The following is a 41,875-nucleotide window of genomic DNA, read 5'->3' as shown; positions in this document are numbered from 1 at the left end:
GACGAGGCCGGGCGCGCTGGGCTGTTCGCTGACGGCGACGATGACGCGCTCGCCCGCCGCGAAATTCCCGGCCAGCGCGTGCGCCCGCGCATAGTCCAGCATCTGCGCATCCACCGCCTGCGCCGCGCGGCGCAGCGCCAGTTCGCGCAGGGCGGTGAGGTTGGACTTGGAGAAGAAATGGTTGAGCGCCCGGCTGGCTTCCGCCGGAATATAGACTTTCCCGTCCTTCAGCCGCTCGATCAGCTCGTCGGGCGGGATATCCACCACCTCGATCTCCGCCGATTCCAGGATGGAGTCCGGCACGGTCTCGCGCACCCGCACGCGGGTGATGGACGCCACCACATCGTTCAGGCTCTCGATATGCTGAATGTTGATTGTCGAATAGACGTCGATGCCCGCGTCGCGCAGCTCCTCGACATCCTGATAGCGTTTGGGGTGGCGGCTGCCCGGTGCGTTGCTGTGGGCCAGCTCGTCCACCAGTACCAGCGCGGGGCGGCGCGCCAATATGGCGTCGATGTCCATTTCCAGCAGGGTATGGGCCTGATGCGCGATGCTGAGGCGGGGGATGACTTCATAGCCGTGGAGCAGCATTTCGGTTTCATGCCGTCCATGCGCCTCCACCACGCCGACCACCACATCGACCCCGGCCTTGATCCGCTGCTTGCCGTCGAGCAGCATCTCATAGGTCTTGCCGACGCCCGGCGCGGCGCCCAGGAACACCTTCAGGCGGCCGCGCCCCTCCTGCTTTGCCTGGCGCAGCAGGGCGTCGGGTTCGGGGCGGTCCGGGACGCTGTTCACTGGCCCCTATTAGCGCCTATCCGGTCGAGCCGTCGATTGAGATTCAGAACATTGACGCGCGGCTCGCCAATAAAGCCGAACAGGGGCCGCTCCACGCTCTGTTCGACAAGCGCGCGGACCGTTTCCGGCGGCAGGCCGCGCGCCTGCGCAACCCGGCCGACCTGATAAAAAGCCGCATCGGGACTGATATGGGGGTCAAGCCCCGATGCGGAGGCAGTCACCAGGTCGGACGGAACGGGACGGCCTGGTTCGCGCAGAGCGGCGACATCGCCCTTCACCCGGTCGGCAAGGGCCTGACTGGTGGGGCCGAGGTTGGAGCCGGAGGAGGCGAGGCCGTCATAGCCCTTGCCCGCGGCGGATGGGCGGGGATGGAAATAAAGGTCGCTCGTGAAATTCTGCCCGGCGATGGCGGAGCCGATGATCCGGCCGTCCTGTTCGATCAGGCTGCCGTTCGCCTGCGTCGGAAAGATGGCCTGTCCGATGCCGGTCAGCGCCAGCGGGTAGGCGAGACCCAGCAGCAGCGCGAACAGCGCGGTCATGACAAGCGCCGGGCGGAGAGCGGTGATGAAATCCTTGGTCATGGCAATATCCTTCAGGCGAGGCCGAGGCCGCCGACCACAAGGTCGATCAGCTTGATCCCGGCGAACGGGGCGAGCAGGCCGCCCAGGCCGTAGATGGCGAGGTTGCGGGCGAGCAGCGGACCCGCGCCGATCGGCCGGTAGGTGACGCCCCGCAGCGCCAGCGGCACGAGCAGCGGTATGATAAGCGCGTTGAAGATGATCGCCGAAAGGATCGCCGACTGCGGGGTGGCGAGACCCATGACGTTGAGGACGCCAAGGCCCGGATAGATGGAGACGAACATCGCCGGGATAATCGCGAAATATTTGGCGACGTCGTTCGATACGGAGAAGGTGGTGAGCGCGCCGCGCGTCATCAGCAATTGCTTGCCCAGGCCGACAATCTCGATCAGCTTTGTGGGGTCGCTGTCAAGATCGACCATATTGCCGGCTTCGCGCGCCGCCTGCGTGCCCGTGTTCATGGCGACGCCAACATCCGCCTGCGCCAGCGCGGGCGCGTCATTGGTGCCGTCGCCGCACATGGCGACAAGCCGCCCGCCGGTCTGTTCCTTGCGGATCAGCTCCAGCTTGTCCTCCGGCGTCGCCTGGGCCAGAAAATCGTCGACCCCGGCCTCGGCGGCGATCGATGCGGCGGTCAGCGGATTGTCGCCGGTGATCATCACCGTGCGGATGCCCATCGCCCGCAACTCGCCAAAGCGTTCGCGTATGCCCGCCTTCACGACATCCTTCAGGAAGATCGCGCCCAGCAGGCGGCCATCCTTCGCGACGGCCAGCGGCGTGCCGCCCGCCCGCGCGATTTCGTCGGTAACGCGGCGCAGCTCCGTGGCCGCAGCCGTTCCGGCAAGATCCGGATTGGCGTTCAGGATCGAATCCACCGCGCCTTTCTGGATCGTCGATCCGTTGACGGTGACGCCGGAAATGCGGGTCTGCGCGGTGAAGGGGATCACCTCCGCATTGTCGGGTAGCGCCTGCGCGCGGACGCCATATTTTTCGCGGGCGAGGATGACGATGGACCGGCCCTCCGGCGTTTCGTCGGCAAGGCTGGCGAGCAGGGCGGCCTCGGCCAGATGTTCCGGCGTCGCGCCCGATACCGGCCTGAAGATGCTGGCCTGACGGTCGCCGACAGTGATGGTGCCGGTCTTGTCCAGCAGCAGCGTGTCAATGTCGCCTGCCGCCTCGACCGCCTTGCCCGACTTGGCGAGCACGTTGAACCGCACCAGCCGGTCCATGCCCGCAATGCCGATGGCGGAAAGCAGCGCGGCGATGGTCGTGGGGATCAGCGTGATCAGCAGCGCGGCGAGGATCGCGACGGGGACGCCGCCGCCCGCATAGCTGGCGAAGGCGGGGATCGTCGCGACCGCGATCAGGAAGATGATGGTGAGGCCGACGAGCAGGATCGTCAGCGCAATCTCGTTCGGGGTCTTTTGCCGCGCCGCGCCCTCGACCAGCGCGATCATGCGGTCGAGGAAGCCCTCGCCCGGATTGACGGTGACGCGCACCTTGATCCGGTCGGACAGGATGCGGGTGCCTGCGGTCACGGCGGACCGGTCTCCGCCCGCCTCGCGGATGACGGGCGCGCTCTCGCCGGTGATCGCCGCTTCGTTGACGGAGGCGACGCCCCAGACCACTTCGCCATCGGACGGGATCAGGTCGCCGGTCTCGACCAGCAGCAGGTCGCCGACCTTCAATGCGGTCGCCGGAACCTCCTCATAGGCGTCGCCATCGCCCTTCAGCCGCTTGGCGGTCAGCTCCGCCTTGGTGGCGCGCAGGGACGCCGCCTGCGCCTTGCCGCGTCCTTCGGCGAGCGCCTCGGCAAAGGTGCCGAACAGCACGGTCAGCCAGAGCCAGATGACAAGCTGCAGCTTGAAGGCGATGCCCAGGCTGTCCTGCCCGGCGAACAGCAGCAGGGTCAGCAGCAGCGCGACGACCGCCGTGGTGAACATCACCGGATTGCGGATGAGCTGCCGCGGATTGAGCTTGCGGACTGCATCGCCAAGCGCGGCGGTGATCAGGTCGGCCGTGAACAGGGATGGCTGGTTAGAGCGAGACATGGAATGCCCTCGTCAAAAGAGTTGGCCACGGATCATCGCGAGATGATCGGCGACAGGACCGAGCGCGAGGCTGGGCAGGAAAGTGAGGCCGCCGACGATCAGCACGATGCCGACCAGCAGCCCGGTCCACAGCGCGCCCGTTGTCGGGAAGGAACCGGCGGTTTCCGGCGTATAGCTTTTGGCGGCGAGGCTTCCGGCGATCGCCAGCATTGGAATGATGATGAAGAAGCGGCCGACCCACATCGCGACGCCCAGCAGGCCGTTGTAGAAGGGCGTGTTGGCGGTCAGGCCCGCAAAGGCCGAGCCGTTATTGCCCACGGCGGAGGTGAAGGCGTAGAGTATTTCCGAAAAGCCGTGCGGCCCCTTGTTGAGCGGCCCGGCAAGGCCCGCCTGCGTGACCGATGCGACAGCCGTGAGGCCCAGGATCACCAGCGGCAGGACGGCGATGGCCAGGATGGCGAGCTTCACCTCCCGCGCCTCGATCTTCTTGCCGACATATTCCGGGGTGCGGCCGACCATCAGGCCCGCGACGAACACGGCGAGGATGGCGAACAGCAGGAAGCCGTATATGCCCGCCCCGACGCCGCCGACCACGACCTCGCCAAGCTGGATGTTGAACAGCGGGATCATGCCGCCCAACGCGGTGAAGCTGTCATGCATGGCGTTGACCGCGCCGCAGGACGCCGCCGTCGTCACGACCGAGAACAAGGCGGAGGCGGCGATGCCGAACCGGACCTCCTTCCCCTCCATATTGCCGCCGGCGACGCCCAGGCCGTGGAGCACGGGATTGCCCGCCGCCTCCTGCCAGTAGGTGACGGTGACGCCGGCGAGGAAGATGACGAGCATGGCGGCGAGGATCGCCCAGCCCTGCCGCACATTGCCGACCGCCTTGCCGAAGGTCCAGGTGAGGCCGAAGCCGATGGCGAAGATCGACAGCATCTGCACGAAATTGGTGAGCGCATTGGGGTTTTCGAACGGGTGCGCGCTGTTGGCGTTGAAGAAGCCGCCACCATTGGTGCCGAGCATCTTGATCGCCTCCTGAGAGGCGACGGGGCCAAGGGCGAGCGTCTGCTTCGCGCCCTCCAGCGTGGTGACATCGACCGACCCGGCCAGCGTCTGCGGCACGCCGTTGGCGATCAGGAACAGCGCATAGACGATGCAGGCGGGCAGTAGCAGATAGAGCGTGATGCGGGTCACATCGGCCCAGAAATTGCCGATGGTCTTTGCGCTGCGCCGGGCGAAGCCGCGGAACAGCGCAAAGGCGAGCGCAATGCCGGTCGCTGCAGAAATGAAATTGTGGATGGTCAGGCCCAGCATCTGGCTGAGGTTCGACAGGGTCGATTCCCCGGCATAGCTCTGCCAATTGGTGTTGGTGGTGAAGCTGATCGCGGTGTTGAACGCCAGGTCCGGCGATACGCCCGGATAGTGCAGCGGGTTGAATGGCAGCACGCTCTGCAGCCGCAATATGGCATAGGTCAGCAGCAACAGGACCGCGTTGAAGGCGATCATATGGATCGCATAGCGCCGCCAGCCCTGTTCCGCCGCCGGGTCGATCCCGGCAAGCCGGTAGAAGCCGTTCTCGACCGGGCCGAGCACGGTGTGCAATGGCGTGCGCCGCCCTTCGTAAAGGGCGAAAAGCCAAAGGCCGACAGGCTTGGCGATGAGCAGCAGGATCGCGACGAAAGCGGCGATCAGCAGGAATCCCTGGAATGTCATCCCGGCCTCCTAAAAGCGTTCCGGCCGGAACAGGGCCAGGGTAAGGTAGATGAGAAGCCCGGAGGCCGTGATGGCGCCGAGCCAGAGGTCGAGGGTCATCGCCGCGCCTCCCTCAAGCGTCGCCGCAGAGGCGAAGATAGGCGAAGCTCGCCATAAACAGCCCCAGAAGGGCGCTGATCCAGACCAGATCCTGCATGTCATGCTCCATCGGCCGGGGGTCGGCCGCGGAGGGTCATGTAGGCGGGACGGTCATTTGAATGCGAGATTGGCAGGCGGCCATCTGCATAGTGTTTTCATATGATTTTGGCGTTTGGCCCGATCATAGGGGCGACATCGCCTCCGGCTTACCCCTGGCCCCGCAGCATGTCGCCGATGGAGGTGACGAAATGCGCCTCCATCGCGGCGGCGGCTTTGGCGGGATCAGCGTCGAAGATCGCGCGGGCGAGCGCGCGGTGCAGCTCTATCGTATTATCCTTCTGCTCCTGACTGGTGCGGGTGCGCCACGCCTGCGGCACGGCGACCTCCATCAGCGGCGCGAAGGACTGGACGATCTGCGCGAACAGCGCGTTGCCTGCGGCCTGTGCGATGGCCTCATGGAAGGCGATGTCATATTGGATCATGTGCTGCTGGTCATCCATTGCGCCAGCCATCGCCTCGGCCAGACCCAGGATGCGCTCCGCCTGCGCATCGGTCCTTTTCTCGGCCGCGAGGGCGGCGATGCGCACCTCGACCGTGCGGCGCACGTCCCACACCTCCGCAACGCTGATCTGCGCAGTGGAGACGGCATGGTCGAGCGACGCGCCGATGACCGACCCGTCCATGGCACCGACCCGCGCGCGGCGGCCGTTACCGACATCGATCAGCTTGAGCGCGGCCAGAGCGCCGAACGCCTCCCGCATCACCGCGCGGCTGACGCCCAGTTCAGTGGCGAACTGCCCCTCGCCGGGCAGGGTATCGCCAACCTTCATGTCATGAAGGCGGATGTGGCTGCGCACCGCCTGCACCGCCTGATGCACGAGCGATCCGCCCGCATCGGTTGGCCTGGTGCTCATGCCGCCAGCCTGTGGGCGCGATATTGCGTCGGGGCAAGCCCGAAGCGCCGGGCGAAGGCGCGGGTGAAGCTGGCATTGTTGAGATAGCCGCACCGGTAGCCGATCGACGAAACCGGCAGGTCGGTTGCGATCAGCATCTGTCCGGCCTCGCCAAGCCGCTGGTCGGAAATCGCGTCGGCGACGCTGCAGTCGAACATGTCGCGAAAGCCGCGCGTCAGCTTCGCCCGGTTCAGGCCGCAGGACCGCGCGATCATGTCGAGCGTCAGCTTTTCGGACCAGCGCTCGTCGATCAGGCGGCGGGCGGCCAGCACGCGCTGGCTGTCGGCATGGGTGAGGACGCCATCCGCGCCCACCGGGATCACTGCGCCATCGGCATGGGCGCGCAATATGTCGCAGAGCAGTTCGATGCTTTTGGCCAGGCGGTAGGGGGTGCGCGCACCCTCCGGCAAGCCGCAATCGCGAATGGTGAATGCGATGGCCCTGAGAGGTGCGGGAAGATGATAGGCGCCGCCGTCGCGCAACGAAAGCGGGTGGCCCAATATGCGCAGGCAAGCATCGCTTTTTACGATCAGGATCAAGCGATTACCGAGATCCGCGTCCAGAATTTCGCGGGCCGGGCGGGCATGGAAGCAGAGGGTTGGAGGCGCTTCGGCGACGCCAAAAGCGATGAGGAACGCGACGGTGTTAGCGCAAGGAATATCGGAACCAACCGAGCCTGTTCCGACCAGGCTGATCATTTCCGGGGATACGTCTATCCTGTCCATGACAGTGATTGCGTCCATTGCTCTCTCCTTTTGGGCGAGCATAACCTATCTGATAGCTTTTGCAATAGCTATCAGATAGGTTCGTGAACGGCATCTGCGGGCGCGCGGCGCATGGCGACAAAGAAGGCGGCGAGGGAAATCGCGCTGACGATCACGCCGACAATGGCGAGGCCCTGACCCAGATGGCTTTCCCCGCCGAGCAGGGCGGACACCCATGTCACCAGCGTCGGCGCAATGCCGAAGCCGATCAGCCCGGCGATGGCGATGAACGCGCCGATGCACAGGCCGCGCACTTCATTGGGCATGAACACCGTCAGCGCGACCGAGGTGCAGAGACCGGTGATCGTGCCGCACAGGATCATCAGGCCAAGGGCGACGCCGAACAGCGGCACCGATGGCGCGACCGGATAGAGCGCCGCGGGAATGCCGATGCCCGCAGCCACGACCGCGCCGATCAGCAGGCCGCCGCGCCGCCCGCTTTTCTGCCCCAGATCGGCGACGAAGCCGCCCAGGATCGCGCCGAGCACGCCGGTCAGGAAAATCAGCACGCCCATCCATCCGGCAAAATCCTGCGGCGCGAGGCCGTAGCTGCGCGAAAGGACAGGCGACGCCCAGATGGCGGCGGCGGCATCGGCCATGACGACGCTGACCTGCCCCAGAAACAACGGGATCAGGAAGGCGCGGCGCGCCCAGAGTTCATGCGCGACCACCTTGAACGGCGCATGGGTGCTGGCGGCGACCTCCCGCCGGGCGGGTTCGCGCATGAGGAGGAGGGGCAGGATCGCCGCCATGCTGATCAGGGCGAGCGCCATATGGGTGCTGCGCCACGGGGGCATGCCGCCGAACCATGCGGGCGCGCTATGGGTCAGGAACAGGCCGAGAAGCCAGCCGGTGAGTGCGAAGGCGGCCGCTTGCCCCAGGCTCTTGCCGAGCGTGACGATCAGCAGCGCCCGGCCCCGCTGGGCTGGCATGCACAGGTCGGCGATAAGCGACAGGGCCGCCGTCAGTCCGCCGGTCGTGCCGATCCCCGCCAGCATTCGCGCGATGAACAGCATGGGCACGCTCTGCGCCACCGCCGTCAGAAATGTTCCCAAGGTCCAGATGATCCCCAGGCCGATCAGCAGGCGGACGCGATTGGTGCGGTCGACGAGAATGCCGATGGGTATCGAGAACAGCACCAGCGGCACGGCGGCGGACACGCCCTGCACGATCCCCAATATCTGGTCACTCAGGCGCATTTCCGCCTTGGCGGCCTCCTGCACCAGACTGAACGATGTCATCATCGTGAAGCCGGAGGCCATCGCCAGCGCGAGGATGAGGAGCGGGACAATCGACCGCAGGAAAGAGGGTTCAACCTCGTCACCCAAGGGCATGGCGACGGAGCAGGGGCTGTTCATTGCAATTCCTTACTGCCTTGCTGAGTGGTTCAGGGGGCGAAGCAAGTTGGTTCGTAGGTAGAGTCCGGTGTTAAATCAGGACCATCTCCACCGTTCGGGCTGAGCCTGTCGAAGCCCTGTCCTTCTTCTCAACGCTGAAGAAGGGCAGCCCTTCGACAAGCTCAGGGCGAACGGATTTTGTTTCACAAACGACACGCTAGAGCGCGAAGATCTTGCCCGGGTTGAACAGGTCCTTGGGGTCCAGCGCCCGCTTGATCATGCGCATCATGTCGACGGCGTCGCCCAGTTCCGCGACCAGCCATTCCTGCTTGCCGATGCCAATGCCATGTTCGCCGGTGCAGGTGCCGTCCATCGCCAGCGCGCGCTCGACGAGGCGGGCGTTGATCGTCTCCACCTCGACCATTTCCTCCGGCGCGTTGGGATCGATGGAAAAGACGACATGGAAATTGCCGTCGCCGACATGGCCCAGGATCGTTGCGGGGATGGTGGACTTGTCGAGGTCCGCCTTCGTCTCCGTAATGCATTGGGCGAGGCGGCTGATCGGCACGCATACGTCCGTCGCCCAGCCGATCGCGCCGGAGCGCAGATTGACCGCGGCATAATAGGCCTCATGCCGGGCCTTCCACAATTTCGAGCGTTCTTCGGGCAGGTTCGACCAGCGAAATTCACCGCCGCCATTCATGCCGGCAATGTCCTTCACCGTTCGAACCTGCTCGTCCACGTAGGATTGCGACCCGTGGAATTCGAAAAACAAGGTGGTGAGTTCGGGATAATCGAGCTTCGACCAGCGGTTGCAGGCGCGCATCTGCAGGTCGTCGAGTATTTCGACGCGGGCGAGCGGAATGCCGATCTGGATGGATTGCACCACCGTGTCGACCGCGCCCTCCAGCGTGTCGAAGCTGCATACGGCGGCGGAGATCGCCTCCGGTATGCCGTGCAGGCGCAAAGTGATTTCGGTGATGATGCCGAGCGTCCCCTCACTGCCGATCATCAGGCGGGTGAGGTCATATCCGGCGGCTGACTTACGTGCGCGGCGGCTGGTGCGGATGTCGCGACCGTCCGGCGTCACGATGCGCAGCGACAGGATCGCGTCGCGCATCGTGCCGTAGCGCACGGCGTTGGTGCCGGATGCGCGGGTGGAGGCCATGCCGCCGATCGTGGCGTTCGCGCCCGGATCGATCGGGAAGAACAGGCCGACATCGCGCAGATGCTCGTTTAACTGCTCGCGGCGGACGCCCGCCTGCACCGTGCAGTCGAAATCCTCCGCATTGACCGACAGGATCGCGTCCATCTGGCTGAGGTCGATCGTGATGCCCCCGCGCACGGGGATGGTGTTCCCCTCAATCGACGTGCCCGCGCCAAACGGGATCAGCGGCACCTCCGCCGCGACGCAGAGCTTCACCAGCGCGACGACCTCCTCGGTCGAGTGCGGATAGGCGACGGCGTCGGGCAGGGCCGGTTCGAAATGCGTCTCGCTCGCCCCGTGCTGCGCCCGGATCGCCTCGCCAAGCTGGAGCCGGTCGCCCAGGAGTGCGCGCACATCCTCAAGGAACCCGTCCGGCAGAGGCTTTCGCGGTTGCGGCTGATAATGGGCGGACATCGGCCCTAGAACCGGAAGCTGGCGCGGACGCCGTAGCGGCGCAGATCGCCTATGATGCCCAGGTCGGACGCGGGCAGGCCGGCGAGGGCCAGCGTCGTCCGCTCGATATAGCTTTCATAATATTTCTTGTTGAACAGGTTGTTGCCGAACACCGCGAACTCCATCCCGCCCGCCGTGGCGAAGGTGATAGACCCGTTGACCACCGTATAACCCTTCAGGAAGGTTGGGGTCGTCTGGTTGAGCGTTGCGGCGAGGCGCTTGCCCTTGCCGTTCAGGCTGGCGTTGAAGGTGACCTTGTTGTCGCCCAGCGGCACCACATAATCGGTGCTGACATTATACATCCAGTCGGGCTGGAAGGTCAGATGATCGCTCGACAGGGTGCGGCCGGTGACCGCCGTATATTCCGAGGCGTCGGTCAAGCGGGCGTGCATATAGGTTAGGCCAGCAGAGATCGACCACTGTGTTGTCGGGCGGACCAGCGCCTCCAGCTCCGCGCCATAGCTTTCGACGCTGCCGGCGTTGAGGTCGACCGTGACGAGGCCCGCAGGCACCGCAGGCGCGATCGAGTTCAGCCCGATATAATGTTTGTAATCGCTGTAGAAGATGTCGCCCGACAGGTTGAAGGTAGGCGAGGCATATTTGGTGCCGATCTCATAGGTCCATGCGGAGTCGCCCTGATAGGTGCGCAGTGGCGCGTTGGGGGCGTTGAAGCCGCCGCCGCGATAGCCCCGCGCGGCCGAGGCGTAGCTCATCAGCCGCGAATTCCAGTGGCGGGTGATGGACAGGCGCGGCTCGACCTCGTTGGACTTGATGGCGGCGGGCGGAATGGCGAAGCCCGCGATCGTTCCGGTCGCCTTGCGATCCTCATGATCGTACCGCAGGCCGAGCGCGACTTCCCAGTCCGGGTTCGGTTTCCAGAATATGGTGCCGAAGGCGGCATAGGTGTCGCCGACGCGCCGGTCGATCTGGCGCACCGAACGATTGAGCAGCAGGATGTTGGTGAGCGCATCGGCGTCGAACGTCTCGCGGCTGTAGAACAGGCCGAACAGGGTGGAGAGCGTGTCGCTGATCGTCGTGTCGAAGCGCAGCTCGACCGTCTTGGTGCGCAGCCGGTCCGTACCGCTCAGCCGCACCGCGTCCAGCGGGCCGAAGTCGCCGTCCGAATTGGGCGAATTGGTGTCCCGCGCGTCATAGGCGGCGAGCAAAGTCACCTTGGTATTGATGGCATCGATCGGCGCCTCGATCCGGCCGTTGATGCCGCGATATTTGTACGTGGTCGTGCCGGTCGTGTTGAACTGGTTGGTGCGCTGGTAGTCGGTCGGGCCAGTGACGCGGGCATAGGGCGTGTTGTGGCCCTTCACCCAGTCATAATAGCCGTTCACCGCGACGACGACATCATTGCCCGGCGTGAAGCGCAGCGTGCCGCTGACCGAATCCGTGTTGAAGCTGTTCGATTTGCCGCCAGCGACGATGTTGTTGATGAACCCCTGCTGCTGGCGATGCGATGCCCCGATGCGGATTGCCAGTCTGTCCTGCACGATGGGCGCGGACACGGAGCCGGAGACCAGCCAGCTATCGTCCGGCCCCGCATAGCTTGCCTGGCCACGCGCCTCGAATTCATTGCCGGGCTGGCGGGTGATGACGTTGATCGCGCCGCCCAGCGTATTCTTGCCGTAGAGCGTGCCCTGCGGTCCGCGCAGCACCTCGATCCGCTCGACGTCGAGCAGCGGGTTGTTGAGATAGGCGGTGTTGGGCCGGTAGATGCCGTCGATGAACAGGCCGACGCCCGGCTGCACCGTCTGCACCAGCGTCACGCCGACGCCGCGAATGGAGACGAAGGCGCGGCCCGCGCCGTCGCTGGAGATGTTGAGGCCTGGCGTCAGCACGGCGGCCTCACGCACCGAATTGATGTTGCGCTTCGCCAGCGTGTCGCCGGACACGGCCGAGACCGCGATCGGTACGTCGAGCAGACTTTCCTGCCGCTTGCGGGCGGTGACGACGATCTCGTCGGTGGATGCTTCTTCTCCGGCCGGGGCGCTCTGGGCCGCGGCGGCGAAGGGCATCGCACTCACGAACGCAGCGCTGGCGACGAGCAAAGTCTTGAAATTCATACATCCTCCCAGGAGCATATCGCGTCCGCTTGCATCGGATCGCTGCTCAACTCTCGTACCCGCCAGCGCGGACCATGCCGGACTGGTCAGGGAGGAACCTATATGACAGGTCAAACCTATCCGAAAGGTGAAAAGGGTCCGAACCGGTGTGCAGTTCGGCGCGATCAGTTGGCCGATCGGGCGAGAGCCTGTTGTGCGAGGGCCAGTGCGCCCAGCGGTCCGGCGTCCGCGCCAAGGGCGGGATGCACCAGATAATCGTCCATCCTGTCCGCAATCTGCGCGGCTGCGGAGTAACCGTTCAGGCTCTCGATCAGGCGCGCGCGGATCATCGGCAGCATCTGCGGCTGGCCCATCGCCACGCCGCCGCCCATCAGGATTCGTTGCGGCAGGCTGGTGAAAACGAGGCCATGGCACAGGATCGCCAGGGCGTCGGCGGCGAAGGCCCATGCCTCATGATCCAGCGGAATATCCCGGCCGCGCATCCCGGCGCGCGCCTCTATCGACGGGCCGTTCGCCAGACCCTCCACGCAATCGCCGTGGAACGGGCAAGTGCCGGGGAAGCTGTCGCCGGGCACGCGGGAAACGCGGACATGCCCCGCCTCCGAATGGCCAAGGCCCCGGAGCGGCTGGCCCGCGACGATGCTGCCCACGCCGATGCCGGTGCCGACGGTGATATAGGCCCAGCTCGTCAGCCCCTGCGCGCCACCCCAAAGGCCCTCGGCCAGCGCCGCGCCATTAACGTCCGTGTCGATGGCGACCGGGCGGCCGGAGGCGAGGCCAAGCAGGGGCGTGCCCTGCCAGCCGGGCTTGGGCGTGTTGGTGATAAAGCCATAGGTGGGCGAGGCGGGATCAAGATCGACCGGGCCGAAGGTGCCGATGCCCAGCGCTGCATAGTCCCAGCGCGCCAGCACATCGGCGATGGCGGCCAGCGTCGCGTCTGGCGCTCCCGTCGGCAGCTCGACGCGCTCGCGCACATCTTCCGGCCCCGTGCCCAGAATGCAGATGATCTTTGTGCCGCCAAGCTCCACGCCCGCCAGCAGCGGGGTCTGACCATCGTTCATGTCACCAGCAGGTGTAGCCGCCGTCTGCAAGCACTATGCTCCCTGTCATCAGGCTGGCGGCATCGGAGGCGAGGAAGGCGACGACCGACGCCACTTCCTCCACCTCGCCCAGCCGCGCCATCGGCGTGGAATCGATCCAGCGGCGATACATCGCCCCTTCCTTGTCGGCAAATTCGTTCAGCGGGGTTCGGATATAGGTCGGCGCGACCGCATTCACCCGCACACCCCTGCTGGCCCACTCTGCCGCCAGCGACCGGGTGAGCTGATGCACCGCCGCTTTCGATGCGTTATAATAGCTCTGCTCCTGCGGCCGGTTGACGATGAAGCCGCTCATCGATCCGACATTGACGATGCTGCCCTTGCCCGCCGCCAGCATGTGACGACCAAAGGCGCGCGCGCACCAGAAGGTGCCGTTGAGGTTGACGTCGATGACGTTGAGCCAATGTTCGTCGGCGACCGTCTCGGCCGGGGTTTCGCTGCGGGCGATGCCGGCATTGTTCACGAGGATGTCGATGAGGCCAAGCTGGTCTGCGACTTGCGTTACCCGTGCGGAGTCGGTCACATCCATGACGGCACCGCCCACGGCATAGCCTTTCGCCGCCATCTCCTGCTTCGCGGCGTCGATCGACGCCGGGTTCAGGTCCGCGATGGTCACATGCGCGCCAAGCTCCGCCAGCGCCTCGACACAGGCAAGCCCGATGCCGCTCGCGCCGCCAGTGACCAGTGCGGTGCGGCCGGTGAGTTTCAGGCGGTTCAGGTACATAAAACGGTCCCTATGACTTGCATTCGTCTGCGCCATTCAGATCAACGCGTGCTCCTGCGAAGGCAGGAGCCCAGTTTAGACGGCGGGACTGGGCTCCTGCTTTCGCAGGAGCACGTTTCGTGTTCGGTTGATCAAGGCGAACTCCCAAAGAGGCTTCGACAGGCTCAGCCCGAACGGGCTGGATTATGGTAGAAACGGCGCCGCCGGCATGACCGGCTCCTGCACCGCCTCGCCGCGTTCGAGCTGGTAGACAGTGCGCTGGTCCCGCGTGAACTCCGCCCAGGGGAGCGCGCCGGTCCGGGCATAGTCGACCCATATGCGGTGAACCCGGTCGGCCAGGCCCTGCGGCGGGTTTTCGCCGACTAATCCTTCCGGCCCGGTCACGCTGGCCAGCGTGTCGAATATGAAGGGCAATTCCATCGCATGGCATGCGCCAAGCTGTCCGCCGTAGCGCGGCGAACCCCATTCCAGCTCATACATATGCGTGCGGCCGCGATGCTCCTCCGCAAAGCGGCGGGCGGGCCAGCGGAACACCAGATCGTGCAGCGCGCGGGTGAAGGCATGGCCGGGCTTCACGCCCTTTGCGCCCATGCCATAGGCTTTCAGCACCTTGCGCGCCTGCGGCTGAGACCGGTGCAGGACATAGGTGGAGAGCAGGCGGCCGATCCTGTCCCGCACGCCGGTCGGCACGAAATAGAGATTCATTTCTTCCGCATTGGTGCCGATCAGCAGGTCGACATCCGCGCCCGCGCCGTCCGCCAGTGCGGCAAGGGGTTTGACCGGCAGCACATCGTCGCCATGCACCGGCACGAAGCGGCTGATGCCGAACACCGGTTCACGCCCGTCCGCGTCGCGCAGGTCGATGCGCGTCGTTGGAGCGGATACCTTCTCCAGCGCGTCCAGCATGTCACCGGGTGCGACGCTGGCGAACCCGGCAAGGTCGGGCGTGATTTTCAGCAGCTTCGCCAGCTTGCGGACCAGCCGCTGCGCCACATCGATGTCGCGTGTCATGCCGCCGTGGCCGCTCTGCACGATGGCCCGGCGGAACAGGCCCCTGGCCAGCGGCGACGCCACCAGATTGGCGACCGACATGGCCCCGGCGGATTCGCCAAAGACGGTGACGTTGGCCGGGTCTCCGCCAAAGGCGGCGGCATTTTGCTGCACCCATTCCAGCGCGGCGATCTGGTCGCGCAGACCCAGATTGGTGGGGATGCCCGGAATGGGCAGAAACCCCTCCGTCCCCAGCCGGTAATTAATCGCGACGAATAGTATGCCGTCGAGGGCGAAGGCCGATCCGTCCTGAACCGCCGCATCCTTGCTGCCCAGCACGAAGCCGCCGCCATGAATGAACACCATCACCGGCGCGCCGATGGTCTCCGCCGCCGGACGCCAGATGTTGAGCGTCAGATAGTCGTCGCCGGCTTGCCAGCCGCCGCCGACCAGCGGGATGACGTCGAGGCCGGGCACGCCCCTGATCTTCTGCGGCGCGTTGGGGCCGGGAGTGGTGGTGTCGCGCACCTCCGCCCATGCGGCGGGCGGCTGCGGCTTTGCAAATCGCAGCGGACCGGCGGGCGGCGCGGCATAGGGGATGCCGAGGAAACGGGTGACGCCTCCTCCGGTCGTGCCGCGCACCGGACCAGCGGTCGTTTGCGCAAGGGCTTCAGGCATTCCAGCTCCAGACTCAGTTTTGCCGATGATAGGCGGCGCGGGGCACCCGCGCGATGCCGTTGGCTTTGCATCCCGGCTCTCCATCGTTGCCGGAAGGGGCAGGAATGAGGGGGCAGGAGGTCGAGCAATCAAATGTAACAGGCGGGACGGGAACGCGCGTAGCGGGAAGCCGTTCGGTCAGGATCGAAGGAGACACTCTATGCGCCCCATTTCATCCAAGCTTGTCCTGATAACCGTGATCGCAGGCTCTGCCCTGGCCCTTAGCGCCTGTTCGCGCGGGGCGACGCGCGGCGGCCTGATCGGCGGCGCGGGCGGCGCGGTCGTCGGGAGCGCGACCGGCCTTGGCACCACCGAAGGCGCGATCATCGGCGGCACCGCCGGCGCGATCATCGGCGACAATGACGGCAAGAAAAAGCGCCGTCCGCGCGACTGATTCCTCTCTGCCGGGGACAGCGCGCTAACCGTTGCTTAACCATGGTTTCGCTAAAGATCGTCCATCATCCAAAGGACGAGCGATCATGGATTATCTGCAGGACGCGCTGTTTCATGTGAGCCAGAATATCCACCGGCAACTCCTGCTCAATCCGGGGCGGGCGTCCGCGCCCGCGCAGCCGATCAGCGCGCTGATCGACCGGGTGGAGGCGATGCGCCGCCGCCGCGAACCGGGCCAGGGACAGGGCGTGCTTGACCTGCGCACGCTGCGCCAGGCCATGGCGTCCTCACGCGACGTTCAATAGCCGGTTCAGTAATTTCCGGGCGGATCGCTGGCCGGAAAGGATTCGTCCGATTGCTCGTCGACCAGATCCCAGTCCTTGGCGTCTATCCCTTCCTGATATTCCGGCCCGGCGTCGCGGATCGACGGATAAGGCTTCGGCTCCTCCGCCATCTCGCTGACCTTGTTGAGCAGGCGGAACAGGAAGGCCGAGAACAGCCCGATCGCCCCTAATTTCAGCAGACCCTTCATAATGTCTCCCCGGATGGCATGATGTCCCGCAGTCTGAGAAGTCCGCAACGGCCTTATCGTTCCGTTACGCCATCCGGCAATGGTCAGTGCTGGGGCCAGTCCTGTGATCAGTCCTGGCCGCGGGCATATGGCTCCAGAAACGGCTCCAGCGCGGCCAGAAGCGCGGCGGGTTTCTCCTCCGGCACGAAATGCCCGCATTCGGGAACCACCACCGATGTCAGGTCGTCCGCCATCGTCGCGATTTCCTGCGCGATCAGGTCGCCGCACGCCCAGGCCCCCGCGAAAGTCAGCACCGGCATCGGCCATTTCCCCCGCGCGACATGCGCCTTGTTCTGGGGAATGGTGAGGTCAAGGTCGCGATAATATTCGAAACTGCTGCGCAGATTGGCCGGATCGCGCATCAACTGGATGTAGAATTGCCGGGCATGGGCGGGAACGGCGTCCGGCGAGGCCGCCTTCGACGCGAATTGATGGCCGAAATAAATCTCCTCCCGGCCCGACACCAGCTTCTCATTCACCTCCCGCGCGCGGTTGAAATTCTTGTGCCACAGAAAATCGCTGATCTGCCTGTCGTCGCTGACCAGCGGCGGGGACGGGGATACGCCTGGGACCATCGCCTCGCCGATCGCCAGCCGGACAATCCGCTCCGGCTTCAGCGAGGCCATGGCGAAGGCGGTCCATTCGCCAATATCATGGCCGACCATGGCGAAACGCGCGTGCCCCAGAACATCCATCAGCGCGAACATGTCCCCGGCCATCGTATCGCCGTCATAGCCATGATCCGGATTGTCGGATAGGCCGGACCCGCGCGGGTCGGGGACGATCAGCGTGAAGTTGCGGGCCAGCGCCGGCATCAGTGCGTGCCACGCATACCAGCATTCCGGCCAGCCGGCGAGCAGCAGCAGCGGCGGGCCGTCCCCGCCTATCACCACATGCAGGCGGAGGTCCCCCGCCCTGATGCGATAGCTTTCGAACATGTCGGTGAAGCCCGCGGGTAGTTCCGGCGCGTCATGCACCGACCCGAACCCGGAAATCCTTTCTCCGGCCAATAATGCGCTGGTCATAATGATGGCTTTTCCTCTATCCGCATGTGGTCACACCATGTGCATAAGTGTATCCAGAAAACAGGTCGAGAGGAATTGCCGGACTGCCCGCGCATCGTGTGCCTGGCGTGCTGGCGAAGGCAAATTCGCCACCCATAAGTTGACGATATGCCGGTGATTGTGGCACTGGCGCGAACGCATTGGAGCAAAGCGGCGGCAGATGATCTGCAATTTTCCGATTTCTTCAATGTTCAGAATGGTTTGCGGGTATAGCTCAATGGTAGAGCACTAGCCTTCCAAGCTTGTGATGCGGGTTCGATCCCCGCTACCCGCTCCAGACTTTTCGCAAACATTCCGGGATTTGATGGCCGCGTCCCCAATCCCCACAGGAATCCCGTCATCCGCCAGGTCGCCGCCCTTCCCTATACAACCGATGCCGATGGCGTGATGCAGGTCATGCTCATCACCTCGCGCGGCACCGGGCGCTGGGTGATTCCCAAGGGCAACCGGATCAAGGGACTGGCCGCGCATCGCGCCGCCGAGGTCGAGGCGTTTGAGGAGGCGGGGATCAAGGGCGTCGCCTGCCCCGCGCCGCTCGGCCGCTACGCTTATGCCAAGACGCGGCGGGACGGGGAAACGCGCCGGGCGACGGTGGACGTCTTTCCGCTGGCCGTCACCGGGCAAGTGGCGGACTGGCCGGAGCGTGGCGAACGGGAATTGCGCTGGTTCTCCGTTCCCGATGCGGCCCAGGCAGTGGCCGAACCGGACCTGAAATCGATCATTGCGGCTTTTCGCGAACCCCCTAAAGAACCCGGTATATTCCTGCGCGCGGTGCTGTGGCTGCGCGAGAGGTCTGGAGAGAGGATACCCATGCTGCGCTGGTTTCAGGCCCTGATGCCCAAGCAGGGAAATTTCTTCGAACAGTTTGAGGAGCATGCCGGGACGCTGGTCGCCGGTGCGGATGCGCTCAGCCGACTGCTGAAGGGCGGGCCGGACATGGCCGACCGGATTCGCGAGATCAGCGACCGGGAGCATGAGGCGGACGACATCATCCGCGCGGTGCTGCAGGATGTGCGCCGCATCTTCGTGACGCCGTTCGACCGCAGCGCGATTACTGGCCTGATCGGCGTCATGGACGACGCCATCGACCAGATGAACCAGACCGCCAAGGCCGTGGAACTGTACGAGCTGACCAGCTTCACGCCGCAGATGCAGGATATGAGCGCCATCATCGTCGAAGCGGCGCGGATCACGGCGGAGGCGATGCCGCTGCTGCGCTCGATCAGCATCAACGGTCCCCGCCTGCACGATCTGACGGAGCGGCTGGTCAAGCTGGAGGGCCATGCGGACGAGATTCACGAGGCCGGGCTGAAGGCGCTGTTCCAGTCGGCGCGCAAGGGCAATCCGATGGACTTCATTGTCGGCAATGAAATCTACAGCCATCTGGAAAAAGTGACCGACCGGTTTGAGGATGTCGCCAACGAGATCCAGGGTCTCGTGATCGACCACGCCTGATCGCGCCCGGCCGATGGACGCGCACATCGCCTTTCCCCTGCTCGTCGCGCTGATCGGCGTGGCGTTGCTGTTCGATTTCCTGAACGGCCTGCACGACGCGGCCAATTCGATTGCGACCATCGTGTCGACCCGTGTGCTGAAACCGCAGTTCGCCGTCGCCTGGGCCGCTTTCTTCAACTTCATCGCCTTCCTGTTCTTCGGCCTGCATGTCGCGGAGACGGTGGGCAAGGGCATTGTCGAGGCGAATGTCATCGACGCGCAGGTGATTTTCGGCGCGCTGATGGGGGCGATAAGCTGGAACGTCATCACCTGGGTATTGGGCATCCCGTCGAGCAGCAGCCATGCGCTGATCGGCGGCCTACTGGGGGCGGGTACTGCCAAGGCCGGGCTGTCGGCGGTGGTGTGGAGCGGCGTGTTCAAGACCAGCGCGGCGATCGTGATGTCGCCGGCTATCGGCCTGTTCCTGGCGCTGATGCTGGTGCTGCTCATCTCCTGGCTGTTCGTGCGATTCACGCCGCAGCGGGCCGACCAGTGGTTCCGCAAGCTGCAGCTTGTGTCCGCCTCGCTCTATTCGCTCGGCCATGGCGGCAATGACGCGCAAAAGACGATGGGGATCATCGCCGTGCTGCTCTATTCGCAGGGGATATTGCAGGGCGGCTTTCATGTGCCGCTCTGGGTGGTGCTGTCCTGTCAGGCGGCGATGGCGCTGGGCACGATGATGGGCGGATGGAAGATCGTGCATACGATGGGATCGAAGATCACCCGGCTGACCCCGGCGCAGGGTTTCTGCGCGGAAACCGGCGGTGCGATCACCCTGTTCCTGGCGACGCATCTGGGCGTGCCGGTGTCGACCACGCATACGATCACCGGGGCCATTGTGGGCGTGGGCGCGTCGCGGCGTCTGTCGGCGGTGCGGTGGAACGTCGCATCCAACATCATCGTCGCCTGGGTGGTGACGCTGCCCGCGGCGGCGGCGATCGGGGCCGGGTTTTATGCCTTGGCGGGGCTGTTTTAGAGCAGGGTAGTTCGGGCTGTGTGCCGGACCTGCCTGCTAAGATGATGTGCTCCTGCGAAGGCAGGAGCCCAGTCCCACGCTCCGAACTGGACTCCTGCTTTCGCAGGAGTACGCCCTGAAGAATGGCACGGCTTCGACAGGCTCAGCCCGAACGGACTGCTGAGAGCCAATAATTACCCCCCAAACCCCTCCGGCGTGGCCCAGTCGGGGTGGCAAATCGCGATCACCTTGAACAGCTCGCCCATCTGTGCGGCCGACGTCAGCCGGTCCCGCGCCTGCTCCAGTTCCGCCGCCCGTTCCGGCGATCCGCGCGACAGGGAAGCGGCCCGCGCATCGATGCCGAGCGCCGTCAGGAACGCGCCCTGACCCACCGGGCCATGCACGCGCAGCCCCGCCTGCCGTGCGACATTGCCGATCATGGTGAAATCGACATGGGCGGTCAGGTCGCTGTCCCCGACATGGGTGAAGGGGTCGGTCATCTGGTGCCCGCGCACCGCCTGCAGCGTGTCGCCGACCGCTGGCCCCTCATAGCCATAATCGATGATGATCGCGCATCCGCCCTGCCGCGCGATACGCTGCGCCAACTCCAGCGCGACCGTGGCGGAGGCGGGGGATGTCTCGACGATAGACCCGGCCGGGGCGTTGCGCAGAGCCTCCGGCACGGCGGATTCCATCGGGCGGTATCCGGGCATGGGGATGAAGCTTTTCCCCGGTTCGCCTAGGCCACCGATCACCACCCGCTCGCGCCAGCCCTGTTCAGTCCGCTCGACCTGACGGACCGGAAGCGCGTCGAAAAATTCGTTGGCGACGACCAGCAGCGGGCCGGTCGTGGGCACATCGGCCAGATCGTCGTGGAATATCACATGGGGCAGGGCGGCCTTCTGCCGGTCGCGCAGGGTGGGGCTGGTCTCGACGAAATGGACCTTGGGCGCGAGCGCGGCCGACGCCATCGCCCGCAACGCATCGACGGCCAGGGTGCCGCGCCCCGGCCCCAGCTCCAGATAGAGGGGATCGCCCTTCCGCCCGGCCCGCATCCAGACATCGGCAAGGCAAAGGCCCACCAGCTCCCCGAACATCTGGCTGATTTCCGGCGCAGTGATGAAATCGCCCGCCGCGCCCAGCGGATCGCGGCCCGCATAATAATGGGCGTTCGCCTCGCCCATGAAATGCGCGATGGAGATTGGCCCGCCCGCCTCAATCTGCCGGGCCAGCCGCTGGCCCAGCGTCATCTGGTCAGGAGACACTCGCGCTTCCGGCGGTGGGCTCCACGCGGACCCGCCGGCCCTTCGCCGTGGCGATCAGGTAGAGGCCGCCGGCGATCATCGGCAGGGTCAGCCACTGGCCCATGTGCAGGCCGGTGCGGTGCGCGAATTCCAGCAACTGCACATCCGCCTCGCGGAAAAATTCCACGCTGAACCGGGCAAGGCCGTAACCGAGCAGGAAGATGCCGACCAGCTTGCCGGGCTGGTAGCGCGCCTTGGTTTTCCAGAAGGCGAACCAGAGGATAAGGAAAAGGACTAACCCCTCCAGCACGGCTTCGTAAAGCTGGCTGGGATGGCGGGCGAAGGGGCCGCCGGTCGGAAAGACCATCGCCCAGGGCACATCGGTTTCCTTGCCCCACAATTCGCCGTTCACGAAATTGGCGAGGCGGCCGAAGAACAGGCCGAAGGGCACGCAGCAGGCGACATAATCATGCACGCGCAGCCAACTCAGCCCTTCCTTGCGGGCGAGATAGAGGATGCCGAGCGACACGCCGATCACGCCGCCGTGGAACGACATGCCGCCATTCCACAGCTTGAATATGTCGAGCGGATGCTGGAGAATCTCCGGCTGGTAGAACAGCACATAGGCCAGCCGCCCGCCGATGATGATGCCGAGCGTCGCGTAGAAGATCATGTCGTCGGCATGGCGGCGCGCCATCGGCGCGCCCGGCTGGCGGATCAGCTTCAGCAGATACCAATAGCCGATCAATATGCCCGCCAGATAGGCGAGGCTGTACCATTTCAGCGTGAAGAAGCCGAGGTCGAGCGCGACCGGGCTGAGGCCCAGATCCTCGAAGCGGATGTGCGAAGCGGCGGCGGCCGCAATGGTCAGGATCAAGGCGTTTCCTCGCTATTTTGCGCCTGCATAAAGGAAGTGCCGGGCGATACCAAGCGGCTTTCAGACGCCCGTTTCGCGCAGGCTCGCCGCAGCGGCGGAGGGCATGCGGACGCCCGCACGGCCGCGCCGCGCCAGTTCCGCCTTCAACGCTTCCGGCCGGGGCGCGACCAGAAAGCCGAAGCTGACCGTGCCCTCCTTGGTTTCGACGGCGTGGTGCAGGCGATGGGCCTGGACGATGCGCTTCATATATCGGGACCGCGCGACATAGCGATGCGGCACCCGCTGATGCACGATGATGTCGTGGAAACCGAGATAGATCGCGCCATAGGCGGCGATGCCCGCGCCCACCGCCGTCGCCCAGCCGCCCCAGCCAAGCTGCACCCCGCCCAGCAGGAGCAGGATGGATGGCGTGGCGAAGATCACAAAATACAGGTCGTTCAATTCCCAGAAGCCAGTGCGCGGCCGGTGGTGGCTGGCGTGCAGCACCCAGCCCGGCCCATGCATCACCCAGCGATGCATGACATAGGCAAACCCCTCCATCGCCATGACGGTGGCAAGGAAGATCAGGGTGAGCAGGGGAAAGGACATGGGGGTGGTATAGCGATGATGGAGAGGGGAGGGAACCGGATGGTTTTGATGGCGGTTGGCGGGCAATAATGGCCGTTGAACCCTTCTTCCGCAGGCGGGAGAAGGGATTGCAGCCTTGAGAGCGCAGCGAACTGGGCGCAGTTGGATGAGGGCAAGCGAACCGAAGGTCCGTGCCTCTTTCTCGCAAAGAGGCAAGACCCTCACCCAACCCTCTCCCGTAAACGGGAGAGGGCTAGAAGCTGTCGTCCAAAATCCACCCCTCCCGTCATCCCCGCGGAAGCGGGGACCCAATGCGCCTCGGGCGCGTCGGGCTAATGGGAGAGATGGGTTTCGCAGCGAGTCACGCGCCTCCCTGCGACCTGCGCGGGAATGACGAAGGGGGAGGTGCTCTCCGGCCAGTTCGGGACCTGAAAAATCCTCCCCTTTGAGGGGAGGGGGACCAGCGAAGCTGGTGGAGGGGTGTCGCGCTATCGTGAGGGCGGCACCCCTCCGTCATTCCTCCGGAATGCCACCTCCCCTTAAAGCGGAGGATTTAATAGCTGACCGTCCCCTAATCACCCCCGCTCCGTCATCCCGCACCTGATGCGGGATCCATTGGCTCCCCCTAAACATGACTGCACAGAAGCTTGCGCTCATGGATCCCGGATCACGTCCGGGATGACGGCAGCTATTCGGGATGGCGGCAAAAAGCAGAGGTTCCGCTTTTCACCCAATCCCCCGCGCCGACCCTCCCCGTGCGACCGGCAAATGGCCTATGGCTTCAACAAGCGCCTCTTGAACAGCGCCTTGATCAGCCTGTCCTCCAGGATGCGCCCGGCGACATAGAGCGTGGCGAATATCGCCGCAAAGACATAGGCGGGCGTCGGGGAAGGCTTCTCATCCTTCTCCTTCTCTTTATCCTTGTCTTTGCCTTTTCCCTTCTCGCCCTTCTTCTTGTCCTCGTCATCCTTCTTGGGTTTTTCGGGCGCGGGCGCGCCCAGGGCCTTGTCGATCCAATGCTGCGGCAGTTCCGCTTTCTTCTTTTCTTCCTTCTTCGCCTTTTCCGCCGCTTCGGCGGACGGCTTCTGGAAATTGCCCACGGCGATGGTCAGTTGCGCAAAGCCCAGAAACAGCAGCGGCGCGAGAAAGCAGTATAGCAACGCCCGGCTCGTCAGGTCATAGCGCAGCACAGACCCGGCCGCGCCCTTTTCGATCCGCAGCACGCCATCGTCGAAAATGGACATCTTGTCCTGCGCGGCCTGATCCTTCTTGTTGAAGGTCAGCGCATCGCCCGTCCGTTCGTGGCTGGTATTGGGTTGGCGGAACAGGGGATCGAGCCGGTTAAAGGCGTCATCGCTCGATTGCCCGGGGGCAAGCGCCAGGCTGCCCCGGATATGCCAGATCCAGTCGATGAAGCGCAGGCTCACATGATTTCCCTTTGAGAGCGCCTTTCGCGGCCGTTCCGGGCGCTAAGGCTCAATCGGGGCCGCCCATGGCGGTCCCAACCTGAATAGTGCGAATGGACGAAAGGAGATGTGCGGGCGAAGCCGGGCGATCACTCGGCCGGCACCGCCGCCACTGGCCTGCCGAATTTTTCCCTGATCGTCTTCCACCCCTCGGTGAAGGGATAGTGCATCGTCTCGCGGATCGACATCCTGCGTCCGCCCTCCATGCCCAGCAGCTCCGCCTCGCCATCGACGCAGGTGCCGAACATGCGGTCGATGATGACCCAGGTACCGGCATAATTGCTGCGCGTGGCCTCATAATCCTGCGAATGGTGCAGGCTGTGATGCTCGGTGGTGTTGAAGAGGAAACGCCACCAGCGGGGCGAGTTGAAGCGGACATTGATATGCTGATAGCTCGCGACCGCCAGGCCGAAGGTGCCCGCCAGCAATGCAGCGCGCGGCAGGAAGTCGAAGAAGCCGCCAATGCCCAGGCCGATCAGAAACAGTTCGACCGGGTTGCCGACCGCGCCCTTGTTGATGTTGAGCTGTGTGATGAAGTGATGCGGCGCGTGGGTCAGCCACAGCGGATACCAATTATGCATGCCGCGATGCATCCAATATTGGCCGAAATCGAAGATGAACGAGATCAGGAACGCCTGCACCAGCAGCGGCAGGGCCATGAACCACATGAATTTTTCCCAGTTAAGGGAATGCTGAATGGCCTCGATCATCGCGCCGTCGCCGATAAAGCCGTCGACCAGGCGGAGCACTGTATAGCCAAGCCCGACATAGAACAGGTCGGTGACCAGCTCCTTCCAGGTCAGGCGCCAGCTATCGAAACGCGGGTTCACCCATTCGAGCGCGAGCAGCAGCACACGGAAGCCGATGCCGATGCCGATGGCTGTCGATGCCTTGGCGATGGAGTTGGGCGCGTAATACCAGAAGGCGATCAGCGCGAACAGCATGGTGGGCTGGAACCAGGTGAAGATGAACTGCCTCACCGGGCCGCCTTGCACCCTGGGGATGTTTTCCCAGCCGATGGTTACGGGCGCCTGCGCGCCGATCACCCTTTTACCTACGCGAACTCCATCCATATCGCCTGCCCCTGCAATATCTGGTCGCCCTCTCCGGTAATACTAATTTTCGCTAACGTAATATCATAATGCGCGCCCTGTCTACAGCAATAGTGCAGCGATCCCCCGTCTTTACTGGAAAATAGGCGGATTTTCCCCTCCGCCCGCCATTCAGTGCGCGGAACGGGGCATGGTTAAGAAGGGGGGTGAGCGCCGGGGTCCCGTCACAGCGCCGAATCGCGCGACGCATGGGCGCGCGACTCCTGTAGGGCGCAGGCCGCAGACATATCCTGCCCGCCCCGCCGATATTCCCGGCTTCGCCAGTCCGGCCGCCCAAAAGAAAAGGGCCGCGAACCCGGAGGATCGCGACCCTGTTCCTGCCATGAAAGCGGATCAGAAGGCGGCGGTGATCGATGCGACCACACCGGCCTTGCCGATGTTACGGTTGCTCGACACGAAGGTTTTGTCGGTGTCCACATAGCTGACGCCGAAGGTCAGGTGATTCCATGTATAGGTCGCGCCGACGTTCCAGTCGGTATATCCATCATAGCCACCGGTCAGGAAGCTCCGGCCGAAGTTGCGGCCGAGATGCGCGGTGAACCCGACGGGCGTATCAGGCAGCGTGGCTGCCAAGTCGCCAGCGACATAGAGATTGTCTTCTTTGGTCACGCCGTCGAGCGTCAAAGCGCTGGACTTGGGCGCATAGTTGGCGGTCAGCTTGGCTGTCGCCGGGCCGAAAGTGCCCTTGATCGAAGCATAGGGTTCGAAGAAGTCGGTGTTGGCGCCGCCCGAACCGGGATAGTAGTAATAGAGCACGCCGACGTCGAACGTCGCAGCGCCGACCGTCTTGGAGAAACCGGCGATCAGGTCGAGTTCCTGGTCGCTGCCGACGGCGACATAATCGTCAATGGAAGAGCCCCAGGTCGAGACGTAAAAGCCCGATTCATGGGTGACGGTGATGCCGCCCTGTAGCGCGAAGCGCTTATTGGTCTGAGAGATGCCGCGGAAGCGATAGTCGCTGACGACGGCGGCGTTTGCAGTGACAGTGACGGCCGGTGTCGGCTCATCCTGTGCGAATGCCGGCGCTGCGGCGAGCGTGGAAAGAAGGACGGCCGAGAGGCCGAGTACGGACTTACGCATGATATTCCCCTTATGGTTCGTGCGGTCGTCCCACCTGCGTTACGATCCTCGTCTCTCGACCCTTTCCGGGCGGGACTGCGTGATCGGCAACGGCATCCCAATGCTCTGCCATGTGGCAGCGCACAAGAAATTTATGGCTCTCATTGTCTGTTTGATTTCTATATGTTGCTGCTATGCAACAATTTGCAGCTCTCCCGCAGGCCGGAAAAACGATAATTTCCGTCCGCTGATATTTATACGGCGCAGGCGCGCAGCATAATTGCGCGTCCGTTAACCATCATATTGGGAACGCCTGATTTTCAGGCGGATGCACGAAATCTGGCGAGGCCAGCGTCAAGGTCTGCGATCAGGTCGGCGGGGTCCTCCAGGCCGATGTGCAGGCGGATGGCGGGGCCTTCCGCTTCCCAGCGCGTTGCGCTGCGATAGCGCGCCGGGTCGACCGGCAGAGCCAGGCTTTCAAACCCGCCCCAGCTATAGCCGATGCCGAAATGCGCAAGCCCGTCGATCAGGGCGGCGCGCGCCTTGTCGTCGCCGCCATTCAGGATGAAGGTGAACAGGCCGGTGGAGCCGGAAAAGTCGCGCAGCCAGATGTCATGGCCGGGACAGCCGGGCAAAGCGGGGTGCAGCACGCGCGCCACTTCCGGCCGGTCGGCCAGCCATTGCGCGACCTGCAAGGCACCCGCCTGATGCTGCGCCAGCCGCACGCCAAGGGTGCGCAGCCCGCGCGCGGCGAGCCAGGCGTCGTCGGGGCTGGTCATCTGTCCGAACAGATAGGCGCTGCTGCGCAGGGCGGGCCACAGCTCCGGCGTGGCGGTCGCGGACCCGATCATCACATCGCTATGGCCGACAATATATTTGGTGCAGGCGACGATGGAGATATCGACGCCCTTGGCCAGCGCCTGGAAATAGAGCGGCGTCGCCCAGGTATTGTCCATCAGCGTGACGATGCCCCGCGCCCTCGCCAGCGCCGTGATGGCGGGGATATCCTGCACCTCGAACGTCAGGCTGCCGGGGCTTTCCAGGAAGATCGCCTTCGTCCTGTCCGTGAACAGGGTGGCGATGTCCGCGCCGATCGTGGGATCATAATAGATCGTCTCGATCCCCAGCGGCTTCAGCATCCGTTCGCAGAAGCCGCGCGTCGGGTCATAGGCGGCGTCGACCATTAGCAACTGGTCGCCGGGCTTCAGCACTGCCATCAGGGAGCAGGCGATGGCCGCGACGCCGGACGGGAACAGCATCGTGCCCTTGGCGCCCGGCTCCATCGACGTCAGCGCATCGGCCAGCGACCAGGCGGTCGGCGTGCCCTTGCGCCCATAGAATAGCCGCTCATGCGGATCGCGGCCGGATGCCGCCTTCAGATGCGCGACATCATCATAGAGGATGGTCGAGGCGCGCCAGACCGGCGGGTTGACGATGCCGCCCGGCTGGCCCGGCATGCTGGTCCATTCGGCGCGGCGTCCGGCCTGCGCCAGATGGGTCAGAGGGCGTGGAGCGGGGCGTCCGATACCCTCGCTTTCCCCTTCGCCTTCGCCGCCCTCATTCATGCGCCGCCTGTGGCCTTTGGCGTGTCCGCATCCGCGCCCCACTCGCCCCAGCTTCCGTCATAGAGGGTCACGTCCTCCTTACCGAGCAGGCGGGCGGCGAACAGGATGTCGGCCGCCGTCACGCCGCTGCCGCAGGTCGCGATCAGCGGACGGTTGAGGTCGATCCCCGCCTCATGGAACAGGCCGCGAAGCTCATGGCCGCGCTTCCAGCTATTGTCGGCGTTGAACAGGCGGCTGTAGGGCAGGCAGACGGAACCGGGGATATGACCCGACGCCATGCCCGCGCGCGGTTCCGGGTCCTCGCCGGTAAAGCGGCTCATGCTGCGCGCGTCGACGACTTGTGCCGCCTTCGACTTCAGGTTGGCGATCATGTCCGCCTTCGTGCGGACCATCGATTCGTCCTTCCACACGGTGAAGTGGCGATGACGGGTCTTTGGGCGGCCGGTTTCCAGCTCGCGCTTCTCCGCCACCCATTTCGGCAGGCCGCCGTCGAGGATCGCGACATTATGCGCGCCGAACACATGGAACATCCACCAGGCGCGGGCGGAGGTGCGCAGCGGGCTGTTGTCGTAGACGACGACGCGGCTGCCATCGCCCAGGCCGAGCGCCTGCATGCGGCTGGCGAATTTTTCCGGCGGGGGCAGCATGCCGGGCCGCGGATCGTTGCTGTCGATCAGTTCGGGCAGGTTTAGGAAGAAGGCGCCGGGGATATGTCCGGCCTCATATTCCTTCGCCGGATCGCGGTCGCTTCCGGGCAAGAACAATGTCGCGTCGACCACGCGCAGGTCGCTCGCGCCCAATTCCCCCGCAAGCCATTCCGTCGATACCAGCAATTCCATGCCCAACTCCCTTTGGCACCCCCCTTAATGCGCGAAAAGCCGGGAGGGAAGCGGGTGCGCGCGATTCAACCAGCCATGTCAGCCGACAAGCGCGGTGCGGGCGGCCCGGCTGCCGACGGAGCGATATTGCCTCGGCCCCTGATCGATGCGGAAGGGGGCCATGCGTTCGCGGGGAGGATCGCTTTCCTCGCCCACGATGAAGGCGGCGGCGCTGTAGCCATTGCCGCCGTCCCAGCCATAATGGGCGCTGAAGGCGACCAAGGGGATCAGCAGCGCCCGGTCGCGCACCTTGATCGGCACGATCGCATCGCTGGCCAGACGCAGCTCGCCGGTAAATTCCACGGAAAAGCCAGGCTCGATCCGATCCGCCGAATGGCTGGGCGCATGCACCGGCCGGGCGAAGAAACCGGCCAGTTCCTGTTCCTGCCGCGCGTCGGCATTGGCGATCATGGTTGCGATGGCGACATTCTCCGCCGCGACCTCGCCCTCATTATGCAGGATGATGCGATAGCCGACCGCCGCCCCGATCAGGGTGTGGCGCGCGCCAAGCGGGTGGAACTCGATGGCCAGGGCGGCGCTGGGACGGGCGGGTTGAACAGGCGCGGCGGCCTCCGGCGTGTCGGCGGAGGATGGGGGTATATCACCGGAGCGCGCGGCGGTTTCCGGGGCGATGTCCGGCTCCGCAAAATCTTCGGCGGGCCTTTTCCGGCGGCGCAGGACCAAGGTCAGCGCCGCGATCCCGGCCACCGCCAGTGCGGCGATGATCCACGGCAGGGTGGAACTGGACGGCGTTTCGGCAGGGACGGCGGCGGTTTCCGCCACATTGCCGGCCGGGAGCTGGATTTCCGGCGCGGCCGGCTCAGCGGCCGTCGGCGGAGGCGTTTCCAAGGGTGCAGACGTGACTGGCGCAGGCTGGGCTGGCGCAGTTTCGGCCGGTGCGGGTTGCTGGGCCATGGGCGCAGCCGCCGCCCCGCGCGTTTGCGGCGCGGATTGCTGCGGCTCCCGCTGGCGCGCGGGCTGTTGCGCCGCAGGGGAAGGCGTGGGCGTGGGCTGAACCGTGCGGCTGACCGGCGGCGGCTGGGTGACGGCTGGCGCGGGAGCCGGGAGTGGTGCAGCGGGGCGGCTCTCTATCTCCGGCCCTTCGCGCTCCGGCGGGCGCGGCTTGCTCGTGTCGCGGGAAGGATCGAGCTGGAAACCCTGCAGGCTGCCGGGAGGCGGCGGCTGGGTGGGGGCGGCGTCCTGCGCCATCGCCGGACCGAAAGCGATCGCGACCCCCGCCGCCAATAATAGATGTCTGCTCCCCATGATGGCATGGCGAAGGCGCGTCATGCGCTTAACCGCCGATGAATGGCGGCGGGCGATGACATTCGCCGTGCGATACACTAGATGAGCGCCCATGACTCCTATCCATCTTGGCCAGACAAGCACGCTGCCCGCCAGCCCGGCGGAAGCGGTGCTCGATTATGTTCCCAACCCCCGTCCCGGCAAGCCTTATCTGGTGCGCCTCACCTCGCCGGAGTTCACCTCTCTCTGTCCGGTGACCGGCCAGCCGGACTTTGCGCACCTCGTGCTCGACTATGCGCCGGGCGACACGATCGTCGAATCCAAGTCGTTCAAACTATTCCTGGGCGCATTCCGCAACCATGCGGCGTTCCATGAGGATTGCACCGTCGGCATCGGAGAGCGGCTGTTTTCGGAGATGAAGCCGCTATGGCTGCGCATCGGCGGCTATTGGTATCCGCGCGGCGGCATACCCATCGACGTGTTCTGGCAATCGGGGGAGCCGCCCGCCGGACTGTGGCTGCCGCCGCAGGACGTGCCCACCTATCGCGGGCGGGGGTGATTACAGCCTGATCTCGGGCCGAACTCCGGCGCGGGTCAGGCGCGCGCGGCCGCCTTTTCCGCCAAAGGTCAACTGGTAGCCACCAACCCGCAGCACGGCGACATGGCCGATCACGCGGGCGCCAAGGCTGCGATGCGCTGCCAGTGATGCGGCGTTATAATCTGCGATGCTGCTGATCGACTGGCGCAGGCCCTGTTCGTCCAGCCAGCATCGGATGCCCGCCCATAGCGCGACGAAGGCGCGGCTCAGCCTGCGTTCCTCATCGATCCACAGCCCGCCATCCCATGCCGCATGGGCGGGCAGGCGAAAGCGGACGCCCAGCACCCTCTCGTCATGCGTCTCCATATCGAGCCAGGTCACGCCGACCAGCGCATCCCGGCTGTTGAACGCGCCCAGGCACAGCATCCCGGCGGCGAACCGCTCCGCCTGCACCGCAGCGCAGGCATCGATGCGATGCCCGGCCAGCTCACCCGGCCCGATCAGGCGCGCGTAATAGCCGCGCGGCATGGGCGGCATGGTGTGAATATCCACCGCCACAATCCGGTGACGGACATAGGCGATGCCGGGGATGCGGCTGCAGACGCGGCCGAACAGATAGGAGAGGCGGCCGCCAAGCCCGATGACGGACCGTTCCGCCTGTTGCGGCATAACCCGTCGGACCGGAGATGAAGCGGGAGCTTGGGCCTGACGCTTTGACCGAAGCGGCTCATATCCGGCCAATCCCAATTGTGGATGATGCCCCATCATGACTCCCTGTTCCCCAGGAACGCCCGATAGCGCCGGCTGTCATCTCGTTAGTGTCGGCTTTGTATCTAACTGTAAACGCGCCAAAAAGGCACAGTTTTGGGAAAGGCTGCTCATCACCGCATGCTGGCGCGCAGATCCTCCAGCGGCTGTTGCGAAACCTCGATCGCGCCGTCCCGTGGCCGGTCAAGGTCAAGGATCACGACCAGCGCGAGCGTGAGCAGGACGAGCAGCAATGTCGTCGCCACGCGATGCGCGCGTCCGCCCGCCGCCTGAATATAACCCAGCATCACCACCGACAGCATGGCGTAGAGCATCAGCACCGACATCACCCGTTGCGGGACATGCGCCGACCGGGCCGCCGCCCGCGCGGATGCTATGTCGAACGCCTGGTTCACCGAATCCATCAGGCCACGCGACAGAAGCGCGGAGGAGTCGCCACGCATGGCGACGCCGGTCGCCGACCATAATTGCTGCTGGCTGGCGGTCGTCGCGCTGAATGCCGTCTGGTCGCTGGCTGCACTCTCCGACCAGGCGAGGCGGGTATCGACATAGGCCGGAAGCTCGCGGCGCAGCGCCCCGCGCGCGGGTTCTTTCAGCAATTGCGCGCGCAGCCAAACCGTGCCAATCGCATTCGCTTCTTGCACTACCAGATCGCGCCGCGCATCGTACCGGCTGAGCGCCATCGAAAAAGTAAAGCCCAGCAGCAGGGCGAGAAGGCCGAGCACCGCCGAGAGCAGATAGTCCGGCCCTTCGTTGCGTCCGGTGCCCCGATCGGCTTTCAGCCAGCCATGCCCGCGATAGCCCAGTTCGAACGCCGCGATAAATGCAACGAAGATGACGAACGCGACAAGAGGCAGCGGCGCGCTTTCAAACCATGACATTGTCTCATCCCCCCGTCGACCGTCAGGATAGCGACACTATCACGCGGCCATGCCGCTCTCCAGCGCCTCTGTCGCCTCCATCCAGCGGGCCTCTGCGGCCTCCAGCTTTTTCTCCACATCGCCCCGGCGGCGCATCAGTTCGCCCATTGTCAGGTCCTTTTCCTGCGGACCGGCGGAGGCGGGGTCGAACATGGCGCGGTCGATGCGGCTGCGTTCTGCGGTCAGCTTCTCCATCGCCTTTTCCGCGTCATGGACGGCGATGCGCAGCACCTTGTTCTTCTCGCGCGCTTCCGCCGCAGCCTTCCGGTCGGCCTTGCGATCCGTCTTGGGCGCATCGCCGCCGCTGCCCGCGCTGTTCTCGCCGCCCTTGCGCAGGATGAGGTCGGTATAGTCGTCGAGCGTACCCGCATATTCGGCGGCCGTACCGCCATCGACCAGCACCAGCCGGTCGGCGACCAGTTCGATCATGTGACGGTCATGGCTGACGACCACCACCGCGCCGTCATAGTCGTTGAGCGCCTGCACCAGCGCCTCGCGGGAATCGACGTCCAGATGGTTGGTCGGTTCGTCGAGGATCAGCATGTTCGGCGCATCGCGGGTGATCAGCGCCAGCGCCAGCCGCGCGCGCTCGCCGCCTGACAGGCTGCCCACCTTCTGGATCGCGCGGTCGCCGGAAAAGCCGAAGCGGCCAAGCTGTGCACGCACCGCGCCCGGCGTCGCGCCCTTCATCTGGCGCGTCATATGCTCCAGCGGCGTGTCGCGCGTGTCCAGTTCCTCCACCTGATATTGGGTGAAATAACCGACCTTCATCTTGTTGGAGCTATTCATCGCCCCTTCCATCGGCGGAAGTTGCGCGGCGATCAGGCGGGCGAGCGTGGTCTTGCCATTGCCGTTGCGGCCGAGCAGCGCGATCCGGTCGTCCGGGTCGATGCGCAGATTGAGGCGCTTCAGGATCGGCGTCTCGTCATAGCCGACGCTCGCCATGTCCAGCGTCACCAGCGGCGGGCGCAGTTCGGGCGGGCTGGGGAAGGCGAAGGACAGGGTCGGGTCCTCCATCGCGGCGGCGATGGGCTGCATCTTCGCCAGCGCCTTGGCGCGCGACTGCGCCTGCTTTGCCGTGGAGGCGCGGGCGGAGTTGCGGGCCACATAATCCTGCAGTTTGGCGCGCTGCGCCGCCTGCTTCTCTGCCGCCGCCGCCAACTGGGCGAGGCGTTCTGCGCGCTGGCGCTCGAATGCGTCATAACCGCCCGGATAGAGGGTGATCTTGCCGCCCTCCAGATGCAGGATATGGTCGACCACATTGTTCAGCAGGTCGCGCTCATGGCTGATGACGACGATGGTCGCGCGGTAGGTTTTGAGGAAATTCTCCAGCCACAGCGTCGCTTCCAGGTCGAGATGGTTCGACGGTTCGTCGAGCAGCAGCAGGTCGGGTTGCGAGAACAACAGGGCGGCGAGCGCCACCCGCATCTTCCACCCACCCGAATAGCTGTCGAGCGGGCGGCCCTGCATCTCCTCGTCGAAACCGAGGCCGACCAGAATGCGCGCGGCGCGGGCGGGCGCGGTATAGGCGTCGATAGTGTTGAGCCGCTCGTGGATCTCGCCGAGCCTGTCCGGGTCCTCGCAGGTCTCGCTTTCGGCCAGCAGCGCGTCGCGCTCGACATCAGCGGCGAGTACGGTTTCGAACGGCGTCGCGGTGCCGCTCGGCGCATCCTGCTTCAGATAGCCGACGCGCGCGGCGCGGGGCGTCTCGCACTCGCCCTCATCGGGATCGATCTGGCCGATCATCACTTTCATCAGCGTCGACTTGCCCGCACCGTTGCGGCCGATAAGGCCGACACGGCTGCGCTGCGGCAGCGATGCGGTCGCGCGGTCGAGGATGACACGCCCGCCAAGGCGCACCGTGATTCCGTTGAGATTCAGCATGGCGCGGGCCGATAGCACAGAGTGCTGCAATGCGGAATGACCGGCGCGGCTATTTTCTGATCCGGTAGAGTCGCGCGAAACCTTGTCCGGTCAGGGGCGTCACATGGCTGATCACCCGCGCCGGAAGTTCGCCCATGTCAGCGTTGATGACCAGCAGATAGTCGAAATCCGCGCGCCAGTTGCGGACATAGGGTTCCTTGAGATTCCGGGTGCCCAGATGGCTGGCATAGGGGATGCTGGTGACATAGACCGACCGCGACCGCCAGGCGGGCCGGACGCTCAGCGGTTGCTGGCCCGGCACGGTGAAATGCGTCGGGATGAAGAAGCCGCGCTGCACGGCGAAGGGCGCGATGGCGTGCCTTCCGGTCTCGATGGGCGCGCCGGGGCTTCCCGCGATCAGGCGGCCCAGCGGAAATTGCGCCGCGCTGGTCCAGTCCGGCCGCACGACGATCACCGCCGCGCCGGGCGGGATGCGCCTTGCCGCTTCGCCAAGCTGGGTGAAGTCGCCTTGCCTGTCGGTCCAGACCCTCTCCACCCATGCGATGCGCAGCAGCACCGTCGCGGCGATGACGGCGGCGATGATGATGTCGGCTCTTACACGCTGCCGCTGCACGGGCATGATCGCCGCCGCAAAGGTCAGGAACGCCATCGGCGGGAGCCGCCTCTGTATCCAAGAGGCGTCGCCGACTTCCTCCGGCGCGATGCAGGCGAGGGCGGCCAATGCGATGCCCGCGATCAGCAAACCGCCATGAAAACGCACCCGGCGCGACGCCACCGCCCAGCCCAGGCAAATCGCCAGCGGCAGGAAAAACAGGATGTCGGTCATCGCCCGATAGGTGAGGATGGGGGATGCCAGCGCCTTTCCGATCCGCAGGGGATCGATCATCTTGGATGGCGATGACCAGAGGATGGCGCTCGTCCCGTTCGCATGGACGCCCGGCGGTGTCGGCGCAAACAGGAACAGCGCCGCCAGCGGCGCTATGCAGGCCAGCGCCAGCACCGCCACTTTCCGTCCCGGCAGGGCCAGGTCGCGCACCGACCGGGGCATGGCGGGCCGGTCGCCAAGCGCCAGGCCGGAACCCAGAGCCGCATAGAAAAGCAGCGCGAACGGATGGATAAGCAGCAGCAATGCGGCCGATGCGAGGTGCAGCGCGAACATCCGCTTTGCCGGCGCCACTACGGTCTGGAGAAGGAGCGCCGCGCATATCAGCGCCGCCGCCAGCCCGATCTGAAAATTCAGGAAGCCCGCAATGGCGGTGGTGGACCATGCCAGAAACAGGGTGGCCGCCTGCCAGATATGCCATGTGCGGCAGAGCGCGCGGTTGAGCAGGATGGCCGCGACCGGCGGACCCAGGAACATCGCCAGCAGCAGGAGCAGGTTCAGCGCGCCGATGGGCATGATGCGGGCAAGGGACGACGCCACGAAATCCACTGCGATATTGGTGGACGCCTGCGACCAGTCCGCGGCGTACATCGCGGAAAGCGGCGCTTCGTTCACCTTGCCGGACAGCAGCCAGATGCGCGCGAGATGGTTGGGATAATCCAGCACCGGCGGATGGGCGACGGACAGGATGGGGATCGCGCTCCCCAATATGGCGGCCAGTATCGGTGCGGGGGATGATGCGATCCTGCGCCAGCCGCCGGGCGCGCCGTCCGGCATCTACGCCATCGCCTTCACGATGGCGGGGCGTGGGCGGCGGCGCTGGCTCCAGACCAGTTTTGTGGCCGCGCCGAAATTGAACACGGCGCCCATCAGCGCTCCGGCGATCCCGGCGAGCGGCCAGCTATTCCCCGCCCCGGCCAGCACAAGGTCGGCAACGCCGATATTGGCGACCGCGCCGACGGTGCAGACGGCGGAAAAGACAAAATAGCCCAGCACGAACCGCCAGCCCTTCAGCCGCTGCGACCGGTAGGTGACGGCGTTGTTGACCACATAGTTCAGCGCCATCGCGCAATAGGAGGCCGTGATCTGCGCGGACATGAAGCCCGCCCCCGCCATCCACATGACTCGCAGGATCAGCAGATGGAACACCAGGCCCAGGCCGCCGACTAGACAGAACAGGACGAATCGCGGCGGGATGAGGCCGCGCGTCAGCTTCTCGATCAACAGGAACAGAAATTCCGCCAGGATCATGACGTCCAGCTTGCTCTTGCCCTCCGACCGCGACCGGAAGGCGTAGGGCACTTCGGCGATGATCAGTTGCCGGGGGGAGGACGTCAGAATGTCGAGCAGAATCTTGTAGCCCTGTTGCGACAGGTCATAGATGCAGGCGTGGAAGGTATCGCGCTTCATCGCGAAATATCCGCTCATCGGATCGCTGACCTCGCTGCCGATCACCAGCGCCGACAGGCGCGCGCCAAGGTCGCTCAGCCTTTGCCGCTTGCCGGAAAATCCGCCGAAACCGCCCTCCGCCTCCTGACGGCTGCCGATGACCAGATCGGCTTTCCCGTCCTGCAACAGGCGCAGCATGTCCGGCAGGATGCTCTCGTCATGCTGCAGGTCCGCATCCATGACCGCGATATATTCGGCGTTGGAGGCCAGCGCGCCTTCGACGACCGCCGATGACAGGCCCCTGCGGCCGATGCGGCGGATGCATCGCACCGGGAACCCCGCCTGCGCCGCCTTCAGCACTTCCTGCGCCGTGCCGTCGGGACTGTCATCGTCGACGATGATGAGTTCCCACGCGATTCCCGCCATCGTCCGGGAAATGGCCTCGGTCAGCGGGATGATGTTCGGCCGCTCGTCATAGGCCGGGGAAATGATCGAGATGGTGGGGATGAAGGGGGTGAGGGGGGCGTCGTCCGGCGTGGAGGAATCACGCTGCGCCGAGTCTCCTTCCATCCCTTCCCCCACGTCCCGGCAGCGCCAATCGCGCCGGATTGCCGGCGCTGGCGCGCAAGGGTCATATGACAGCGATGACAGCGATACGAGTCTGTAATGGAAAAACTTCTGCGCCGCTCCATTGGCCCGGCGGCCATGTTTCAGGCTGCGGCATTGGCGCAACTATTCACAAAATGACATTTTAAAAGTCTTGCGGCGCTGGACAGCCATCCGAATCCATGATTGTAATATGGCAGACATAAAAACTGCGGGAGAGGCGCGGCACAACGACAAGGGGGTCGCAGTGGAACGGGTTCGCGCCAAACTGGATTGGTTCAAGGCTGTCATCTTACCGAACGAGGCTGCGCTGCGTTCGCGCCTGCGACGCATTTTGCCGTCGCATCATGAGCTGGATGACATGGTGGCGGAGGTGCTGGCCCGCGCATATGCGACGGAAAGCTGGCAGAATGTCACGGCTGGACGCGCCTTCCTGTTCACCATCGCCCGTAATCTCGTCATCGACAATGCGCGCCGCAACAAGATCGTCAGTTTTGAAACCATCGCCGATCTGGACCTGCTCCAGGCCGATGGCAGCACCGAATCGCAACTGATCGCGCGCGACGCGCTGCGCCAGCTTGAGGGCATCGTCGATTCGCTGCCCGGTCAGTGCCGCCGCGTGTTCCTGCTGCGCCGCGTTCAGGAAAAATCGATGTCCGAAATAGCGGACGAGATGATGCTGTCCGTTTCTACTGTTGAAAAACATCTGGCCAAAGCAATCGGGCTGGTTATGCGGGCCTGGTCGGAACGCGAGGAAACGGACTACGGACGTGCAAGGGTCGGAGCCAGCAACGGACAGGGAGCGGATAGAGGCGGAAGCCTCTCGGCTCCTCGTGCTGCTCAGCCTTGATCCAAGCGAGGCTGAACGCGAAGCTATTTGCCGCTGGATAGACAGCAATCCCGCCCATGCCATTGCCTTTGCCCGCGCTGAAGCCGCGTGGGAGTGCGCCGACCGTCTGAAGGCGAGCGCGCAGGATCATCCCGATCTGGTAGAGCCGCCGCAGATCGAATTTTCGACATCCGGCATATCGAATCGCATGCTTGCCGCGGCGATGATCGCGATGTTCGTCTTTCTTGCGGCCGTCGGCGTCACCATCCGCACGCTGAACGATGTCGACAAATACAGCACCGAAATCGGCGAGGTGAAGGACGTCGTTCTGGACGACGGCTCCCGCATGCATCTGAACAGCGGCACCACGGCGGAGGTCCGCTATACCGACACGGGCCGCAAGGTGCATATCGTGCGCGGCGAAGCCTCCTTCGACGTTGCGCATGACAAGGCCCGGCCGTTCGACGTGGAGGCGCAGTCGGCGATGATTCGCGCTGTCGGCACCGCATTCAACGTCCGCATGCGCCAGACGCTGGTCGAGCTGACGGTCACGCAGGGCACGGTGCAGGTCCGCTCCGGCCCGGCGACGCCGCATCGGGTGGGCGCGGGCAGCGGAGCGGTCATCCGGCCGCGCACCATCCTGCTCACCCATCTGGGCAAGAATGTCATCAACCAGCGCATGGCGTGGCGGGAAAAAATGGTCGAGCTGGATGGCGAGACCATCGATCAGGCGGTCGCCGAGTTCAACCGGTACCGGACTCAACCGATGTTGATCGGTGACGCGCGCGTGTCCGCCCTGCGCATCGGCGGGCGCTTCCGCACCACGGAAAGCAAGGAGTTTCTGGCGGCGCTGCAGGTCAGCCTCCCCATCCGCGCCGTGACGGGCCAGGATGGATCAATCATGCTGCTCTACCGGGACGATAGCGCGCCGCAGGATTGACGGCCGGCTTACCTGCCCCGATGGAGGGGCAGGGCAGGAGAGTGGAACCCCATAAGATGACGACCCAGGCCGGCGGGACAACGCAGCCACGCAATCGCATCTTCGCGATCTTCGGCGGGTCGGCCGGCAATCTGGTCGAATGGTATGACTGGTATGTCTATTCCGCCTTTGCCCTCTATTTCGCGCCGATCTTCTTTCCGGCCGGGGACCGCACCGCCCAGCTTCTGAATACCGGGGCCATCTTTGCCGTCGGATTCCTGATGCGGCCGATCGGCGCGTGGATCATGGGCGTCTATGCCGACCGGCGGGGGCGCAAGGCGGGCCTCACCCTCTCCATCACCCTGATGTGCGCGGGATCGATGCTGATCGCGGTGACGCCGGGTTATGACAGCATCGGTTATGGCGCGCCCGCCCTGCTGGTGCTCGCCCGGTTGATGCAGGGCCTCAGCATCGGCGGCGAATATGGCGCGAGCGCCACCTATCTCTCCGAAATGGCGAGCAGCCGGCATCGCGGCTTCTTCTCCAGCTTCCAATATGTGACGCTGATCATGGGGCAGCAGGTGGCGCTCGCCGTATTGCTGATCCTGCAGGCGGTGATGGACAAGGACGACCTGCATGCCTGGGGCTGGCGCATTCCCTTCGCCATCGGGGGCGTGCTGGCGATCTCCGTCTATTATCTGCGGCGGCGGCTCGCGGAGACGGAATCCTTCGAGCATGCGCAGGCCAAGGATCAACCCAAGTCCGGCATGTTCGCGCTGGTGAAGCTCTATCCGGGGCAGGCGGCTCTGGTGCTAGCGCTGACCGCCGGGGGCACGCTCGCCTTCTACGCCTACTCCATCTACATGCAGAAATTCCTGGTCAACACCGCGGGTTTCAGCATCGAGACGGCGACGCTGATCATGGCCGCCGCGCTGTTCCTCTATATGCTGATGCAGCCCCTGTTCGGCGCATTGTCAGATATTGTCGGGCGCAAGCCGATGATGGTCGGCTTCGGCATCGCCGGGGTGCTCTGCACAGTGTGGATATTCCGTTCGCTCGAAACCGCGCGCAGCCCGTTGGAGGCGTTCGGACTGGTCATGCTCTCGCTCATCATCGTCAGCGGCTACACGTCGATCAATGCCGTGGTGAAGGCGGAGCTGTTCCCCGCCCATATCCGCGCGCTGGGCGTGGCGCTGCCCTATGCGGTCGCCAACGCGCTGTTCGGCGGCACGGCGGAATATGTCGCCCTGTTCCTGAAGAACAAGGGGATGGAGCCTGCCTTCTACTGGTATGTGACCGGCATGATCGGCGTGTCCCTGATCGCCTATCTGTGGATGCGCGACACGCGGCGGCACAGCTTGATTGATCGGGATCTGGGGTAGGGCGATCCCACATCCGTTCGGGCTGAGCTTGTCGAAGCCTTCCACCGAGCGGAGCGAAGTGACTTCGCCTTCGGCTCAGTCGGACCCCCTTCGACTGCCTGCTTGCAGCAGTCGCTCAGGTTCAAACGAGGCACGGGACTCGTTTGAAGTTTCGACTTCGCTCAGGGCGAACGGAAGATGGAGCGGATCAGGCCAATAAATCCGCCACAAAAGCAGGCACCAGCTCGCTGGCCGGGCCGATGCGCGTCTCGTGGAAATAGATGCTGCCCGCTGAAGGATCGAGGTTCAGCTCCAGCGTCCGCGCACCGGCATAGCGTGCGGTCTGCACAAACCCCGCCGCCGGATAGACGGCGCCGGACGTGCCGATCGATACGAACAGGTCCGCTTCGCGCAGCGCCGCGTCGATCCGGTCCATTTCATAGGGCATCTCGCCGAAGAACACGATGTCGGGCCGCAGGCGCGGCTTCCCGCATCCGCCGCACACCGACCCTGGAGGCATCGCCGCCTCCCACGCCGCCGCTTTCCCGCACGCGGCGCACAGGGCCGATTTCAACTCGCCATGCATGTGCAGCAAGCGCTTCGCCCCGGCCCGTTCATGCAGGTCGTCGACATTCTGCGTCACGATCAGCAGATCGCCGGGCCATGCCCGGTCGAGCGCCGCCAGCGCCTCATGCGCGGCATTGGGCGCAACCTCCGCCAGCTTCGCCCGCCGCTCGTCATAGAAGCGATGGACGAGCGCCGCATCGCGCCGCAACGCTTCAGGCGTGCAGACATCTTCGACCCGATGCCCCTCCCACAGCCCGTCCGGGCCGCGGAAGGTGGCAAGGCCGGATTCTGCGGAAATCCCCGCGCCGGTGAGGATGACGATGTTGCGGATGTCGTGCACCGCTTACTCTCCCGCTGCCGTGCTCAGCCCAAGTTCCGGGATGCCGATCGATCGCCGTCCGCCGAAATCGACGCGCGCGACGATCACGCCCTGTTTTTCCATATATTCGATCAGGCGGCGTACGCGGCCCTGTGAACTGGTGCCATAGGCGCGGGCGAGGGCGTCGTCGTCGGGGCAGGAGCGGCCGTCCATCGCCGCATGCGCGATCAGCAGGAAGGGAGCCAGCATATCTTCCGGCAGCGGCCCCGCCGCGCGCAGGGCATCGGCCCAGCGCGGATCGCTTGCGTCGAACATGCCCGCGCGCGCCATCGCAAAGCGGCGGCGGAAAGCGGGCAGGTCCATCGGCACGCGGGTCAGCCGGTGCATCCGGCACCGCACGGTGAAATCCTGATAAAGCACCGCCGACGATTGGAAGGCGCTGGCCGGGTCGGCGATCATCTCCTGCAATACGGCGATGACGGCGGCGTCGACCTCCTCCTGCTCCGGCTGCGGCGCATCGCGTTCCGGCGACGGGATCGACAGGTCCGGCCCGGCTATGCTGCGCATCAGATCTTCGGCGGCGACCGGCTGCGGCCTTGGTTCCGGGCGTGGCGGCGGAGCGTCCGCCTCCATGTCGGCGAACAGCATCGCCTGAACATTCTCCGCCCCGGCGGCGGGCATCGGCATCAGCTTGTGCGTGCCCATGCGCGTGCTGGTCTGCACCGCGCCGATCCTGACGGACACCGGGCGGCGGCAGATCGCCGGACCCAGCGCCAGGAAACGGCCGCGCTCCAGGTCGCGAAT

The 41,875-nt window shown here is 65.0% G+C and carries 38 protein-coding genes, 1 tRNA gene and 1 pseudogene; 9 read left to right on the top strand and 31 right to left on the bottom strand.

The features are described from left to right. The 13 genes from BHQ40_RS15570 to BHQ40_RS15510 form a co-directional block, all read right to left on the bottom strand. Nucleotides 1–798 (bottom strand): histidine kinase (locus BHQ40_RS15570; RefSeq protein ID WP_435593922.1); only part of this gene is annotated, 798 nt, incomplete at its 3' end. After that, complete coding sequence (gene kdpC / locus BHQ40_RS15565) at nt 795–1,379, bottom strand: potassium-transporting ATPase subunit KdpC (RefSeq protein WP_070156775.1); 585 nt, start codon at nt 1,377–1,379, stop codon at nt 795–797. The genes kdpC and BHQ40_RS15570, both read right to left, overlap by 4 nt. 11 nt (nt 1,380–1,390) lie before the next feature. Beyond that, nucleotides 1,391–3,427 (bottom strand): potassium-transporting ATPase subunit KdpB, encoded by a 2,037-nt coding sequence (kdpB, locus tag BHQ40_RS15560; protein ID WP_070156774.1) that lies wholly within the window; start codon nt 3,425–3,427, stop codon nt 1,391–1,393. A gap of 12 nt (nt 3,428–3,439) precedes the next feature. After that, nucleotides 3,440–5,143 carry a potassium-transporting ATPase subunit KdpA gene (kdpA, locus tag BHQ40_RS15555; RefSeq protein ID WP_070156773.1) on the bottom strand — a complete coding sequence of 568 codons (1,704 nt, stop codon included), beginning with the start codon at nt 5,141–5,143 and terminating at the stop codon, nt 3,440–3,442. A 9-nt stretch (nt 5,144–5,152) separates the two neighbouring features. Further along, nucleotides 5,153–5,242, bottom strand: a complete 90-nt coding sequence (kdpF, locus tag BHQ40_RS25755) for a K(+)-transporting ATPase subunit F (protein WP_070156772.1) — start codon at nt 5,240–5,242, stop codon at nt 5,153–5,155. A 245-nt stretch (nt 5,243–5,487) separates the two neighbouring features. After that, entirely contained in the window at nt 5,488–6,195 is a 708-nt protein-coding gene (locus BHQ40_RS15545) for a FadR/GntR family transcriptional regulator (RefSeq protein WP_070156771.1), read from the bottom strand. Then, nucleotides 6,192–6,977 carry a helix-turn-helix domain-containing protein gene (locus BHQ40_RS15540; protein WP_139139319.1) on the bottom strand — a complete coding sequence of 262 codons (786 nt, stop codon included), beginning with the start codon at nt 6,975–6,977 and terminating at the stop codon, nt 6,192–6,194. Before BHQ40_RS15540 ends, BHQ40_RS15545 begins: the two co-directional genes overlap by 4 nt. Before the next feature lie 53 nt (nt 6,978–7,030). Beyond that, nucleotides 7,031–8,356: an MFS transporter gene (locus BHQ40_RS15535; protein ID WP_070156770.1), complete on the bottom strand. Its 1,326-nt coding sequence runs from the start codon at nt 8,354–8,356 to the stop codon at nt 7,031–7,033. 196 nt (nt 8,357–8,552) lie between these two features. After that, nucleotides 8,553–9,956: an FAD-binding oxidoreductase gene (locus BHQ40_RS15530; protein ID WP_070156769.1), complete on the bottom strand. Its 1,404-nt coding sequence runs from the start codon at nt 9,954–9,956 to the stop codon at nt 8,553–8,555. A 5-nt stretch (nt 9,957–9,961) separates the two neighbouring features. Then, nucleotides 9,962–12,067, bottom strand: a complete 2,106-nt coding sequence (locus tag BHQ40_RS15525; protein ID WP_070156768.1) for a TonB-dependent receptor — start codon at nt 12,065–12,067, stop codon at nt 9,962–9,964. Between the two features lie 164 nt (nt 12,068–12,231). Then, entirely contained in the window at nt 12,232–13,128 is an 897-nt protein-coding gene (locus BHQ40_RS15520) for an ROK family protein (protein WP_070156767.1), read from the bottom strand. Between the two features lies 1 nt (nt 13,129). Further along, nucleotides 13,130–13,891 carry an SDR family NAD(P)-dependent oxidoreductase gene (locus tag BHQ40_RS15515; RefSeq protein ID WP_070156766.1) on the bottom strand — a complete coding sequence of 254 codons (762 nt, stop codon included), beginning with the start codon at nt 13,889–13,891 and terminating at the stop codon, nt 13,130–13,132. Nucleotides 13,892–14,074: 183 nt separating this feature from the next. Further along, complete coding sequence (locus BHQ40_RS15510; protein ID WP_070156765.1) at nt 14,075–15,559, bottom strand: carboxylesterase/lipase family protein; 1,485 nt, start codon at nt 15,557–15,559, stop codon at nt 14,075–14,077. A gap of 199 nt (nt 15,560–15,758) precedes the next feature. Between BHQ40_RS15510 and BHQ40_RS15505 the strand changes: the two genes are divergently transcribed. Together BHQ40_RS15505 and BHQ40_RS15500 are read left to right on the top strand one after the other, a co-directional pair. After that, nucleotides 15,759–15,992: a YMGG-like glycine zipper-containing protein gene (locus tag BHQ40_RS15505; RefSeq protein ID WP_070156764.1), complete on the top strand. Its 234-nt coding sequence runs from the start codon at nt 15,759–15,761 to the stop codon at nt 15,990–15,992. Nucleotides 15,993–16,077: 85 nt separating this feature from the next. Continuing rightward, entirely contained in the window at nt 16,078–16,296 is a 219-nt protein-coding gene (locus BHQ40_RS15500; RefSeq protein WP_070156763.1) for a hypothetical protein, read from the top strand. A gap of 5 nt (nt 16,297–16,301) precedes the next feature. On the opposite strand, the gene BHQ40_RS15495 is transcribed toward BHQ40_RS15500, so the two are convergent. Both BHQ40_RS15495 and BHQ40_RS15490 read right to left on the bottom strand, forming a co-directional pair. Beyond that, on the bottom strand, nt 16,302–16,523 hold the full coding sequence (locus BHQ40_RS15495) for a hypothetical protein (protein WP_070156762.1): 222 nt from the start codon (nt 16,521–16,523) through the stop codon (nt 16,302–16,304). A 107-nt stretch (nt 16,524–16,630) separates the two neighbouring features. Next, nucleotides 16,631–17,587, bottom strand: coding sequence for an alpha/beta fold hydrolase (locus BHQ40_RS15490; RefSeq protein WP_070156761.1), 957 nt, complete (start codon nt 17,585–17,587; stop codon nt 16,631–16,633). 242 nt (nt 17,588–17,829) lie between these two features. Between BHQ40_RS15490 and BHQ40_RS15485 the strand changes: the two genes are divergently transcribed. From BHQ40_RS15485 to BHQ40_RS15475, 3 genes are all read left to right on the top strand, one after another. Next, nucleotides 17,830–17,903 (top strand) — tRNA-Gly (locus tag BHQ40_RS15485). Between the two features lie 62 nt (nt 17,904–17,965). Next, complete coding sequence (locus tag BHQ40_RS15480; protein WP_070156760.1) at nt 17,966–19,081, top strand: DUF47 family protein; 1,116 nt, start codon at nt 17,966–17,968, stop codon at nt 19,079–19,081. Between the two features lie 13 nt (nt 19,082–19,094). Next, nucleotides 19,095–20,096, top strand: coding sequence for an inorganic phosphate transporter (locus BHQ40_RS15475; protein WP_070156759.1), 1,002 nt, complete (start codon nt 19,095–19,097; stop codon nt 20,094–20,096). Nucleotides 20,097–20,269: 173 nt separating this feature from the next. Here the strand turns inward: BHQ40_RS15475 and BHQ40_RS15470 are convergent, their stop codons facing one another. The 9 genes from BHQ40_RS15470 to BHQ40_RS15430 form a co-directional block, all read right to left on the bottom strand. Beyond that, complete coding sequence (locus tag BHQ40_RS15470) at nt 20,270–21,325, bottom strand: class I SAM-dependent methyltransferase (RefSeq protein WP_070156758.1); 1,056 nt, start codon at nt 21,323–21,325, stop codon at nt 20,270–20,272. A gap of 4 nt (nt 21,326–21,329) precedes the next feature. Then, entirely contained in the window at nt 21,330–22,196 is an 867-nt protein-coding gene (gene lgt / locus BHQ40_RS15465) for a prolipoprotein diacylglyceryl transferase (protein WP_070156757.1), read from the bottom strand. Between the two features lie 60 nt (nt 22,197–22,256). After that, nucleotides 22,257–22,784 carry a sterol desaturase family protein gene (locus tag BHQ40_RS15460; protein ID WP_070156778.1) on the bottom strand — a complete coding sequence of 176 codons (528 nt, stop codon included), beginning with the start codon at nt 22,782–22,784 and terminating at the stop codon, nt 22,257–22,259. 752 nt (nt 22,785–23,536) lie between these two features. After that, entirely contained in the window at nt 23,537–24,190 is a 654-nt protein-coding gene (locus BHQ40_RS15455; RefSeq protein ID WP_070156756.1) for a hypothetical protein, read from the bottom strand. 128 nt (nt 24,191–24,318) lie between these two features. Beyond that, nucleotides 24,319–25,302 carry a sterol desaturase family protein gene (locus tag BHQ40_RS15450; RefSeq protein WP_070156755.1) on the bottom strand — a complete coding sequence of 328 codons (984 nt, stop codon included), beginning with the start codon at nt 25,300–25,302 and terminating at the stop codon, nt 24,319–24,321. Nucleotides 25,303–25,674: 372 nt separating this feature from the next. Further along, nucleotides 25,675–26,421, bottom strand: a complete 747-nt coding sequence (locus BHQ40_RS15445) for a TorF family putative porin (RefSeq protein ID WP_070156754.1) — start codon at nt 26,419–26,421, stop codon at nt 25,675–25,677. A 299-nt stretch (nt 26,422–26,720) separates the two neighbouring features. Next, nucleotides 26,721–27,965 carry a cystathionine beta-lyase gene (gene metC / locus BHQ40_RS15440; RefSeq protein WP_070156753.1) on the bottom strand — a complete coding sequence of 415 codons (1,245 nt, stop codon included), beginning with the start codon at nt 27,963–27,965 and terminating at the stop codon, nt 26,721–26,723. Then, complete coding sequence (sseA, locus tag BHQ40_RS15435) at nt 27,962–28,804, bottom strand: 3-mercaptopyruvate sulfurtransferase (RefSeq protein ID WP_070156752.1); 843 nt, start codon at nt 28,802–28,804, stop codon at nt 27,962–27,964. Before sseA ends, metC begins: the two co-directional genes overlap by 4 nt. 78 nt (nt 28,805–28,882) lie before the next feature. Further along, complete coding sequence (locus BHQ40_RS15430; protein WP_070156751.1) at nt 28,883–30,202, bottom strand: hypothetical protein; 1,320 nt, start codon at nt 30,200–30,202, stop codon at nt 28,883–28,885. Here BHQ40_RS15430 and queF point away from each other — a divergent pair. Next, entirely contained in the window at nt 30,201–30,647 is a 447-nt protein-coding gene (queF, locus tag BHQ40_RS15425; protein WP_070156750.1) for a preQ(1) synthase, read from the top strand. The two genes, BHQ40_RS15430 and queF, sit on opposite strands and share 2 nt — an antisense overlap. Here the strand turns inward: queF and BHQ40_RS15420 are convergent, their stop codons facing one another. The 5 genes from BHQ40_RS15420 to BHQ40_RS15400 all read right to left on the bottom strand — a co-directional run bounded on the left by BHQ40_RS15420 (nt 30,648) and on the right by BHQ40_RS15400 (nt 37,040). After that, complete coding sequence (locus BHQ40_RS15420; protein ID WP_070156749.1) at nt 30,648–31,295, bottom strand: hypothetical protein; 648 nt, start codon at nt 31,293–31,295, stop codon at nt 30,648–30,650. It lies immediately after the preceding gene. Between the two features lie 212 nt (nt 31,296–31,507). Then, complete coding sequence (locus tag BHQ40_RS15415) at nt 31,508–32,275, bottom strand: bestrophin-like domain (RefSeq protein WP_070156748.1); 768 nt, start codon at nt 32,273–32,275, stop codon at nt 31,508–31,510. Between the two features lie 39 nt (nt 32,276–32,314). Further along, nucleotides 32,315–34,198, bottom strand: coding sequence for an ABC-F family ATP-binding cassette domain-containing protein (locus BHQ40_RS15410; protein ID WP_070156747.1), 1,884 nt, complete (start codon nt 34,196–34,198; stop codon nt 32,315–32,317). Between the two features lie 49 nt (nt 34,199–34,247). Continuing rightward, nucleotides 34,248–35,858, bottom strand: coding sequence for a hypothetical protein (locus BHQ40_RS15405; protein WP_070156746.1), 1,611 nt, complete (start codon nt 35,856–35,858; stop codon nt 34,248–34,250). Continuing rightward, complete coding sequence (locus tag BHQ40_RS15400; protein WP_083276969.1) at nt 35,859–37,040, bottom strand: glycosyltransferase; 1,182 nt, start codon at nt 37,038–37,040, stop codon at nt 35,859–35,861. 283 nt (nt 37,041–37,323) lie between these two features. On the opposite strand from BHQ40_RS15400, the gene BHQ40_RS15395 reads away from it, so the two are divergent. Genes BHQ40_RS15395 through BHQ40_RS15385 form a run of 3 tightly spaced genes read left to right on the top strand, consistent with a single transcriptional unit; the run spans nt 37,324 to nt 40,206 of the window. Further along, nucleotides 37,324–37,926 carry a sigma-70 family RNA polymerase sigma factor gene (locus BHQ40_RS15395; protein ID WP_070156776.1) on the top strand — a complete coding sequence of 201 codons (603 nt, stop codon included), beginning with the start codon at nt 37,324–37,326 and terminating at the stop codon, nt 37,924–37,926. Further along, nucleotides 37,847–38,845, top strand: a complete 999-nt coding sequence (locus BHQ40_RS15390) for a FecR family protein (RefSeq protein WP_070156745.1) — start codon at nt 37,847–37,849, stop codon at nt 38,843–38,845. The genes BHQ40_RS15395 and BHQ40_RS15390 overlap by 80 nt, the downstream gene beginning before the upstream one ends. A gap of 56 nt (nt 38,846–38,901) precedes the next feature. Continuing rightward, the gene (locus tag BHQ40_RS15385; protein ID WP_070156744.1) at nt 38,902–40,206 is read left to right on the top strand and encodes an MFS transporter; all 1,305 of its coding nucleotides are present in this window, start codon (nt 38,902–38,904) and stop codon (nt 40,204–40,206) included. A 187-nt stretch (nt 40,207–40,393) separates the two neighbouring features. On the opposite strand, the gene BHQ40_RS15380 is transcribed toward BHQ40_RS15385, so the two are convergent. Beyond that, on the bottom strand, nt 40,394–41,092 hold the full coding sequence (locus BHQ40_RS15380; protein ID WP_070156743.1) for an NAD-dependent deacylase: 699 nt from the start codon (nt 41,090–41,092) through the stop codon (nt 40,394–40,396). Between the two features lie 3 nt (nt 41,093–41,095). Next, nucleotides 41,096–41,875 (bottom strand): annotated as a pseudogene (locus tag BHQ40_RS26230) (ATP-binding protein); the annotation flags it as partial.

Source organism: Sphingobium phenoxybenzoativorans (assembly GCF_001757355.1).
In the GTDB taxonomy this organism is placed as follows: domain Bacteria; phylum Pseudomonadota; class Alphaproteobacteria; order Sphingomonadales; family Sphingomonadaceae; genus Sphingobium; species Sphingobium phenoxybenzoativorans.
Note: the sequence above shows the minus strand (reverse complement) of the source record. Positions and strands in the feature narration are given on the sequence as shown.

What these genes read in the sequence shown, in the direction of transcription:
- kdpC (WP_070156775.1), bottom strand. Translation starts at nt 1,379, where the DNA reads ATGACCAAGGATTTCATCACCGCTCTCCGCCCGGCGCTTGTCATGACC.
- kdpB (WP_070156774.1), bottom strand. Translation starts at nt 3,427, where the DNA reads ATGTCTCGCTCTAACCAGCCATCCCTGTTCACGGCCGACCTGATCACC.
- kdpA (WP_070156773.1), bottom strand. Translation starts at nt 5,143, where the DNA reads ATGACATTCCAGGGATTCCTGCTGATCGCCGCTTTCGTCGCGATCCTG.
- kdpF (WP_070156772.1), bottom strand. Translation starts at nt 5,242, where the DNA reads ATGACCCTCGACCTCTGGCTCGGCGCCATCACGGCCTCCGGGCTTCTC.
- BHQ40_RS15545 (WP_070156771.1), bottom strand. Translation starts at nt 6,195, where the DNA reads ATGAGCACCAGGCCAACCGATGCGGGCGGATCGCTCGTGCATCAGGCG.
- BHQ40_RS15540 (WP_139139319.1), bottom strand. Translation starts at nt 6,977, where the DNA reads ATGGACGCAATCACTGTCATGGACAGGATAGACGTATCCCCGGAAATG.
- BHQ40_RS15535 (WP_070156770.1), bottom strand. Translation starts at nt 8,356, where the DNA reads ATGAACAGCCCCTGCTCCGTCGCCATGCCCTTGGGTGACGAGGTTGAA.
- BHQ40_RS15530 (WP_070156769.1), bottom strand. Translation starts at nt 9,956, where the DNA reads ATGTCCGCCCATTATCAGCCGCAACCGCGAAAGCCTCTGCCGGACGGG.
- BHQ40_RS15525 (WP_070156768.1), bottom strand. Translation starts at nt 12,067, where the DNA reads ATGAATTTCAAGACTTTGCTCGTCGCCAGCGCTGCGTTCGTGAGTGCG.
- BHQ40_RS15520 (WP_070156767.1), bottom strand. Translation starts at nt 13,128, where the DNA reads ATGAACGATGGTCAGACCCCGCTGCTGGCGGGCGTGGAGCTTGGCGGC.
- BHQ40_RS15515 (WP_070156766.1), bottom strand. Translation starts at nt 13,891, where the DNA reads ATGTACCTGAACCGCCTGAAACTCACCGGCCGCACCGCACTGGTCACT.
- BHQ40_RS15510 (WP_070156765.1), bottom strand. Translation starts at nt 15,559, where the DNA reads ATGCCTGAAGCCCTTGCGCAAACGACCGCTGGTCCGGTGCGCGGCACG.
- BHQ40_RS15505 (WP_070156764.1), top strand. Translation starts at nt 15,759, where the DNA reads ATGCGCCCCATTTCATCCAAGCTTGTCCTGATAACCGTGATCGCAGGC.
- BHQ40_RS15500 (WP_070156763.1), top strand. Translation starts at nt 16,078, where the DNA reads ATGGATTATCTGCAGGACGCGCTGTTTCATGTGAGCCAGAATATCCAC.
- BHQ40_RS15495 (WP_070156762.1), bottom strand. Translation starts at nt 16,523, where the DNA reads ATGAAGGGTCTGCTGAAATTAGGGGCGATCGGGCTGTTCTCGGCCTTC.
- BHQ40_RS15490 (WP_070156761.1), bottom strand. Translation starts at nt 17,587, where the DNA reads ATGACCAGCGCATTATTGGCCGGAGAAAGGATTTCCGGGTTCGGGTCG.
- BHQ40_RS15475 (WP_070156759.1), top strand. Translation starts at nt 19,095, where the DNA reads ATGGACGCGCACATCGCCTTTCCCCTGCTCGTCGCGCTGATCGGCGTG.
- BHQ40_RS15470 (WP_070156758.1), bottom strand. Translation starts at nt 21,325, where the DNA reads ATGACGCTGGGCCAGCGGCTGGCCCGGCAGATTGAGGCGGGCGGGCCA.
- BHQ40_RS15460 (WP_070156778.1), bottom strand. Translation starts at nt 22,784, where the DNA reads ATGTCCTTTCCCCTGCTCACCCTGATCTTCCTTGCCACCGTCATGGCG.
- BHQ40_RS15450 (WP_070156755.1), bottom strand. Translation starts at nt 25,302, where the DNA reads ATGGATGGAGTTCGCGTAGGTAAAAGGGTGATCGGCGCGCAGGCGCCC.
- BHQ40_RS15445 (WP_070156754.1), bottom strand. Translation starts at nt 26,421, where the DNA reads ATGCGTAAGTCCGTACTCGGCCTCTCGGCCGTCCTTCTTTCCACGCTC.
- metC (WP_070156753.1), bottom strand. Translation starts at nt 27,965, where the DNA reads ATGAATGAGGGCGGCGAAGGCGAAGGGGAAAGCGAGGGTATCGGACGC.
- sseA (WP_070156752.1), bottom strand. Translation starts at nt 28,804, where the DNA reads ATGGAATTGCTGGTATCGACGGAATGGCTTGCGGGGGAATTGGGCGCG.
- queF (WP_070156750.1), top strand. Translation starts at nt 30,201, where the DNA reads ATGACTCCTATCCATCTTGGCCAGACAAGCACGCTGCCCGCCAGCCCG.
- BHQ40_RS15430 (WP_070156751.1), bottom strand. Translation starts at nt 30,202, where the DNA reads ATGGGCGCTCATCTAGTGTATCGCACGGCGAATGTCATCGCCCGCCGC.
- BHQ40_RS15420 (WP_070156749.1), bottom strand. Translation starts at nt 31,295, where the DNA reads ATGCCGCAACAGGCGGAACGGTCCGTCATCGGGCTTGGCGGCCGCCTC.
- BHQ40_RS15415 (WP_070156748.1), bottom strand. Translation starts at nt 32,275, where the DNA reads ATGTCATGGTTTGAAAGCGCGCCGCTGCCTCTTGTCGCGTTCGTCATC.
- BHQ40_RS15410 (WP_070156747.1), bottom strand. Translation starts at nt 34,198, where the DNA reads ATGCTGAATCTCAACGGAATCACGGTGCGCCTTGGCGGGCGTGTCATC.
- BHQ40_RS15405 (WP_070156746.1), bottom strand. Translation starts at nt 35,858, where the DNA reads ATGCCGGACGGCGCGCCCGGCGGCTGGCGCAGGATCGCATCATCCCCC.
- BHQ40_RS15400 (WP_083276969.1), bottom strand. Translation starts at nt 37,040, where the DNA reads ATGGAAGGAGACTCGGCGCAGCGTGATTCCTCCACGCCGGACGACGCC.
- BHQ40_RS15385 (WP_070156744.1), top strand. Translation starts at nt 38,902, where the DNA reads ATGACGACCCAGGCCGGCGGGACAACGCAGCCACGCAATCGCATCTTC.